53 protein-coding genes and 1 tRNA gene (1 of these 54 only partly in view) are annotated in these 56,019 nt (G+C 72.7%); 17 read left to right on the top strand and 37 right to left on the bottom strand.

Annotation, left to right across the window (positions count from 1 at the left end):
* The 5 genes from ACFY61_RS26380 to ACFY61_RS26360 form a co-directional block, all read right to left on the bottom strand.
* Positions 1-250, bottom strand: the beginning of a protein-coding gene (locus tag ACFY61_RS26380; protein ID WP_389475764.1) for a polyketide synthase. 1,646 nt of this gene lie to the left of the window's left edge; only the first 250 of its 1,896 coding nucleotides appear in the window; its start codon is at positions 248-250; its stop codon lies off the left edge, out of view.
* Positions 251-337: 87 nt separating this feature from the next.
* The gene (locus ACFY61_RS26375; protein WP_389475762.1) at positions 338-1,087 is read right to left on the bottom strand and encodes a phosphopantetheine-binding protein; all 750 of its coding nucleotides are present in this window, start codon (positions 1,085-1,087) and stop codon (positions 338-340) included.
* A gap of 31 nt (positions 1,088-1,118) precedes the next feature.
* Complete coding sequence (locus ACFY61_RS26370; RefSeq protein WP_389475760.1) at positions 1,119-1,760, bottom strand: ScbR family autoregulator-binding transcription factor; 642 nt, start codon at positions 1,758-1,760, stop codon at positions 1,119-1,121.
* Positions 1,761-1,848: 88 nt separating this feature from the next.
* Positions 1,849-2,685, bottom strand: coding sequence for a BTAD domain-containing putative transcriptional regulator (locus ACFY61_RS26365; RefSeq protein ID WP_389475758.1), 837 nt, complete (start codon positions 2,683-2,685; stop codon positions 1,849-1,851).
* Positions 2,686-3,034: 349 nt separating this feature from the next.
* A complete protein-coding gene (locus ACFY61_RS26360; RefSeq protein ID WP_389475756.1) occupies positions 3,035-3,655 on the bottom strand; it encodes a ScbR family autoregulator-binding transcription factor in 621 nt (206 codons plus the stop codon).
* Positions 3,656-4,023: 368 nt separating this feature from the next.
* Between ACFY61_RS26360 and ACFY61_RS26355 the strand changes: the two genes are divergently transcribed.
* Complete coding sequence (locus ACFY61_RS26355) at positions 4,024-5,049, top strand: ScbA/BarX family gamma-butyrolactone biosynthesis protein (protein ID WP_389475754.1); 1,026 nt, start codon at positions 4,024-4,026, stop codon at positions 5,047-5,049.
* Between the two features lie 18 nt (positions 5,050-5,067).
* Here the strand turns inward: ACFY61_RS26355 and ACFY61_RS26350 are convergent, their stop codons facing one another.
* Positions 5,068-5,931: an NAD(P)H-binding protein gene (locus ACFY61_RS26350; protein ID WP_389475752.1), complete on the bottom strand. Its 864-nt coding sequence runs from the start codon at positions 5,929-5,931 to the stop codon at positions 5,068-5,070.
* 108 nt (positions 5,932-6,039) lie between these two features.
* Between ACFY61_RS26350 and ACFY61_RS26345 the strand changes: the two genes are divergently transcribed.
* Entirely contained in the window at positions 6,040-6,711 is a 672-nt protein-coding gene (locus tag ACFY61_RS26345) for a ScbR family autoregulator-binding transcription factor (RefSeq protein WP_389475750.1), read from the top strand.
* A 43-nt stretch (positions 6,712-6,754) separates the two neighbouring features.
* On the opposite strand, the gene ACFY61_RS26340 is transcribed toward ACFY61_RS26345, so the two are convergent.
* The 6 genes from ACFY61_RS26340 to gdhA form a co-directional block, all read right to left on the bottom strand.
* Entirely contained in the window at positions 6,755-8,278 is a 1,524-nt protein-coding gene (locus ACFY61_RS26340) for an FAD-dependent monooxygenase (RefSeq protein ID WP_389475748.1), read from the bottom strand.
* Positions 8,279-8,447: 169 nt separating this feature from the next.
* Positions 8,448-8,837, bottom strand: a complete 390-nt coding sequence (locus ACFY61_RS26335; RefSeq protein ID WP_389475746.1) for a DUF6009 family protein — start codon at positions 8,835-8,837, stop codon at positions 8,448-8,450.
* Positions 8,834-10,426: a phage/plasmid primase, P4 family gene (locus ACFY61_RS26330; RefSeq protein ID WP_389475744.1), complete on the bottom strand. Its 1,593-nt coding sequence runs from the start codon at positions 10,424-10,426 to the stop codon at positions 8,834-8,836. The genes ACFY61_RS26335 and ACFY61_RS26330 overlap by 4 nt, the downstream gene beginning before the upstream one ends.
* Positions 10,423-11,511 (bottom strand): bifunctional DNA primase/polymerase, encoded by a 1,089-nt coding sequence (locus ACFY61_RS26325; RefSeq protein WP_389475742.1) that lies wholly within the window; start codon positions 11,509-11,511, stop codon positions 10,423-10,425. Before ACFY61_RS26325 ends, ACFY61_RS26330 begins: the two co-directional genes overlap by 4 nt.
* 435 nt (positions 11,512-11,946) lie before the next feature.
* Positions 11,947-13,239: an MFS transporter gene (locus ACFY61_RS26320; RefSeq protein WP_389475740.1), complete on the bottom strand. Its 1,293-nt coding sequence runs from the start codon at positions 13,237-13,239 to the stop codon at positions 11,947-11,949.
* A 243-nt stretch (positions 13,240-13,482) separates the two neighbouring features.
* Positions 13,483-14,832: an NADP-specific glutamate dehydrogenase gene (gene gdhA / locus ACFY61_RS26315; RefSeq protein WP_389475964.1), complete on the bottom strand. Its 1,350-nt coding sequence runs from the start codon at positions 14,830-14,832 to the stop codon at positions 13,483-13,485.
* Positions 14,833-14,994: 162 nt separating this feature from the next.
* Here gdhA and ACFY61_RS26310 point away from each other — a divergent pair, with 162 nt between their 5' ends.
* Complete coding sequence (locus ACFY61_RS26310; protein ID WP_389475738.1) at positions 14,995-15,489, top strand: DUF1772 domain-containing protein; 495 nt, start codon at positions 14,995-14,997, stop codon at positions 15,487-15,489.
* Between the two features lie 434 nt (positions 15,490-15,923).
* On the opposite strand, the gene ACFY61_RS26305 is transcribed toward ACFY61_RS26310, so the two are convergent.
* The 4 genes from ACFY61_RS26305 to metF all read right to left on the bottom strand — a co-directional run bounded on the left by ACFY61_RS26305 (position 15,924) and on the right by metF (position 19,436).
* Positions 15,924-16,340 (bottom strand): PIN domain nuclease, encoded by a 417-nt coding sequence (locus tag ACFY61_RS26305; protein WP_389475736.1) that lies wholly within the window; start codon positions 16,338-16,340, stop codon positions 15,924-15,926.
* Complete coding sequence (locus tag ACFY61_RS26300; protein WP_389475734.1) at positions 16,337-16,573, bottom strand: type II toxin-antitoxin system VapB family antitoxin; 237 nt, start codon at positions 16,571-16,573, stop codon at positions 16,337-16,339. Before ACFY61_RS26300 ends, ACFY61_RS26305 begins: the two co-directional genes overlap by 4 nt.
* A 153-nt stretch (positions 16,574-16,726) precedes the next feature.
* Complete coding sequence (locus ACFY61_RS26295; protein ID WP_389475732.1) at positions 16,727-18,250, bottom strand: FAD-dependent monooxygenase; 1,524 nt, start codon at positions 18,248-18,250, stop codon at positions 16,727-16,729.
* Positions 18,251-18,527: 277 nt separating this feature from the next.
* Positions 18,528-19,436 (bottom strand): methylenetetrahydrofolate reductase [NAD(P)H], encoded by a 909-nt coding sequence (gene metF / locus ACFY61_RS26290; RefSeq protein WP_389475730.1) that lies wholly within the window; start codon positions 19,434-19,436, stop codon positions 18,528-18,530.
* Positions 19,437-19,573: 137 nt separating this feature from the next.
* Here metF and ACFY61_RS26285 point away from each other — a divergent pair, with 137 nt between their 5' ends.
* Positions 19,574-20,041, top strand: a complete 468-nt coding sequence (locus tag ACFY61_RS26285; protein ID WP_389475728.1) for a hypothetical protein — start codon at positions 19,574-19,576, stop codon at positions 20,039-20,041.
* A 49-nt stretch (positions 20,042-20,090) separates the two neighbouring features.
* Here ACFY61_RS26285 and ACFY61_RS26280 read toward each other — a convergent pair whose 3' ends face one another.
* On the bottom strand, positions 20,091-20,771 hold the full coding sequence (locus ACFY61_RS26280) for a lipoprotein (protein WP_389475726.1): 681 nt from the start codon (positions 20,769-20,771) through the stop codon (positions 20,091-20,093).
* A gap of 68 nt (positions 20,772-20,839) precedes the next feature.
* Here ACFY61_RS26280 and ACFY61_RS26275 point away from each other — a divergent pair, with 68 nt between their 5' ends.
* Positions 20,840-21,256, top strand: coding sequence for a hypothetical protein (locus ACFY61_RS26275; RefSeq protein ID WP_389475724.1), 417 nt, complete (start codon positions 20,840-20,842; stop codon positions 21,254-21,256).
* 4 nt (positions 21,257-21,260) lie between these two features.
* On the opposite strand, the gene ACFY61_RS26270 is transcribed toward ACFY61_RS26275, so the two are convergent.
* Positions 21,261-21,674, bottom strand: coding sequence for an organic hydroperoxide resistance protein (locus ACFY61_RS26270; protein ID WP_389475722.1), 414 nt, complete (start codon positions 21,672-21,674; stop codon positions 21,261-21,263).
* A 128-nt stretch (positions 21,675-21,802) separates the two neighbouring features.
* Here ACFY61_RS26270 and ACFY61_RS26265 point away from each other — a divergent pair, with 128 nt between their 5' ends.
* Positions 21,803-22,276 carry a MarR family winged helix-turn-helix transcriptional regulator gene (locus ACFY61_RS26265; RefSeq protein ID WP_389475721.1) on the top strand — a complete coding sequence of 158 codons (474 nt, stop codon included), beginning with the start codon at positions 21,803-21,805 and terminating at the stop codon, positions 22,274-22,276.
* Positions 22,277-22,322: 46 nt separating this feature from the next.
* Here ACFY61_RS26265 and ACFY61_RS26260 read toward each other — a convergent pair whose 3' ends face one another.
* Positions 22,323-22,766: a DUF4240 domain-containing protein gene (locus ACFY61_RS26260; protein ID WP_389475720.1), complete on the bottom strand. Its 444-nt coding sequence runs from the start codon at positions 22,764-22,766 to the stop codon at positions 22,323-22,325.
* A gap of 192 nt (positions 22,767-22,958) precedes the next feature.
* A complete protein-coding gene (locus tag ACFY61_RS26255) occupies positions 22,959-23,393 on the bottom strand; it encodes an SgcJ/EcaC family oxidoreductase (RefSeq protein WP_389475718.1) in 435 nt (144 codons plus the stop codon).
* A gap of 59 nt (positions 23,394-23,452) precedes the next feature.
* Here ACFY61_RS26255 and ACFY61_RS26250 point away from each other — a divergent pair, with 59 nt between their 5' ends.
* On the top strand, positions 23,453-24,004 hold the full coding sequence (locus ACFY61_RS26250) for a flavoprotein (RefSeq protein WP_389475716.1): 552 nt from the start codon (positions 23,453-23,455) through the stop codon (positions 24,002-24,004).
* A 38-nt stretch (positions 24,005-24,042) separates the two neighbouring features.
* Here ACFY61_RS26250 and ACFY61_RS26245 read toward each other — a convergent pair whose 3' ends face one another.
* The gene (locus ACFY61_RS26245; protein WP_389475714.1) at positions 24,043-25,158 is read right to left on the bottom strand and encodes an alkene reductase; all 1,116 of its coding nucleotides are present in this window, start codon (positions 25,156-25,158) and stop codon (positions 24,043-24,045) included.
* 64 nt (positions 25,159-25,222) lie between these two features.
* Between ACFY61_RS26245 and ACFY61_RS26240 the strand changes: the two genes are divergently transcribed.
* The 6 genes from ACFY61_RS26240 (at position 25,223) to tpg (ending at position 32,017) form a co-directional block, all read left to right on the top strand.
* On the top strand, positions 25,223-25,582 hold the full coding sequence (locus tag ACFY61_RS26240) for a MerR family transcriptional regulator (RefSeq protein ID WP_389475712.1): 360 nt from the start codon (positions 25,223-25,225) through the stop codon (positions 25,580-25,582).
* Positions 25,583-25,881: 299 nt separating this feature from the next.
* Entirely contained in the window at positions 25,882-26,565 is a 684-nt protein-coding gene (locus ACFY61_RS26235; RefSeq protein ID WP_389475710.1) for a ScbR family autoregulator-binding transcription factor, read from the top strand.
* Between the two features lie 250 nt (positions 26,566-26,815).
* Positions 26,816-28,093 carry a ParA family protein gene (locus ACFY61_RS26230; protein WP_389475708.1) on the top strand — a complete coding sequence of 426 codons (1,278 nt, stop codon included), beginning with the start codon at positions 26,816-26,818 and terminating at the stop codon, positions 28,091-28,093.
* Complete coding sequence (locus tag ACFY61_RS26225) at positions 28,090-29,028, top strand: ParB/RepB/Spo0J family partition protein (RefSeq protein WP_389475706.1); 939 nt, start codon at positions 28,090-28,092, stop codon at positions 29,026-29,028. Before ACFY61_RS26230 ends, ACFY61_RS26225 begins: the two co-directional genes overlap by 4 nt.
* Before the next feature lie 113 nt (positions 29,029-29,141).
* Positions 29,142-31,451: a telomere-associated protein Tap gene (gene tap, locus ACFY61_RS26220; protein WP_389475704.1), complete on the top strand. Its 2,310-nt coding sequence runs from the start codon at positions 29,142-29,144 to the stop codon at positions 31,449-31,451.
* An 11-nt stretch (positions 31,452-31,462) separates the two neighbouring features.
* The gene (gene tpg, locus ACFY61_RS26215) at positions 31,463-32,017 is read left to right on the top strand and encodes a telomere-protecting terminal protein Tpg (RefSeq protein WP_389475702.1); all 555 of its coding nucleotides are present in this window, start codon (positions 31,463-31,465) and stop codon (positions 32,015-32,017) included.
* A 272-nt stretch (positions 32,018-32,289) separates the two neighbouring features.
* Here tpg and ACFY61_RS26210 read toward each other — a convergent pair whose 3' ends face one another.
* From ACFY61_RS26210 to ACFY61_RS26195, 4 genes are all read right to left on the bottom strand, one after another.
* A complete protein-coding gene (locus tag ACFY61_RS26210; RefSeq protein ID WP_389475700.1) occupies positions 32,290-32,667 on the bottom strand; it encodes a DUF6009 family protein in 378 nt (125 codons plus the stop codon).
* 180 nt (positions 32,668-32,847) lie between these two features.
* Positions 32,848-34,425, bottom strand: a complete 1,578-nt coding sequence (locus tag ACFY61_RS26205; RefSeq protein WP_389475698.1) for a phage/plasmid primase, P4 family — start codon at positions 34,423-34,425, stop codon at positions 32,848-32,850.
* Entirely contained in the window at positions 34,418-35,515 is a 1,098-nt protein-coding gene (locus ACFY61_RS26200) for a bifunctional DNA primase/polymerase (RefSeq protein ID WP_389475696.1), read from the bottom strand. Before ACFY61_RS26200 ends, ACFY61_RS26205 begins: the two co-directional genes overlap by 8 nt.
* Before the next feature lie 906 nt (positions 35,516-36,421).
* Complete coding sequence (locus tag ACFY61_RS26195) at positions 36,422-38,917, bottom strand: Helicase associated domain protein (protein WP_389475694.1); 2,496 nt, start codon at positions 38,915-38,917, stop codon at positions 36,422-36,424.
* 144 nt (positions 38,918-39,061) lie between these two features.
* Here ACFY61_RS26195 and ACFY61_RS26190 point away from each other — a divergent pair, with 144 nt between their 5' ends.
* The gene (locus ACFY61_RS26190; protein ID WP_389475692.1) at positions 39,062-39,700 is read left to right on the top strand and encodes a glyoxalase; all 639 of its coding nucleotides are present in this window, start codon (positions 39,062-39,064) and stop codon (positions 39,698-39,700) included.
* A gap of 38 nt (positions 39,701-39,738) precedes the next feature.
* Here ACFY61_RS26190 and ACFY61_RS26185 read toward each other — a convergent pair whose 3' ends face one another.
* Positions 39,739-41,247 carry a hypothetical protein gene (locus ACFY61_RS26185; RefSeq protein ID WP_389475690.1) on the bottom strand — a complete coding sequence of 503 codons (1,509 nt, stop codon included), beginning with the start codon at positions 41,245-41,247 and terminating at the stop codon, positions 39,739-39,741.
* 130 nt (positions 41,248-41,377) lie between these two features.
* Here ACFY61_RS26185 and ACFY61_RS26180 point away from each other — a divergent pair, with 130 nt between their 5' ends.
* A complete protein-coding gene (locus tag ACFY61_RS26180) occupies positions 41,378-41,578 on the top strand; it encodes a CsbD family protein (protein WP_389475688.1) in 201 nt (66 codons plus the stop codon).
* A 171-nt stretch (positions 41,579-41,749) separates the two neighbouring features.
* Here the strand turns inward: ACFY61_RS26180 and ACFY61_RS26175 are convergent.
* From ACFY61_RS26175 to ACFY61_RS26155, 5 genes are all read right to left on the bottom strand, one after another.
* Positions 41,750-41,822 (bottom strand) — tRNA-Ser (locus ACFY61_RS26175).
* A gap of 172 nt (positions 41,823-41,994) precedes the next feature.
* Positions 41,995-42,963, bottom strand: a complete 969-nt coding sequence (locus tag ACFY61_RS26170; protein ID WP_389475686.1) for an ankyrin repeat domain-containing protein — start codon at positions 42,961-42,963, stop codon at positions 41,995-41,997.
* A 157-nt stretch (positions 42,964-43,120) separates the two neighbouring features.
* On the bottom strand, positions 43,121-44,854 hold the full coding sequence (locus ACFY61_RS26165) for an FG-GAP repeat domain-containing protein (RefSeq protein ID WP_389475684.1): 1,734 nt from the start codon (positions 44,852-44,854) through the stop codon (positions 43,121-43,123).
* 350 nt (positions 44,855-45,204) lie between these two features.
* Positions 45,205-46,653: an FG-GAP-like repeat-containing protein gene (locus ACFY61_RS26160; protein ID WP_389475682.1), complete on the bottom strand. Its 1,449-nt coding sequence runs from the start codon at positions 46,651-46,653 to the stop codon at positions 45,205-45,207.
* 261 nt (positions 46,654-46,914) lie between these two features.
* Entirely contained in the window at positions 46,915-47,652 is a 738-nt protein-coding gene (locus tag ACFY61_RS26155) for an NADPH-dependent F420 reductase (RefSeq protein ID WP_389475680.1), read from the bottom strand.
* Positions 47,653-47,682: 30 nt separating this feature from the next.
* On the opposite strand from ACFY61_RS26155, the gene ACFY61_RS26150 reads away from it, so the two are divergent.
* The gene (locus ACFY61_RS26150) at positions 47,683-48,108 is read left to right on the top strand and encodes a winged helix-turn-helix transcriptional regulator (protein ID WP_389475678.1); all 426 of its coding nucleotides are present in this window, start codon (positions 47,683-47,685) and stop codon (positions 48,106-48,108) included.
* A 125-nt stretch (positions 48,109-48,233) separates the two neighbouring features.
* Here ACFY61_RS26150 and ACFY61_RS26145 read toward each other — a convergent pair whose 3' ends face one another.
* The 6 genes from ACFY61_RS26145 to ACFY61_RS26120 all read right to left on the bottom strand — a co-directional run bounded on the left by ACFY61_RS26145 (position 48,234) and on the right by ACFY61_RS26120 (position 52,535).
* Positions 48,234-48,380 carry a hypothetical protein gene (locus ACFY61_RS26145; RefSeq protein WP_389475676.1) on the bottom strand — a complete coding sequence of 49 codons (147 nt, stop codon included), beginning with the start codon at positions 48,378-48,380 and terminating at the stop codon, positions 48,234-48,236.
* Between the two features lie 269 nt (positions 48,381-48,649).
* Positions 48,650-49,369, bottom strand: coding sequence for an SGNH/GDSL hydrolase family protein (locus ACFY61_RS26140; protein ID WP_389475674.1), 720 nt, complete (start codon positions 49,367-49,369; stop codon positions 48,650-48,652).
* The gene (locus ACFY61_RS26135) at positions 49,366-49,836 is read right to left on the bottom strand and encodes a cupin domain-containing protein (protein ID WP_389475673.1); all 471 of its coding nucleotides are present in this window, start codon (positions 49,834-49,836) and stop codon (positions 49,366-49,368) included. The genes ACFY61_RS26140 and ACFY61_RS26135 overlap by 4 nt, the downstream gene beginning before the upstream one ends.
* Positions 49,837-49,918: 82 nt before the next feature.
* Positions 49,919-50,755: a helix-turn-helix domain-containing protein gene (locus ACFY61_RS26130; RefSeq protein ID WP_389475671.1), complete on the bottom strand. Its 837-nt coding sequence runs from the start codon at positions 50,753-50,755 to the stop codon at positions 49,919-49,921.
* 522 nt (positions 50,756-51,277) lie between these two features.
* Positions 51,278-51,661 carry a hypothetical protein gene (locus tag ACFY61_RS26125; protein WP_389475669.1) on the bottom strand — a complete coding sequence of 128 codons (384 nt, stop codon included), beginning with the start codon at positions 51,659-51,661 and terminating at the stop codon, positions 51,278-51,280.
* 52 nt (positions 51,662-51,713) lie between these two features.
* Positions 51,714-52,535 carry a GAF domain-containing protein gene (locus ACFY61_RS26120; RefSeq protein ID WP_389475668.1) on the bottom strand — a complete coding sequence of 274 codons (822 nt, stop codon included), beginning with the start codon at positions 52,533-52,535 and terminating at the stop codon, positions 51,714-51,716.
* Positions 52,536-54,906: 2,371 nt separating this feature from the next.
* Here ACFY61_RS26120 and ACFY61_RS26115 point away from each other — a divergent pair.
* The gene (locus ACFY61_RS26115; RefSeq protein ID WP_389475667.1) at positions 54,907-55,746 is read left to right on the top strand and encodes a DUF1206 domain-containing protein; all 840 of its coding nucleotides are present in this window, start codon (positions 54,907-54,909) and stop codon (positions 55,744-55,746) included.
* The last annotated feature ends 273 nt before the right edge of the window (positions 55,747-56,019 follow it).

Below are 56,019 nucleotides of genomic sequence, written 5' to 3'. Positions count from 1 at the left end.
CGGCGAGGCCGGCGGCCCCCGGGTAGCGCCCGGCCATCCCGACGACGGCGACCGGCTCGGCCGTACGGTCCGGGGCCGCGGCGGGCGCCGCCCCGGCCGGGAGCGCCCGGGGCGCCCCGGGCGGGCCGGGGGCCGGGAGCGGCGCCGGCGCCGGCGCCGGGCCGGGGGCCGTGCCGGTGAGCAGTGCTGCCACCTGCCCCCGGTCCAGCCGACCGTTCTTGAACCGGGTCAGCACTTCCTTCTGGTCCATCTGGGGAGGGCTCCTAGGGGGTGGAACGAGGACGGCACGGGTGTCCGCGGAGCGGGCCCGGCCGGCGCCGCTCGGCGGACACCTTCCTCAGCCGAGCCGGCCGAGGAGTACGAGGGCCTCGTCCACGGTGAGCCGGTCGTCGCGGACCGCGTCCAGCAGGACGTCGAGTCCGCCGGACGGGAGCGTCGTCCCGCCGGCCGGCCGCGGCTGCGGCTGCGGGTCCGCGGCTCCGGTGCGGGCGGCGACGTAGGCCGCCATCGCGGCGAGGCTGGGGTGCTCGTACAGCAGGACGGAGCGTTCCTGGAGGCCGAACACGCGGTTGACGACGGCGATGAACTCGGCGCCCACGATGGAGTCCACCCCGAGCACGTTGAAGGCGGCGGTGGTGTCGATCTCCCACGGGTCGCAGCACAGGATCGCCGCGAGCTGCTCGCGCAGCACCTCGGCGATCCCGGTGGCCCCGCCCGGCCCGGCCGGTGCCGGTGCCGGTGCCGGAACGGTGGTGGGGACCGGGACGGGAGCGGTGGCCCGGGCGGGGGCCGGCGCGGCTCCCTGGGCCGCCCGCCGGACCTCCCGGGCGAAGGACGCCGGCGTCGGGTGGTCGTACAGGTCGGTGGCGCGCACCTGCAGTCCGTAGCGGGTGTTGACGACGGCGACGAACTCCACCATCAGCAGGGAGTCCAGTCCCAGTGACTGGAAGCTCTGCTCGGGGTCGATCTTCTCCGGCTTCACCCGCAGGATGTCGCCGAGCACCCCGATGAGGTCCGTCAGCACATCTGCCGGGGCCCCGGCGGGCGCCGCCCGCCGTGCGGACGGGGCGGGACGGTCGTACGTCATCGGTGGCTCCTCCAAGCGGTCGGTGGCTCGGTCACACGGGGCTGCGCGGGAGCTCGGCCTCGGGCGTGCCGACGCGGAAGTTCTGCCGTTCGCCGTCCGGGACGAGGCTGGGCAGCAGCAGCGACCACAGTCCGCAGACCCGCCGCTGGAGTTCGGCGTAGGGCATGCCGGTGCCGGCCATGGCCTCGATGCCGCAGGCGGCCGCGGAGACCAGGGATTCGGTCTCCTCCCACCGGCCGCCGGAGCGGAGTTCGCCGGCGGCGGCGGACTGGCGCAGCAGCCCGCGGACCGCGTCGAGCCAGACGGCCTGGAAGTCGGCGGCGAAGTCCTGCAGCCCCGTGCACTCCTTGGTGATGCGGAAGCTCGCCGGGACGGCCGGCTCCTCATGGAGGCTGCGGACCAGCCAGTGGGTGGTGTCGATCAGGGTCTGCAGCGGGGACAGCCCGGCGTCCTGGAGTTCGCGCACCGAGTCGTGCAGCAGTGCGCAGCCGCGCAGCTGCACCGCCTCCGCCAGTTCGTCCTTGGAGCCGAAGTGGAAGTACAGGGCGCCTTTGGTGACGCCCGCGAACGCCGCGATCTGGCCGAGCGTCGCGTTCGCGTAGCCGTTGCGGCGGAACATCTCGGCACCCGCGTGCACCAGCTTCCTGCGGGTACGCTCCGACCTCTCCTGCACCGCGCTGCCTCCTCGGCCGGGGCTCCGGTCACGCGCCCGGCCCGCCGGCCCGGGCCGGGCCGCGTACCTGGTGTCGGTCGCGGCCATCTCAGCCGACGCGGGCGAGCCGCTCGCCCTGGGGCTCCGCCGTCACGGGGGTCTCGGGGCCGGCCATGAGGATGGAGCGCTGGAGCCGGCGCAGTACGGCCGAGGGCTCCAGGCCGAGTTCGCGCACCAGGGTCTGGCGCAGCCGCTGGTAGACGTCGAGGGCCTCGCCGCGCCGTCCGGACCGGTGCAGGGCCAGCATGAACTGGCCGTGCAGGTTCTCGTGGGTGCGGTAGCGGCTGGCGAGCACGGTGAGTTCGGCGAGCAGCTCGCGGTGGCGCCCGATCCGCAGGTCGGCCTCGATGCGCTGGTCGAGCGCGCACAGCCGGGTCTCCTCCAGGCGGCGGGCCTCCATGTCCAGCTGGATGCCGCCCTGCACGTCGGCGAAGGCGGGGCCGGACCACAGCGCCAGGGCCTCGCGCAGCAGCCGGGCCGCGCCGGGGAAGTCGCCCGCGTCCATGGCGCGGTAGCCCATGCCGGCGAGCCGGTCGAACTCGCGCACGTCGCTGGTACCGCCGCCGCTGTCGAGCATGTAGCCGCCGGGCAGCGTGACCAGCACGTCCTTGGCGGTGCGCCGCCCGGTGCCGCCCTCGCCGTCCACGCCCTGTTCCAGCGCGTTGGCGATGAGCGCCCGAAGCTGGAGCACGTACGTCTGGAGGGTGGTCCGCGCGCTGCGCGGCGGGGCGCCCGCCCACAGCTCCTCGATGAGTGCCGAGACCGGGACCACCTGGTCGGCATGGAGCGCCAGCAGTGCCAGCACCTGTCGCGGCTTGGGGGCGGTGGGGGTGACGGAGACTCCCTGTTCCCGCACCGCCAGTGTGCCCAGTACTTCGATGTCCACGCCCTACTCCCCTGTCCGTGGATGAGCCATCGTCAGTAAAAAACAGGACCGGCGGTTTGTCAATACCAAACCGACCGTGCTGTTTTTTACCTGCACAGGCCACCCAACTTCTGACAAAGCTGCTCCGACCTGCGGATATACCGCCAGAGACCGAGCCGCACCCGGCTCGTCATCTCCTCATCCCCTCATCCAGAACAACTTCAGAGGCCACGAAACAAACCGTTTGCGCGGTTCGCTTCGAGGTCAGAGCTCCCCCTCAACAACGAAAGACGCCCGCCCCGCGCGGGCAGCACGGGAACGGGCGGGAGCGGACGGGCGGACGGACGGGACGGGCGGACCGGCCGGGCGGCTAGGACGCCGCCGCACCGCCCTCCGGCGCGAGCTCCGCCAACAGGGCCGAGGACACCAGGGAGGGCAGCAACAGCCGCCAGAACCGGGTGAGCGTGGCCGCGGACAGCCATTCCACGTCCCGGGTCCCGAGCACCTCGAAGCCGACGGTCGCGGCCACCACCGCGGAGACCACGTCCCGGGCCGCCGCCCCGGGGTGCAGTTCACCGGCCGCCTCGGCCTCCTTCAGCGTTCCCTCGACCCACCCCTGCCACCAGCCGCGCAGGTCGGCCGCCGGCATCCGGGACGCCTCCCCGCAGAGCCCGAAGCCGGCCCGCAGCACGACGTCCCCGCGCAGCGCGGCGGCCAGGCCGTGGGTGACGTCGATCAGCGACTGCACCCGGCCGGCGGACGGTACGGGCACTTCGGCGACCTCGGTCAGCCGGCGCAGCGCCGCGCGTTCGACCGCGTCGGTCAGGGCCGCCTTGCTGGCGAAGTGGAAGTGCAGGGCCCCGTTGCTCACTCCGGCCAGCGAACTGATCCCGGTGAGCGAAGCCGCCGCGTACCCCTCCCGGTCGAACACCTCGGCCGCGGACCTGATGAGGGTCTCCCTTGTGCGCGCGGCGCGCTCTTGCTTCACCATGAGTGGATGTTAACAAACCGTCTGTGCGGTTTCTATCGACGGTTTCCGTCGTTCCGCCGAGCCCGCCTCCGGGGCGAAGACCGGCCACTCCGCCGCCATCCGGCCACGATGTCGTCCACTACTTGAGAAACGCTCGGGCCGACCTCAACCGGCCGCACCGCGGCAATTGGGACAAAAACTGGGGCAGGAGTGGACGCCGAGCCGCGACACCCGTCCTGAACTGGGCAAACAAAAGAAGCGAAATCCCCCATTCCGGCAGGCGGAAAGAGCGGAGGATCCGATACCCCTAGAAATTAAACCGGTTGGTATGTATCTTCCCCGGCCAGAGGCACACGAAGCCTTCTCAGCGGCCAAGCCCAGGGGGAGCGATGACTGCGAGCACGTTCCGGATGGAACCCATAGCGATGGACGACCGTCCGGAGGTGGACGAGACCCCGTCCGCCTACAAGGCGAACGGATTCCGGTTCCCTTCACTGACCGCCACCGTTCCACGGGAACTGGTGCACCGCGCCTCGGTCGCCGAGGTGGTACTGACCGACTGGCGCCGGGTGGACGACACCCGGTTCGTCGTCACCTCACAGTGGCCGCGCTGCCACACGTTCTTCAGCCCGGTCGCCGGCGGCTACCACGACCCGCTCATCGGGTGCGAGACCATCCGTCAGATCGGGATCCTGCTGGGCCACGCGGAGTTCGGCGTGCCCCTCGGCCACCAGTTCATCGTCTGGGACCTGGACATCACGGTCCGCCCGGAGCACATGGCGGTGGGCGACACCCCCGCCGCCCTGGAGATCGACGTCACCTGCAGCGAGATCCGGTGGCGGGGCGGAAGCCTCGCGGGACTGCGCCTGCACACCGTGTTCCGCCGCGACGGCGAGGTCGTCGCCACCGGCGGCGGCTCCCTGTCGTGCCTGGCCCCGGAGGTCTACCGGCGGATCCGCGGCGAACACACCCTGGACGGCGACTGGCAGCACCTGCCCCTCACCAGTCCGGAGGCCCCCCAGCTGGTCGGACGCATGTCCCCGATGGACGTGGTGCTCTCGCCCACCCCGGAACCCCACCGCTGGCAGCTGCGGGCGGACAGGCGCCACCCGGTGCTCTTCGAACACGCCGTGGACCACGTTCCGGGGATGGTGCTGATCGAGGCCGCCCGGCAGGCCACGGCCGCCGTGCTGAAGCGGTCCTCCTACCTCCCCCTGAGCATCGCCAACGAGTTCAAGCGGTACGTGGAACTCGACGCGCCCTGCCTGGTGGAGGCGCGGCTGCTCCCCGCCCCGCAGGCGGGCACGGACCCGGCCGCCGCCGCGGCCGGCCTGCGGAGCGTCCTGGTGACGGCGGTCCAGGACGGCGTCACGGTCTTCAGTGCGGTGGTCACCGCCGGAACCCACGGCCTGTGAGCCGCCGCGCCTGCCCTTTCAGCACCCGACCCGCTCCACCGGCGCGGCGAACGCCGCCCGGTGGGCCGCCGCCCAGCCGCGGAACGAACCCGGAGGACGCCCGAGCAGGCGCTCCACCGTCCCCTCCACCCCCGCCTTCGCGCCCTGGCGCATCCGCTCCGCACTGTCCAGCAGCGCCTCCGCGACGTCCGCCGGATAGCGCTCCAGCAGTGCGCCGCGCGCCTGCTGCCGGCTCAGCCCCTCGAAGCGCAGCCGGCGGCCCAGCACCTCGCCGAGCTGTGCGGTCTGCTCGATCGTGGTGAGCGCCTCCGGCCCGGTCAGCGTGTGGACCCGTCCGGCGTGCCCGTCCTCGGTGAGGGCGCGCGCGGCGACCTCCGCGACGTCACGGGGATCCACGCAGGCGTTGGCCGCGCCCCCGTAAAGGGCCCGCACCACACGCTCCCCCCGGACCGACGACGCCCACGAGAGGGCGTTGGACATGAAGGACCGCGGCCTGAGCAGGGTCCACTCCATCCCCGAGGTCCGCAGCAGGCCCTCGCTGGTCCGCTGCCACCGGGTGATCAGGTCGTCCGCCTGCCGGTCCGCCACCGCGGCGGCCGAGAGCTTCACCACCCGCCGCACACCCGCCCGGCGGGCGGCCCGCAGGAAGCTCCGGTCGTCGTCGCCGATGCGGTTGGTGACCAGGAACGCGGTGCGCACCCCGTCCAGGGCGACCGCCAGGGACCGCCGGTCCCCGTAGTCCCCCCGCACGACCCGCGCGGCCCGCGGAACGCCCTCCACGCGTTCCGGTTCCCTCGCCAGCACACGGAAGGGCTGGTCGGTCGGCATGTACCCGAGCAGGTGACGTCCGACGGTTCCGGTCGTTCCGGTCAAAAGGATCACGAAGCACCCCTCGACTTGACGTCTTCAGGCTCGACACTGCGGCGAAGACGGTCACGAACTGTAAGATACGAACTGGACGGTTTTTTCCTGTGACAGATGGGAGGCGACGTGGCAGAGCAGCTGAGAGCACTCCGCACCCGCCGTGCGATCCTCGAAGCGGCGGCACGGATCTTCGAGGAGCACGGCTACCAGGCCGCCACGATCTCCCAGATCCTGAACGCCGCCGGAGTGACCAAGGGCGCGCTGTACTTCCACTTCCAGTCGAAGGAAGACCTGGCCCAGGGAGTTCTCGCCGAGCAGGACCACCAGATCTCCGTGCCCGACCGCGCCTCCAAGGTGCAGGAGGTCGTGGACGAGGTGATGCTGCACGCCCACCGCCTCCAGACCGATCCCATGGTCCGGGCCGGCGTGCGGCTGACCATGGACCAGCTGGCCGACGGCCTCGACCGCAGCGGCCCGTTCCGGCGGTGGGCCGAGGTCGGGACCGAACTCCTCCGGCAGGCGCAGGCGCAGGGCGAACTGCTGCCCCACGTGACGCCGGCGGAGACGGCCGAGGTCATCGTGGCCGCGTTCGCCGGCGTCCAGTCCATGTCGCAGGCGGTCTGCGACTACGGCGACCTGACATACCGGGTGTCCTCCCTGATGCGCCACCTGCTGCCCAGCGTGGCCGTGCCCTCCGTCCTCACGACGCTCGACCTCTCCCAGAGCCGGGGAGCCACCGTGTACGCCGAGGCCGTCGCCGCCGGCGGGGACAAGGAACTCGCGGGATCCGCCGCCTGACCGGGGCCGCCCGCCCGGGCGCCACCCCCCTCCCCCGCGGGGCTCACGCGCGTCCCGCCCGCGCGCCCGCGGCGAAGTAGGCCGACAGCACCCCGGCCGGCCCCCCGGCCGGGGGCTCCGGGTCCCCCGGTCCGGCCGCCCAGGCGATGTAGCCGTCGGGCCGCACCAGCAGCCCGTCGTACGGCAGTTCAGGGGCGGGCCGGAACTCCACCACCCGCAGGAGGTCCTCCCGGCCGCGCACCGCCTCGCGGTGCGCGCTGCCGCGCGGGCCGCCGACGAGCAGCAGCGGCCGGCCGTCGCGGAGCAGCTCGATGACATCGGTCCCGCCCTCGTCCGTATCGAGCGCCGTGTTGCGCAGGAACCGTCCGGCGGCGCCGGACGCCCCGCCCGGGCCCGGCGGCAGGACCGTGTCCTGGCCGCTGACCATGTCGCCGAGCCGGCCGTCCTCCCGGTCCGCCGCCATCAGGGTGGCGAACACCCCGCGCAGCGCGTCCAGGTCGGGCCCCGGCCGCATCAGGGCCAGCTGGGCCCGGGTGTTCTCGACGACCCGCCGGGCGGCCGGCCGCCGTTCCGCGTCGTAGGTGTCCAGCAGGTCCGGGCCGGCGGTCCCGCGGACCGCCGCGGCCAGCTTCCATCCGAGGTTGAGGGCGTCCAGGACCCCGGTGCTCAGGCCCTGCCCGCCGATCGGGAAGTGCACGTGCGCCGCGTCGCCGGCGAGGAGGACCCGTCCGGACCGGAAGGTGCGGGCCAGCCGGGTGAAGTCGCTGAACCGGCTGAGCCAGCGCGGCTCCTCCATGGCGACCTCGCGGCCGGCGATCCGGGACACCTCCCGGCGCAGCTCCTCCAGGGTGGGGTCGCTGTGCCGGTCCGTGTGCGGGCCGCTGCAGTCGAGCGTGCGGAGGTGGACGCGGCCGCGTGGGTCGCGCTTGGCCACGATCCAGCCGCGGGGCGTGTGGTGCCAACCGTCGGCCAGGGCCTGCGGGTCGGGCAGGGTGACGGTGCCCGCGAGGGCGGCCACGGTGGCGGCCCGGACCTCGGAGCGGATGCCGGCCAGCTCGCGGACGCTGCCGCGCGCCCCGTCCGCGCCGACCAGGTAACGGGCTTCGCACACGAGCGGGCCGTCCGGCCCCTGGGCCGTCACCCGCACTCCGTCGGCGTCCTGGGTCAGCCCGTCCGCCCGGTGTCCGCGCAGGACGCGCGCACCGGCGGCGACGGCCCGTTCCTCGAAGAGCCGCTCCAGCCTGGCCTGGGGCCACTTGAGGAGGGGTCCGGGCTCGGTGTCGGGCACGTTGATCAGCAGGCCGGGCAGACCGGCGAAGTGGAAGGGCGCCCGTGACCCGCCCCCCTCGGGGGACGCCGCGGACCGGGGCAGGTATCCGCGCCGCACCAGGCTCTGCACGGCCCTGGCGTGCAGGGTGCCCGCCCGGGGACGCTCGGAGACGGCGTGCCCCGCTTCCAGTACGACGGTGTCGACCCCGTAGCCGGCCAGCTCCGCAGCCAGCAGCAGGCCCACCGGGCCCCCGCCGGCCACGACGGCCTCGGCTCGTACGTGACGTAACGCCTGCATCACCCCGTACCTCCCGACGGCTGCTTGCCTGCGGGCAAAAATATACCGGCCGTGCTGTTTTTTTTCCAGGGAAAACGGGGACGTCTGCGGCGGCCGTACCCCCGTCGGCAGCCGTCAGGTTCCGGAAGCCTGGGATCCGCAGGCCCCGTGCTCGTCGGGCCGGTCGTCGCTACGGGCCGAGCCGCCGCTGGGCCGGCGAGGTCGGCCCGCCTTCCGACCGTTCGGTCTTGCGTCCCTTGAGTCCCGGCGCCAGGGTCCGCGCGTCCACCGCCTCCGCCGGCGCCCCACGCGCGTACAGACCGTCCGGTTCGGTATCCCGGTCGTGCGGCAGCAGCCAGAACACCCGCCTGCGGAAGGTCCCCGAGGAACGGGAGGGCTTGGCCGCGGGGCCCAGCAGGGCGTACCCGACCATGCGGCCGTCGCGGTGGTAGGCGGGCCGGCCCCGGCGCGTCGGGAGCCGGTCCAGGCTCTGCCGGACGTAGTCGAGCCGGGAGATGTCCTCCAGCCACACGAGGTCGACCTCGTGGACGATCTCGTTCTCGGCGATGAGGGCGCTCATGCTGTCTCCTCGTCCGTCTCCTCGTCCGCGAGCAGGCCGATGCCCGGGTAGTACTTCCGCTGGTTCGACAGGATCATGTCCTTCGGCGAGGCCAGTCCCACCACCTCGCGCACCCGCGCCGCGAAGGCCCGGGAGGAGATCGCCGGGGCCCCCTCATTCTGGCACCAGCCCCTGTAGGCCCCGTAGAGCTGGGCCTGTTCGGCCCTGAGGTCCGGTTCGATCCGGCAGCTCTCGCCGAGGAACCGGCCGGTGTGGTCCTCGGTCTCGGCGTACGCCGTGGTCGCGATCCGCACCCGCTCCGGCCCGGTCAGGTCCTTGTCGCCGCCCAGGTAGCGGCGGGCGCCGTCGATCAGCCAGTTGAGGATGCCCGGCCCCTCGTGGGTGACCAGCAGGTCCGCCAGGTTGTCGATCTTGCGGTCGTCGGAGACCACCCGCTCGAAGGGGATCAGCCTCATCCGCCGCCAGAACGCGAACCCCCCGGTCCCCACCTCCGGCCGGTGGTTGCCCAGCAGCCACAGCTTGTGCGTCGGCGCGAAGCTGAAGAAGTCCTGGCGCATCCGGCGGGCCTTGATGCGGTCGCCCCCGGTGAGGAGCTTGACCCGCGCCTCGTCGAACCGGTCCCCCGGCTTGACCTCGCTGCACACGATCACCCGCCGGCCGTGCAGTTCGGCGAGGTCCGTCGGGTGGCCCTCGTACGGACGGGCCATCAGGAAGCCGGGCGGGGCGGCGTCCGCGTAGTCGCCCAGCAGCTTGATGAGCACGTCCAGCAGCACCGACTTGCCGTTCTTGCCGGACCCGAACAGGAACGGCATCACCTGCGCGCCGACGTCCCCGGTGACCGAGTAGCCCAGCAGCAGCTGCAGGAAGCCGGTCATCTGCTCGCCCTCGGGACCCTCCCCGAAGGTGTCGGCGAGGAACCGGTTCCAGCACGGGACGGGCATGGGCCGCGGCGCGGCGGAGGTCGACCGCGAGTGGAAGTCCTTCTTCGGGTCGGCCGGGCGGACGTGCCCGGTGCGCAGGTCGACGATCCCCGCCGGGGTGCACAGCACGTACGGATCCGCGTCCAGCCGGGCCGCGTTGAGCACCATGCCCGGAGCCGACCTGGCCTGGGTGAGCATGGCGTTCATCCCGCTGGTGCTGAGGGCGCGACGGCGGTGCCGCTGGAGCGCGGCCGGGGTGGCCGTGCCGCCCGGGTCGGTGGCGGCCAGGCTCTCCGCCAGGTCGCCGGCGGCCCAGAGCACGGTGTCGTCCTCGTCGATCTGCCAACGGGTGCCGTCCCAGCGGTACCAGCCGATGCCGGGTACGTGCCGGTAGTCGTCCGCGTAGAGCCTGACGAACAGTTTGGCGTTGCCGCGGTCGGTGAGGGTGTCGGGCAGCAGCCCGGCCGCCGTGGCGTGCCCGGAGCCGTCCCGGTCGCCGGGACCGCCGGTTGCGCCGGAACCGCCGCTTGCGCCGGGACCGCCCGCGGCCGCGGTCCGGCCCGTCCTGGGGGCGGGTACGGCGGCCGGGCCCGGCTGGGCGAGGATCTGCGCGGCCACGGCCCGTACGTCGAAGGCGTCCGGTGCCGCGCCGTCGCCGGACGCGCTCATGTCCGGTGTCCCGGGGACAGCGGGCGCGCCATGCCCGCGGTCAGGCCGCCCCGGATGATGGCCCGGCAGCGGCGCTGCTGCCCGGGCCGGGCCCGTTCGGCCGTCTCCCGCAGCACGCGGGCGGCCTCCGCCTCGGTGATCCGGCCTCCGGCGACCAGCCCGCCCGCCGTGTACGCGGCCCGGTTGAGCTTCTCGGAGAACGCCGCCCCCTCGGGCACCGCGGCGCAGGCGGCCACCTCGGCGAGGACGCCGGCCAGCACCCGCTCCGCCGTCCGGTCCTCCGCCCGGTCCGCTCCCCGGCGCGCGGCGAGGACGGCCTGCCGGGCGCGCGGGGGCACCGGCCGGGGCCCGGAGCCCGGCCCGGCGCCGGGCCCTGCGGCGGGCGCGAGGTGCCCCGTACGCTCCAGCTCCGCGGCGAGCCAGGCCGGCAGCGGCGCGGGCTCCCGTACGGCCCCCACGGGCGTGTACGCGCCCCGCGCCGTCACGGTGCCCGGGGCCACGATGTAGCCCCCGTGCGCCCGTACGTCGACCTGCCAGGCCAGGGCGCGGGCCGTGCCCGATCCGGCGGAGCACCGCCAGCGCCGTCCGGCGAGGCCGTCGCGGTACCAGACGTGGAGCCCGCCGGAGGGGGTGCGCACGCGGAGCGTCGAGGTGTCCTCGGCGGGGCTGACGGCCCCGCGCAGGGCGGCGAGCACGCCCAGGGTGTGGAAGCCGTTCGCCAGGCCCGTCAGATCGATCCCGGAGGAGATGGCGATCCCAGGTAACAGCCGGTCCCTGGAAGGCAGTTCGCCGGGGTGCGCGTCCACGTCCACCACGACCAGGCCGGCCGGCCCGCAGGCGACGCCGACCCCCAGGTCGGGGCGGGGGCCCCAGCACCCCTCGATCCGGGCGGGGTCGAGGGTGGCCGCGTGGAAGCCGTGGCACCAGCGCCCGGCCCGCAGGCACGCGCAGGCGGCCCGGTCGTGCCCGGGACGGCGGCAGGTGGCGCAGTTGCCCACGGGCGTCTTGCGGCCCGGGGCGAGGGGGTGGACCGGCCATCCTCGCCGCGCGCACCACCTGGCAGTCGTCAGCGGCTCAGGTGCCATCCACTTCCCCCATCAGCGACTGAAGCGACTCGACGCCCGGATCAGCGTAGCGAAACCCCTGTGGTTCCAGAGCCTCCTGCGCCTGCTCACCTGTACGAATCCGGTACGGGTTCCAGCGACCGAAGCGACTGGACCCACAGCGACCGAAGCCCTTTCGGTCGCTCGTCGGTCGCTTCACAGAACACCAGGTCACAGCCTTGCGCAAGGCAAAACAGCGACTGAAGCGACTCAAGGCCCCTATATATGACGCGCACACGCGCACACGCGCAGGCGCGGGAATGTCTTCATATACCCCGACCTTGAGTCGCTTCAGTCGCTGTTCGCCCCCAAAGCACCCTCTGACCTGCGATTTCGTAAACCGCGGCGGAGCGACCGAAGAACCCTTCAGTCGCTTTCCCCCAGTCGCTGCTCCGCCCGCCGCCCCATTTGGGCGCCTCAAGGCTCCGTGGACCCGCGCTGTACCGCGGGGCGAGCCGCCGCCGGTACACCGGGCACGCCCCCGGGCGGGGCCGGCGGGATCCGGCCGGCCGCCGACAGGACCAGCAGGCCCGCCGCCAGGGCGACCAGGCCGCCCGCCCACAGGCCGGAACGCGCCCCGAAGTGGGCCGTGAGCCAGCCCGTGAGCAGCGCCCCCACCGGCGTGGACCCCTGCAGGATCAGCGTGTACAGGGCCAGGACGCGGCCACGGTAGTGCGGGTCCGCCCCCAGCTGGATGTGGTGGTTGGCGGCCTGGGCGAAGTACAGGGTGGTGAAGCCGGTGACGCACAGCAGGGCCATGGCCACCAGCGGGGTGGGCGCCCACCCGGCGGCCACCTCCACCGCGCCCAGGCCCACCGCGGCAGCGGCCACCAGCCGGGCCGTCGGACGGGTCCGGCGGCCCGCGGTGACCATGGCGGCGGCCAGCGACCCGGCCGCCATCGCGGTGGTGAACAGCCCGAAGGCCGCGGCCTCCGTATGGAAGACGGTCTTGGCCAGCAGCGGGAGGGTCAGCTGGAAGTTGAGCCCGAACAGGCTGACGACGGCGACGAGCCCGAACACCGGCAGCAGGTCGCGCCGCCCCGTCGTGTACCGCAGGCCGTCACGCACCCCGGCCCGCCCGGGCCGGGCCCCCGGCCCCGCGGGGGCGACGAGCTCGTCCGGACGCATCATCCGCAGGGCGACGACGGTCCCGAGAAAGGTGGCGGCGTTCAGCAGCATCACCGGCCCCGTACCCAGCCAGGCGATCAGCAGGCCGGCCACGGCGGGCCCGGCGATCCGCGCCAGGTTGAAGTACGCACCGCTGAGCGCGGAGGCGTTGGGCAGCAACTCCGGGCCGACCATCTCGGCGACGAAGGACATCCGCGCCGGGATCTCCACCGCGTTGACGCAGCCCAGCGCGAGGGCGAGCACGTCGACGTGCCAGAGCCGGACCTGCCCCGACAGCACCAGTACGGCGAGCAGCAGGGCCAGCGCACCGCCGGCGAGGTTGGCGGCCACCAGCAGGCGCCGCTTGTCGTACCGGTCGGCGAGCAGCCCGCCGTGCAGGGTGAACAGCAGCAGCGGCGCGAACTGCAGGGCGGTGACGGTACCCAGTGCGGTCGCCGAGTCCCCCGTCAGGGACAGCACCAGCCAGTCCTGGGCGACGACCATCATCCAGGTGCCGGTGGCGGACACGATCTGCCCCAGCGTGAACAACCGGAAGTTGCGCACGGACAGCGAGGCGAACCGCGACTGGTGTGTGTCCTTCATGCCGCCGTTTCCGAGCGTGTGCCGACCGGTCGGGGCGATCCTCCCCGCCCGGCCTGGCGGAACGCCGGATTGCGACTGGACCCGCGCGCCGCGGACACGCCCGGACCGGCCGCGCACGCACGTACGACCGGACCGGCCGGGCCCGCGGGCACGCACGCACAACCGGACCGGCCGGACCCGCAGGGCACGCACACGCGCACGCACGACAGGCCGGCCGGACCCGCGGGACACCCACGCCTACGGTCAGATCAGGCCCTGGGCCAGCATCGCGTCCGCGACCCGCTCGAAGCCGGCGATGTTGGCCCCGGTCACGTAGTCGCCGGGAGCCCCGTACCGCTCTGCGGTCTCGTACGCCGTGTCGTGGATGGACCGCATGATGCCCGCCAGCTCCTCCTCGACCCGCTCCGCGTTCCAGGCCGCCCGTCCGGCGTTCTGGGCCATCTCCAGGGCGCTGACGGCAACTCCGCCCGCGTTGGCGGCCTTGCCGGGCCCGAAGGCCACCCCGGCCTCCTGCAGCACGCGCACCGCAGCGGGCGTGGTGGGCATGTTGGCCCCCTCGCTGACCGCCCGCACGCCGTTGGCCACGAGAGCCCGGGCGTCCTCCTCCCCGAGCTCGTTCTGGGTGGCGGAGGGGAAGGCGACGTCGGCGGGCACCTCCCACACCCGCCCGCCGGGCACGAACCGGGCCGAGGGTCCCCGCCGTTCGGCGTACTCGCGGACCCGCCCCCGCTCGACCTCCTTGATCTGGTGCAGCAGCTCCACGTCGACCCCCTTCTCGTCGACGACGTACCCGTCGGAGTCCGAACAGGTCAGCGGGTTCGCGCCGAGCTGCCGCAGCTTCTCGATCGTGTACCGGGCGACGTTGCCGGAGCCGGACACCACGGCGGTCAGCCCGTCCAGCCCCGCGCCGCGCCGCTCCAGCATCCGGGCGGCGAACAGCACGCTGCCGTACCCGGTGGCCTGCGGCCGGACGGCGGAGCCGCCCCAGCCCTGCCCCTTGCCGGTGAGCACCCCGGCCTCCCAGCGGTTGGTGATGCGCCGGTACTGCCCGAACAGGAAGCCGATCTCGCGGCCGCCGACGCCGATGTCACCGGCCGGCACGTCGGTGTGCTCGCCGATGTGCCGGTACAGCTCGGTCATGAAGGACTGGCAGAACCGCATCACCTCGGCGTCGGACCGCCCGCGCGGATCGAAGTCGGAACCGCCCTTCCCCCCTCCGATCCCCAGCCCCGTCAGCGCGTTCTTGAAGATCTGCTCGAACCCGAGGAACTTCACCACGCCGATGTCCACCGACGGGTGGAACCGCAGACCCCCCTTGTACGGGCCGAGCGCGCTGTTGAACTCCACCCGGAAGCCCCGGTTCACGTGCACCCGGCCGCGGTCGTCCTGCCACGGCACCCGGAACACGATCTGCCGCTCCGGCTCCACGATCCGCTCCAGCAGGCCGGGCTCGGCGAGCTCGGGGCGGGCGGCGAACACGGGCGCCAGACTGTCGAGGACCTCCCGCACCGCCTGGTGGAACTCCGGCTGCCCCGGATCCCGGCGCTCCACCTCGGCCCACACCGCGTCGAGCCTGCTCTGCCCACTCTGCACGTCCTGCACGTCTGCTCCTTCGTGACGAAAAGGCCCACGGCGGTACCCGCGCGGAGGCTACCGCGCCCCGCGTACCCTCCCCACCCACGTCCATGCCGCACGTCAGGTCCGCGCGGCGCCTATGATGCGACGATCTCGGCGAACCACGGTCAGGGGGCACACGTGGACACGGCAAGAACCGCGGCGATGCTGGCGGCGACGATCACCACGGGCTGGATGGCCGGCCTCTTCTACGCCTTCTCCATCGCGGTCATGCCGGCCCTGCGCCGCAGCGACGACCGCACCCTCATCGAGACGATGCAGCAGGTCAACAGGGCCATCCTCAACGGCTGGTTCCTCCTGGGCTACCTCGGCGCCCTCGTCTCCACCGGCACCGCCCTGGCCCTCTCGATCCCCTCCGGCCCGGCGGTACTCCCCCTCACGGGCGCCTTCGTCACGTACGCAGCCGCCATGGCCCTCACCGCCGCGGTCCACATCCCCCTGAACAAGGCCCTCGACGCAGCCGCCCCCGCCCACACCATGGACGCCCCCACGGCCGCCACCGTCGCCCAGGCCTTCACCCCCCGCTGGACCCGAGCCAACCACGCCCGCACGGCCCTCTGCACAGCCTCCCTGACCTTCCTGGCCTGGTCCCTCCTGTCCCACGCGACGTCCTGACCAGCACCGCGACCGCGTAACGGCCCACGCCGCAGGAAGGCTCGTCAGTCGCGAGTCGCGCCTCGGCTGGTGTCCGAGCTCTGCCGGCCAGGACCAATCCCTCGAGGAGGGAATCACGCAGCCAGGCTGGCTGCATTTGACAGATTCGTTCGACCACCGGGCGAGAGACCGGTGCGCCGCGCTCGAGTATCAGGAACGCGACGTCCTCACGCCGTGCCGCAACATCGACAACCTGATCGACGATCTATTGCGCGGGCTTCACCCAACGACGACGCCATCAGCCGCAGTCTGATTTCCGGTTTGCCGGCAATTCGAATGAATCCGACACACTCGCGCTTCGACTCTCCGGACTCGACATTCACCATGGCTCCGACTCTGCTGATGGTCCAGCCCCGAAAGCACGGGGTCTTCCGCCTGGACGGCTCAGGGGCCCGTCAGCGTTCCGGCCGTCGTACGTCCTGTTGCTGCACGTCCTTCAACACCCGGGCCACGGTGGCGAAGTCGTTGTCCCGGTGGAGGATGGTCAGGCCGTGGTGCACGGCGGTGGCGCAGAGGAGCAGGTCCACGACCGCCGCCGCGCGGTGTTGCCCCTTCTCGGTCAGCCGGTACTGAGCGGCGTCCACCCAGCGCCAGGCGTCCTTGGGGACGCGCACGAGTCCGAACAGCTCGGCAAGGTCCGCGTTGAGATCGTCCCGATGGTCCGGGCCGGTGGCCGAGTGGAGGATCTCGGCCCGGGTGGCCTCGCACATGCCGACGGCGCCGGTCTCGATCTCCGGCTCCCAGCGGCGATGCGCCTCGGGATCGCTACCCAGGTGCACGTAGGCGCTCGTGTCGATCAAGTACGTGATCACTTGGAGCCCGTCCCCCGCTGGGCGGCCTTACGGGCCTCCCACTCCCGGCGCGTTCCCTCCAGCTCGCCGCGCTCCCCGCGCTCGGCGAGCCGCTTGTAGGCCGCCCGGCGGCGATGGCGCTTGATGACCTCTTCCAAGGCCTTATTGATCGTGTCCTTCTTCGTGGTCGTCCCGAGCAGGCGCGCCGCCTCGGCGAGCACTTCATCGTCCAGGTCGACATTGGTCACGCCCATGGCAGGACCTCCATGTGTGCCATGTGGGAGCCCTTCCCACATGGCACACATTCCCTGCGCGTGGCCGCCCGGTGCACCGGATCACGCGCCCAATGCGGCGGCCGCCCCCCGCACAGTGGGGCGGCCGCCGCGGTCCGCCGACCGGGCCGGCGCTCAGGGTGCGGTCGCGGACGGGGCGCCGAACCAGCGTTCCAGGGACTCCGCCAGCCCCCGGGCCTCGTCCGGGGCCGGGCCCTGCGTGCTCCACGCCGCGTACCCGTCCGGCCGCAGCAGCAGCGCCTCCGCGTCCACCGCGTCGCCCTCCGGCACCGCCGCGACCACGTGCACGCGGCCGCGCCACGGCCGGACCACCTCGTGCAGGTCGGTCCGCCCGGCCAGGTCCAGCAGCACCGGCCGGCCCGCGTGCAGGAGTTCCGCGAGCGCCACCGGCCCGTGCGCCGTCTTCAGCGGCATGTCGTGCACGAACCGTCCCGCCAGGGGGTCCTCGGGCCGGCCCGCGTCGTACACGATGGACTCGCCACTGACCATGCCGGCCAGGTGGTCGTTGACCGGCTCCATCCGCATCAGCTCGCCGAACAGCTCGCGCAGCGCGTCAGCCGCCGGGTCCGGGTTCATCAGCGCCACCTGGGCCTTGACGTTGTAGATGACCCGCGCGGCCACCGGGTGCCGCTCCTCGTGGTAGCTGTCCAGCAGGTCCGGGGAGGCGTGGCCGGCGACCACCGCCGCCAGCTTCCAGCCCAGGTTGACGGCGTCCTGCAGCCCCGTGTTGAGGCCCTGCCCGCCCGCCGGGAAGTGCACGTGCGCGGCGTCCCCGGCCAGCAGGACCCGCCCCTTGCGGTACTGCTCCGCCTGCAGTGCGACGTCACTGAACCGGGCGAGCCACCGCGGCGAGCTCATCTCGACCCGCCGCCCCGAGATCCGCTCCGCCTCGCCGCGCAGCTCCTCCAGGGTCACCGGCGAGTGCCGGTCCGGGTGCGGGCCGCGGAAGTCGTACGTGCCGACGCGGCTGTAGCCGTACGGGTTCACCCAGAAGATCGTCCAGCCGCGCTCGGTGCGGTGCCAGCCCGCCGGCACCGCCCGCGGGTCCTTCAGCAGGACCTCGCCCATCAGGCAGGAGGTGGTGGGCAGGGTGCCCGAGAACGGGATGTCCGCCTGCTTGCGGACGGTGCTGCGCGACCCGTCGCAGCCGACCACCCAGCCGGCCCGCAGGACCGACTCGGTGCCCTGCGCGTTGCGGACCCGCAACTCCACCGCGTCGCCGCGGTCGTTGAGGGTCACGACCTCGGCGCCCCGCCGCACCTCCGCGCCGAGCTGCCCGGCCCGCCACGCGAAGACCTCCTCCAGGTAGGTCGCCGGGACGCCCAGCAGCGCCGGGAACTCGCCGACCACCGGCGCGAGGTCGAAGTCGAAGATCCCGCCGAAGTGGAACGGGACGTGCCGCTGCGGCCGGTTGCCCGCCGCGTAGGGACCGGGCTGTACGGCGTCCAGCAGTCCGCGCCGGTTCAGCGTCTGCGCGGTACGGGCGTGCAGGTTGCCCGCCTTGGAGATCCCGGACGGCTCGGACAGCTTCTCCAGCACCACGGTCCGCACGCCGTGCAGCGCCAGCTCCCCGGCGAGCAGCGTGCCCACCGGGCCACCGCCCACGATCGCGACTTCGGTGTCCCAGGCCTTGGCCATGCCCGCGTCCTTCCTTCGGAATTACCGACGGTGACGATGCAGGTCCGCGAGGTGCGGCGGCAAGCGCCGGCCCGGCTCTGTGTCAGCTGTGGGCGGCGGGCGCCGACCCGGCGGCGGCGACGCCCGCCCGGTACTCCTGCGGGCTCACGCCCCGTACCCGTTTGTCGCCGTGGACAGGGCGAAGGCGCTGCCGTAGCCGACCCGGCGGGCCACGCCGGCCGCGAGCGCCGGCCGCCGGCCGCCGGCCGGTACGGCCCACACGGCGGCCGCGGCGCGGTCAGTCGTGCAGCCCGAGGTTCTGGTGGATCTCGGTGGTGGCCGTGGACTGGTTGAGGGTGATGTAGTGCAGGCCGGGCGCCCCCTCGGCGAGCAGCCGTTCGGCCATGGCGGTCGCGTACTCGACGCCGATCCGGTGCCCCTCGGCCTGGTCGTCACCGGCCGCCTCCAGGCGCGCGGCCAGCCGCTCGGGGAACGCCGCGTCGCTGAGCTCGGCGAACCGGCGGATCTGCCGGTGGTTCGTCGCGGGCATGATCGCGGGGATGACCGGGGTCAGGCAGCCGACGGCGGCGAGCCGGTCGCGCAGCCGCAGGTAGTGCTCGACGTGGAAGAACATCTGGGTGAGGGCGTAGTCGGCGCCGGCCCGGCACTTGGCCGCGAAGTGCCGCACGTCCTCCGTCCAGGACGCGGACCGGGGGTGCCGCTCGGGGAACGCCGCCACACCCACCGTGAAGCCGCCGAGCCCGCGGACGAGGGAGACCAGCTCGTGGGCGTGCGTGAAGCCGCCGGGGTGGGCGACCCACTCGCCCTTGGGGTCGCCGGGCGGGTCGCCGCGCAGCGCCAGCACGTCGCGGATGCCCGCGTCGGCGTACTGCCCGATGATCTGGCGGAGTTCGGCGACCGAGTGGCCGACGGCCGTGAGGTGGGCGACCGGCCGGAGGGTGGTGTCGGTGGCGATCCGCTTGGTCAGTTCGACGGTGCGGTCCCGCGAGGAGCCGCCGGCGCCGTAGGTGACGGAGACGAAGGAGGGCCGGTGGGCCTCGATCCGGCGGATCGCGTCCCACAGCGTCCGCTCGCCGGCCTCGGTCCTGGGCGGGAAGAACTCGAACGAGAAGCTGCGGCGGCCCTGCGCCAGCAGCTCACGGACGCTCGGCGTGGTTGACGTTCCGACAGCCAGTGCTGTGGCCATGCGCTGACTCCTCTCCGGTCGGGAACTGCGGTCGGGAACTGCGGTCCGGACCGAAGTATTGGCCCACCCGGGCGGAACGGCGATGACCTTTCCCCACTCTTCCTGAACTGGAAGGACCGCTACCGACGGGGGATCGAGTGGAACCGCGTGGACGACTGCGGGCGCGCCTGCGCGGCACACCCGCCAGACGGGCGCTGACCTGGGCGGGAGCAGCCCTCGCGGTGCTCCTGGGCCTCGCCGTGTACGTACTGGTCGGCTCGAGGCTTTCGGAGCCGGAGCTCAAGGGCCGCTGGACCAGTTCTGCGGGCGGCGAACTCGTCTTCGGGCGGGACGGCGACTTCACCGCCCTGAACATCGGACTGGCCCCGGCCTGCGACGCGGCGGCCGCCGTCCTCAGCCCGGAGCGCCGGATCTCCGGCACCGGACGCTGGGCCCTGCACGGGCGGAACCTGGAGATCACGTTCCGCCCGGCCGGCGAGGGGGTCCGGCCCTGCACGCTGCACGCCGTGCGCGGGCGCACCGGGGCGCTCGCCCTCGCCCACGACACGGACGCCGGCACCCCCGAGCCGTACCTCCGCGAGTCCCGCCGCGACCGGCGGGAGTGACGGCGGGGGCCACCGCACGGACCGTCGGGCGACCTTGAGCCCTCAGCCCTCAGCCCACGGCCTTGAGGGACTTCTGCGCGAGCCGGTACGCGGGCAGCATCTCCTCGTGCTCCTTGGTGTCCAGGCCGCCGAGCTGCACCAGGACCGCCTTCCCGGAGGGCGTGACCACCGCGAAGGCCCGCTCCTGCTTCTTCTCGTCCAGCGGGGCGGTCTCGTACGCGACCTCGACGGCGGGCAGCGAGCCGGCCTTCAGCTCGGTGTAAGTGGGCGCACCGGTGGTCTGCTCCTCGGCGACGAACGCCTCCAGCACGGCGCGGGCGCCACCGGCTCCGGCTCCGGCTCCGGCTCCGGCTCCGGCTCCGGCGGGCTTGTCGGCGGTCCAGACCCTCATGAAGCCGATGCTCCCGGCGGGCTTGGCGTCGATCTCGCACCGCAAGGTGGCGCCGCCCTGCTCGAAGAGGGAGGCGAACTCCTCGCCCTCCTGGGCTTTGACGGTCTCCGGCTTCCAGTCGGCGGCCAGGTCGAACGAGACGGGCAGCGCACAGGCGCTCCCGGCCGCCCCCACGGAACCGCCCGCCTTCACGGCACCCGCCGAGGGCCCGGCGGAGGCACTGCCCGAAGCGGCGGGAGCGGCCCGCTCGCCCTCTCCCCCTCCGGAGCCACCGCACCCGGCCAGCCCCCCGGCCACGAGCACGGCCCCCACGGTCACCCGCACCGCAGCTGTCCGCATTCCCCCACCTCACACACACGATCGAGTCGAAAAGAAGCGCCAACCTAGCAGCCTGTTTGAATGGCCGCGTGATCGAGCTCGCCTTCCTGTCGCTCCTCGCGGTCGCCGCGGCCTTCGTCTTCCGGCTGTTCCGCCGCGAGCACCGCCGCCGGGCGGCCGCGGGCCCCGTTCCCGGCATCCCCTGCATGCTGCGCCGGCCCGCCGGCGAAGGACGCTGGCGGGCCGGGCGGATCACTGCGGGCGCCGAGGGGGAGCCGCCCGGCACGGTCCGGTGGACCCCCTCCCGCGGGACCCCCGTCCCGCTCCCCGGCCTCGTACACACCCAGATCCGGGTGCCGACCGTACGGGAGGGCATGGCCATCAACCCCGGCTCGCGCATCGTGCGCTGCGAGGACCCCACCGGACCGGAGACGGCGGCCCTGGAGATCGCCGTGATGCCCCTGGACCTGGCCGAACTGCTCCGCCTGGTCCCCCCGGCGGGCTGAGGTCCTACTCGACGACGATCTCGACGGGGATGTTGCCCCGGGTCGCCTTGGAGTACGGGCACACCTCGTGCGCCTTCTTGACCAGCAGCTCACCGGTCTCGCCGGCCAGCTCCTCCGGGAGCTCGACCCGCAGGGTGACGGCGAGACCGAAGCCGCCGTCGGTGTCCTTGCCGATGGAGGCCTCGGCGGTCACGGAGACGTCGCCGGTGTCGACGCGGGCCTGCCGGCCGACCAGCCCGAGGGCGCTGGCGAAGCAGGCGGCGTAACCGGCCGCGAACAGCTGCTCGGGGTTGGTCCCCTGGCCGCTGCCGCCGAGGGCCGGGGGCATGGCCAGCGCCAGGTCGATCTGGCCGTCGGAGCTGACGGCACGGCCCTCACGGCCGTTGGCGGTGGCGACAGCGGTGTACAGCGCGTCCATCGGATGTTCCCTCCGGGTTCCGGTTCGGCGTCCCCAGACGGGGCCGCCCTCTGCCCAACAAGATGCCACACAATTAAATTGTGCACAACTAAATCGCTCACACCGCTCCCCGGGCTAGACTGTCCCGTATGACCCAGCAGCCGCCCGCAGACGTCGCCGACCAGGACTTCCTCCGCCTCGACGGACAGATCTGCTTCTCCCTGAACGCGGCCACCCGCGCCTTCGGCGGCCTCTACCGCGTCGTCCTGAAGGACCTCGGGCTCACCTACCCCCAGTACCTGGTGATGCTGGTGCTCTGGGAACACGGCGAGATGCCGGTCAAGGACCTCGGCCGGCACCTGCGCCTGGACTCCGGCACCCTCTCCCCGCTGCTCAAGCGCCTGGAGGCCACCGGCCTCATCCGCCGCGAACGCAGCACCGAGGACGAGCGCTCGGTCCACGCCCACCTCACCGAGGCCGGCACCGCCCTGCGCACCCGCGCCGCCGAGATCCCCCGCCGCATCGCCACGGCCACCGGCTTCGACCTCGCCGAGATCCGCGACCTCCAGTCCCGCCTCGACCGCCTGACCACGGCCCTGGACACGGCGACCGAGCAGATCTGACGCGGAACCTCCGCGCCCCTGTGGGTGCAGATCCGGTACCCGCAGGTCACCCGCCGAGCCAGGCCCCCGCCCAGCCCTCTCGGTTGGAAAACGACTCGTAGGAGTAGCGCGTGGCCCGCGGCCACTGCTCGCCGGTCAGGTGCTCGTACGCCTGGTCCGGTACGTAGAGCAGGCCCTCCGCCCACACCAGGCCTTCCGCGTACGGGACGAACTCGGCCGGATCCGCCAGCACCGCCTGGTATGCGGACCGGCCCGCGGCCACCACCGCGCAACGCGTGTACAGGAACCGGTCCCCCGCCAGCCCCCGCCCGTACTCCCGCCGGTCCAGCCGGTAGAGCAGCCAGGACAGCCGCTCGGCGAAGCCCACCACCCGGTGCAGGGGTCCGGCCGACAGGCTCACGGACAGCGCCTCCGCCAGGAGATCGGATTCCGGGTCGGGCCCGGCGGGGCGACAGTCCTCCAGCAGTTCCCAGAAGGCGTTCTCGTCCATGCCCGCAGCATGACGGACGGCGCCGACAGGGCGATCCGGCTCGCTGGAGGTCCGTCGCCGTCGCCGACCGTTTCAGGCCACGTCCCACACTCCGCTCGCCGCGGCCGCCCGCGCGTGGTCGGCGAAGTCCAGCGGCTCGCGACCCGCACGATGCTCCAGTCCCACATGCACCGCGTCCGGCACGTCCGGCACTCAGCCCTTGCGCACCTGGGTGTTCTGGCAGGCGGTCAGCAGCCAGCGCCCGTCGTCCTGCTTGGTCATCACGTACAGCGGGACCCCCTCGTCACCGTCCCCACCGTCACCGCCGGCCGCTGTGTACACCTGGCTGACCTTGACCGCCGCCACGTCCGGCCGCAGGAACTGCACGTGGGTCACCCGGTAACTGACCTCGCCGTCCCAGTCGGCGGCGGGCAGCACCGCGCGGGTGAACTCCGAGATGGCGTCCAGCCCGATCAGCACCTTGCCGTGCGCGGTGGTCCACAGCGCCTCCGGGTGGAACAGCGCGAGGAAGGCGTCCGGGTCCTTGGCCCGCTGGGACGCCTCCACCTCGGCCACCACCAGCTTGACCGCCTCAATGTCCGCGAGCCGTTCCACGTTCTCCGTCTGCTCAGTCTCCTCAGTCGTCATGCGGACGATGCTGCGCCCTCAACCCGCCTTGAGGTCAACCCCTAAGATCACATGCTGATATGACGCAAACGAGAACGCTTTATCTCATCTGCTCCGCCGCGCCGCCCGTCTTCGACGTGGCCCGGGTGATCGAGGACGCCCAGGCGCGCGGCTGGGACGTCTGCCTCGGCCTCACCCCGACCGCGGCCCACTGGCTGGCCGGCAGCCTCGACGGACTCGCGGCGCTCACCGGGCACCCGGTCCGCTGGCAGTACAAGCTCCCCGGCGACCCCGACGTGTGGCCGCCGGCCGACGCCCTCCTCTTCGCCCCCGCCACCTTCAACTCCGTGAACGCCTGGGCGCTCGGCCTCACCGACCGCTTCGTCGTCGGCGTGGCCGCCGAGGCCCTCGGCAAGGGCACTCCGGCGGTCGCCATGCCCTGCGCCAACGCGGCCCTCGCCCGGCACCCCCAGTTCGAGCAGAGCCTGGCGACCCTCCGCACGGCCGGAGTCGAAGTCCTGTACGGCGACACCGGCTACGTACCGGGCGCCCCGGGCACCGACGACCCCGGCCCCTTCCCCTGGCCGCTCGCCCTGGACGCCGTCACCACCCTCGGCATCCGCACGCCGTAGCCGCCGCCCGGCAGGGCCCGCCCCCTGCCGGCCGGCAGTCACCCCTCCCCCAGCGCCGGGTAGTCCGTGTAACCCTCCGCCCCCTGCACGTACATCAGGAACTCCGGCCGCAGCTCGTTCAGCGGCGCCCCGGTACGCAGCCGCTCCACGAGGTCCGGGTTGGCGAGGAACCCCCGCCCCAGCGCCACCAGGTCGGCCCCCTCCGCCAGCAGCCGTTCGGCCTGCCCGAGGCCCGCGTCGGCCGCGACCTCCTCCCGCGACAGCTTCGGATTGGCGATCAGGGTGCCGGGCCACGCCTTGCGGATCTCCTGGAACAGCGGCTGCGCGGGGTCGGCGTACAACAGGTGCAGGTAGGCCGGGCCGATCGGCGCCAACTCCGCGACCAGCGCCCGGTAGATCTCCTCGGTCTCGTCGCCCTCCTCCACACCGTTCACCGAGACCCCGGGCGAGATCCGCACGCCCACCCGCTCCGGCCCGATCGCCTCGGCGACGGCCCGCACCACCGCCACGGTGAACCGGACCCGGTGCTCCACCGGCCCGCCCCACTCGTCCGTCCGCCGGTTGGTGTTCGGCGCCAGGAACTGGTGCAGCAGGTGGCCGTTGGCCGAGTGGACCTCCACCCCCTCGAACCCCGCCTCCACCGCGTTCCGCGCGGCCGCCGCGAAGTCCGCGACGGTCGCCCGTACGTCATGCGCCGTCATCTCCCGCGGGTCCACCGCCTCCTGGAGCCCACGCGGCGTCTGCAGCCGCTCGGGGAACCGCACCACGGACGGCGCCAGCGGTACGTGCCCACTGGTGTCGGGGTGCCCGACCCGGCCCCCGTGCTGCAACTGCAGGAACATCCGGCCACCGGCTTCCCGCACCGCGTCGTTCACCCGCCGCCACCCGGCGACGTGCTCGGGCCGGTGGATGGCGGGGATGTGCGGGTACGTCTGTCCGACCGCGTTCGGCGTGGTGCCCTCGGCGATGATCAGCCCGGCCGAGGCGCGCTGCGCGTAGTAGGTGGCCATCAGCTCGCCCGGTACACCGTCCGCGCCGGCCCTGTTCCGGGTCAGCGGAGCCATCACCAGCCGGTTCGGGAGCTCCAGCGCCCCGACCCGGCCGGCCTCGAACACCCGCGCCGCGCCGCCGTTCTCGCTCTTCGTCTGCGTCATGCCGGTACCGTAGAACCTGACACCAATGTCAAGTTCAAGCCCGCCCCCTCCCCCAGGGACCCCCATGCGCATCGGCGAACTCTCCACCCGCACCGGCGTCAGCGAACGCTCCCTGCGGTACTACGAAGCCCAGGGCCTGCTCGTGTCCGACCGGACGCCCGGCGGCCACCGCGAGTACCCGGAACGCGCGATCGACCGCGTCATCCGCATCCAGGAGCTCTACGCGGCGGGGCTGAACAGCCGGAAGATCCAGCGGATCCTGCCCTGCATGCGCGACACCGACGGCGGCCCCTCGGCCCGGGCCACCCCGGCCCTGATCGCCGAACTCACCGCCGAACGCGCCCGTATCGACCGCCTCATCACGGACCTCCTCCGCTCCCGCGACACCCTCGACGAAGTCATCGCCACCGCCTCCACCCCCTGACGGTCAGCCACCCCCTCGACCGTTAACGGCGTTAACGCCGTTAACGCCGGCCGCTGCTCCCACCCACCCCCCACGCCCGACCGTTAACGCCGTTAACGCCGCCCACCCCAGCCCGCCGGGCCAAAAAATACAAGTCGACTGGTATTTTTTGGCCCGCCCCGGCTAGATTGACCGCACCACCCGCGGCCCCGGCGCCCGCCCCCGGAGCGCGGCACGCCGCCACCCACAGCACCACCACACGACACGACACCACCCGCACGCGCACGCCCCACACGTACGCACGCGCAGAGAGGACGCACGTGGCGAGGGCCAGACAGGAACGCGCCGAGATCACCCGCCAAGCCATCCTGGACGGCGCGGCACTCGCCTTCGACGCCAACGGGTTCGGCGGCACCAGCCTCAGCGACGTCGTCCGCCACGCCGGCGTCACCAAGGGCGCCCTCTACTTCCACTTCCAGTCCAAAGAGGCCCTCGCCCGAACCCTCATGGACGAGCAGTTCCAGGTGGCCGAGGGCCTCGACGCCCTCCCCTCCCCCGGCCTGCAGACCGTCATCGACCTGACCCACCACATGGCCCACGGCCTCCGTACGCACGCCCGGATCCGCGCCGGCATCCGGCTCGTCATCGAGTTCGGCTCCTTCACCGACCCCGACCCGGCCCCGTACAACGCCTGGATCGACACGTGCCGCAGCTGTCTCGCCCCGGCCCAGGCGCGCGGTGACCTCCGGCCGGAACTCGACGTGGACGACCTCTCCACCTTCCTCGTCGGCTCGTTCACCGGAATCCAGGTCACCTCCCACGTCCGCACCGGCCGCGACGACCTGCACTCGCGCATCGTGGACCTCTGGAACTTCCTCCTCCCCACCCTGGTCCCGGCCGACCGGCTCCCCCACTTCCTCCCGGCCGGCTCCCCGGCATGCCGCGCAGCAATCGCCCTCTCCGCGGCGGCCGAGCCGAACGGCACCGAACCCGGCACCACCTGACCCAGTACCACCTGACCCACCACCACCCAGCCCCACACCCCAGAGGCAGGGCGGCCCCGCATACGCCGTGGTGAACCACGGGGGTGCTCACTACGGCGTATGCGAGACCGCCCTGCCTCCCCGTTTCCTCCCCTTTCGCACCTCCCGACCCCACCGGACCGGCGCCCCACCACCCCACGCGACCCAATTCGTTAGCAAAACCCAAGCGCGGCGCCCACGCTTACGTCCAGACGTTAGTAAAGTCCCCCTCATGACTTCGCCCTCCTCTCCGAGCGACCGCGAGAAGGTCGTCTCCAAACTCCCCCCGTGGCTCCGCCAGGAGTTGAAGGTCCGGACCGCCCAACTCCGCGTGGACATCCAGGACGCCGTCCACCAGGGCGTCGCCCAGTGGAGCGCCCTCGCCTCCGCCCCCAGCCCCGTCGACACGTCCGGCGCGGAATCGTTCTCGACCTGGCTGCCCGCCGGCCAGTGGGACTCCTTCCGCGCCCACTCCAAGGACCGTGGCGTCTCCCTCATCCAGGGCCTCGCCCAGGCCGTCCGCCTCTGGCTGGACGCCAACCCGGCCCCCGCACCCCGCCGCCCCTCGGTCGTCCGGCGCATCGTCGTCTGCAACCAGAAGGGCGGAGTCGGCAAGACGGCCATCACCGCCGGCACCGCCGAGGCCCTCGCGGAGGACCCCGACACCCTGCACCCGGTCCGTGTCGCCCGTCAGCTCGCCCGAGTCACCGACACCTCCGACGCCCCCGACGCCCCCGCGAGCACCGCGTCCACCTCCACGGCCACGGGTCTCGACCTCGAAGACCTCCCCGGCCTCGGCATGCGCGTCCTGCTCGTCGACTTCGACCCCCAGGGCCACCTCACCAAGCAGCTCGGCCAGCAGCCCCTCCCCATCGGCGGCGACAGCCTCACCCGCCACATGGCCGGCGAGGCCCAGGGCGCACTCGCCGACCTGATCGTCCCCATCGAGGACGACCGCTTCGGCGACCGCCTCCACCTCCTCCCCGCCTGCACCGACGCCTTCCTCCTCGACGTCAGGCTCTCCACCGTCCGCGCCCGCGAGGCCGCCCTAGAGCGCGCCCTCTCCCCGGTGGAGTCCGCCTACGACGTCATCCTCATCGACTGCCCGCCCAGCCTCGGCCTCAGCATGGACGCGGCCATCTACTACGGCCGCCGCCGGGACACCGAACAGCCCGGCGCCTCCGGCGCCCTGATCGTCGTACAGGCCGAGGACTCCAGCGCCGACGCGTACGACCTGCTCACCTCCCAGATCAACGACCTCCGTGACGACCTCAGCCTGGACATCGACTACCTCGGCCTGGTCGTGAACCTCTACGACGGACGCCGCGGGTTCATCGCCACCTCCTCGCTCCAGGCCTGGCTGGACATAAAGGATCCGCGCGTCGTGGCCGTCGTCCCCGACCTCAAGGAACAGCGCGAGGCCGTCCGCCTCAAGCAGCCGCTGTTCGTCTACGCGCCGAAGGGCGAGCAGGCCGTGGCCCTGCGTGCGCTCGCAAGGGAGATCTCATGAGCAAGGCAGACAAGCTCGGCGTGTCGGCGTCCTTCGCCCGCGCCCAGCCCGTGAGCGTCAGCTCCCGCCGCGCCGCCATCGCGGAGGCGACGGGCGCACCCACCTCCGGCGTGCTCCCGCCCTCCGAAGTTCCCATCGAGGCCCTCGCCCCCAACCCCTTCAACCTCCGCGAGGAACTCACCGACCTGGACGAGATGGCCCAGTCGCTGCTCTCCCGCGGCCAGCTCCAGCCGCTCGCGGTCGCCACCCGCATGGCCTTCATGGAGGCCCACCCCGGCAGGACCGAAGGCCTGGCCCGGGCCCCGTACGTCGTCATCGACGGCAACCGCCGCCTCGCCGCCGCACAGCTCGCCGGCCTGAAGACGATGCACATCCACGTCAACGACTCCCTGGCCACCAGCGCCGCCGACATCCTCGAATCGGCGCTCATCGCCAACATCCACCGCGTCGACGTGGCACCCATGGACCAGGCCCGCGCCCTCCAGGAGCTCGTCGAGGTCCACGGTTCGCAGGCCCAGGTGGCCAAGCGGCTCGGCAAGACCCCCGCCTGGGTCTCCCAGCGGCTCGCACTGCTCAACCTGACCCCTCCCCTCCAGGAGAAGGTGGAATCGGGCGAGCTCAAGGTGGAACCGGCCCGCCGCATCGGACGCCTCCCCCAGGAACAGCAGGCGGCCGCGGCCGACGAAACCCTCAACGGCGTTAACGCCGTTAACGCCTCCGCGCCGCCCCGCCAGCGCACCCGCCAGGCACCCCCGACCGTTAACGCCGTTAACGCCGTCAACGCCCCGGCCCCCGCCGCGGCCCCCCGCACGGGCACCGCCCCGCGCATCACCATCCCCACGGACTCCGCCGAAATGATCGCGGACGCCCTGACCGCCCACCTCACCCCGGACGACCTCAAGGCCGTCACGGAACTCCTCATGAACCGCATCTGACCCACGCACCACCACGCCGGGGGCGCTGACGGCATTAACGCCGTTAACGCCCCCACGTGCGTTCCATGTGCGTTCCAGCGTGCGTTTCACATAGGCTCGGCTCGGAGGTACCCATGCCCAACGAACAAGAGACCCTCTTCGCCGCGGTCGACGCGCTGCTCGAAGCGGCCGCCGCCAAGGACGCGCTCCCGCACCCGGACGAGCGCCGACGCCTGCGTGAGGCCGCCGGCCTGAGCCAGGAGCAGATCGCCAAGGCCCTGTCCGTCCGCCGCGAGACGATCACCTCCTGGGAGTCCGGCCGCACCGACCCCCGCCCCCCGAAGCGCGCCGCCTACCTCCGCCTCCTCGACGGCCTCGCCGCCCTGCACCCCGCCCCGGGCACGGAAGCCACGCCCGGCGTTAACGCCGTTAACGCCGCCGACGCACCCGCACCCCCCGCCCCCGCCCCCGCCCCCGCCCCAACCGTTAACGCCGTTAACGCCGGCCCTCTCCCCACCCCCGCCGAGCCCGCCGACTCAAGCACCATTAACGGCGTTAACGCGGCCGCCCCCGGCACCCCCACCCTCCCCACCACCGCAAGCGCCGTTAACGCCGTTAACGCCGTTAACGCCGGAACCCACCCCGGCCCCCAGACCGTCAACGGCATTAACGCCGTTAACGCCCCCCGGCCCACCCCCACGCCCGCCCGCCCCCACCAAGCCCCCAACCGCAACGCCACCCGCAGCCCGAACCGGAACCGCACCCCCCACTCCCCCACCCAGGGCCACGGCCCCCTGGCCGTCCTCGACGGCACCGGCCACGCCCACGCCGCCGGCGGCCTGATCCTCGACCACCCCACCAAGGACCTCCCCGCCCTGCTCACCTGGGCGCTCACCGACGCCGACCTCCGCTCGCCGCGCCTGCACCGCAACGGCCGCGACGGCGACCCCCTCCTGGTCCTCACGCCCGCCGCGACGGAAGCCCTCGGACTCCCCCTGGTCCTCGAAGACCGCCGCGGACTCCGCCTCCCCGACGACCACCCGGTGGTCAAGCAGCTGGCCCGCGCCAAGTGGCAGCTCACCCGCCGCGGCTTCGGGCCCTGGGCCCGCATCTACCGCCCGGCCACCGCCGCCGGCGGCCGCCAGTGCGTCCAGCTCGCCGTCCTCCCCTGGGGCGCCCTCGACCCCCGTGCCTGGGGCGAGGACACCGGCGACCTCCCCGCGCCCGAGCTCGCCGAACTCCTCACCTCCTTCGCCACCCGCGTCCTCACCCCCCGCGGCTCGACCGCCGTCACCGGCCTGGAGCTGATGACGGCCCTGCGGCCCCCCACCCGAGCCGCCCGTGACGAGGCCACCGGCACCTGGGTCCCCACCCCGGTCGCCGGCAGCCTCACCCGCCCCGTCGACCCCGCACCTCCGGAGGCTCCCGACGAACACCCGGTCGTCGCCGCCCTCTACCCCCGGACCCACCAGCGCACCCCCGCCGAGGTCCTGGACGAGGAGGCGTACGACTGGATCCGTGACCCGGAACTCCTCACCGACGCCGAGTGCACCCGCACCCACGCCGTCGGCATCGACGTGAACATGGCCTTCGCCGCCGCCGCCAACCGCCTCACCGTCGGCCTCGGTCCCGCCGTCCACGCCACCCGCCCCGCCTTCGACCCCAAGCTCCCCGGCAGCTGGCTCGCCGACCTCAGCCACATCGAGCTCGACCCGCGCCTGCCCAGCCCCTTCACCCCGCACGGCCGGCCCCCCACCGGCCCCGCCTGGTACGCGACCCCGACCCTCGCCTACGCCGTTGAGCTCGGTCACGAGGTCCGCCCCGCCGAGGCCTGGCTCCGCCCCGACAACGGCCCCTACCTCGACGCCTGGTACACGCGCCTGCGCGACGCCTACCTCGCCACCATGGCCGACCTCGGGGTCACCCCGGCCCTCACCGAGTCCGAGTTCCTCGCCGCCATGGAGACCCACAAGCAGCGCGACCCGCTCCAGGCCGCCGTCCTCTCCGCCATCAAGGCGACCGTCAAGGGCGGCATCGGCAAGCTGCGCGAACGCCCGCAGGGCGCCTCGTACCGGCCGGGCGAACCCTGGCCGGCCCTCGAACGCCCCACCTGGCGCCCCGACATCCGCGCCGCCGTCATCTCCACCGCCCGCGTCAACATGCACCGCAAGATGCTCAAGCTGGCGAACGCCGCCGACCTCCACCCCATCGCGGTGCTCTCCGACTGCGCGGTCTACCTTTCGGACGGACCCAGCCCGCTGGACTTCCTCCCCCGCACCCCCGACGGCAAGCCCCTGCCCGGCGGCTTCCGCCTCGGCGTCAGCCCCGGCATGGTCAAGCACGAGGGCACCCAGTCCCTCCTGTGGGCCGTCGGCCTGCTCGACGAACACCACAACCCCGCCCGCCACATCAAGGGCCACGACGCCGCAGCCGACGGAGAGTAAGAGCACCCCCCATGCCCGAGATCAGCGACGGCCTCTCCCGCGCCGACGAACAGAACTTCACCCGCCCGATCCCCAAGTCCGCGGGCGCCCGCATGCGCTTCCTGGTCAAGCAGCTGAAGTCCACCAAGGCCGTGGCGCGGCTCCTCGGCATCTCCCAGCGCACCGTCGAGCGCTACGTCAAGGACCAGATCAGGCAGCCCAAGCCCGCCCTCGCCGAACGCATGGCCGCCGAGGTCCGCAAGCGCTGGCAGCCGCTCGTCCGCAAGCGCGCCCGCGACCAGGCCGCCACGGCCACCGGCCTGGTCATCGAGACCCGCGCCCGGTTCGGCTTCACCGCCGCCCCCGGCACCACCGACGACGGCCGGATGCGCCGCATCACCCAGCACCTCCCCCCGGAGTACGCCTCCCGGCTCTTCGCCGCCCAGGAGGCCGGCGCGACCGAGGCACAGCTCCGCCACATCGCCGCGGAAGGCCTCCAGGAGATCTACTTCAAGGACAACGGCGCCCGCGCGCAGGGCCTGCTCGTGGAGTTCACCGACATCGACTACGTCGACTTCGACTTCTGACCCGCGCGGGGAGTCCCTCCGGCCTCGAAGGACCGGAGGGGAGAAGGGACCGGAGGGACTGAAGGGACTGAAATCCGCCATTACCCTCGCGCGCTTTTCGGCCACAGGCAGACGGGTCAAAGCAGCCTCAATCCCGGCGAAACGCCTGCGTCCGCCCCCGAAACGCACGCCATCGGCCAACAACCGACAGGGACCGAAGACGACCGACGTGGGGACGGACAAGGTCTCAACAGGGACTGAACAGGGTCTGAACAGGGATCGGCCGAAACCGCTCAGGCGACCGTGGGCGTGGACAGCCCCCGCTGCGACCGGGGCGTCTTCCTGCCGACCTGCCTGGGTTCGATCGTCCGCGGGTCGACCGCCTCGCCCGGCGCGCCTTCCCGGTACAGGCCGTCGGGCTCCGCGTCACGGTCGTGCGGCAGCAGGTAGAAGACGCGCCGCTTCTGCAGCCCGCTGTCCGGGTCGGCCTCGGCCGTGTCGCCGAGTTCGGTGAAACCGATCATGCGCCCGTCACGGTGGTAACGCGGCTTCCCCCGGCGGCGGGGGGTCTTGTCCAGGGCCTGGCGCACGTAATCGAGTGCCTCGGGGTCCTCCAGCCACACCACTTTGTCCTCGTGGGCGAGATCGCTGGAAGTCAGTAGCGAGCTCATGGCCTGGGTCCTTCCTCAGTCACGTCGGCCCTTCCGGGCCCCTGCTTCCGCCACGCCGCGAGCGGCGCCGATGCCGGTATGCGGCAGGACGCTGCGGGCCGCCGTCGGCCGGTGGGTCTGTTCATCTTCCTTGTCCATCGTAGGCGTGCCCGCCCCGGGTCGGCGGCACACGTTGACCATTCACCTCGTGCTTGCCCTGTTCGCCTCGCGCGGGGACTGCGCTTCGTCGGCCAGGAGGGCCAAGCCGGGATAGAACTTCTGCCCGTTCGAGCGGAGCATCTCGTTGGGTGAGGCGACACCGACCTCGGCACGGATCCGCGTGGCGAACGCGCGCGTCGTGGCCGGGCGCAGCCCCTCACCGTCGAGACACCAAGCACTGTACGCGCGGTAAAGGGCTCCCTGCTCCACCTTCAGATCCCGCGGATCGGGCAGGTCGGCCCCGGTGGTGCAGCATTCCGCAAGGAACCGCCCGATGTGGTCCTCGGTGGTGGCGTAGGCCTGCGTGGCCGTACGGACCACGCTGGGCCCGGTCAGGGCGGGCTTGGTGGCGAGGTACGCCCTGGCGCCCTGGATCATCCAGTGGAGGATGCCCGGGCCCTCCTCCTGGACCAGCGCCTCCGCCAGGTTGTCGATCTTGCGATGGTCGGGCACCACCCGTTCGAACGGGATCAGCCGGATCCGCCGCCAGAAGGCGTGCCCGCCGGTACCGACTTCGGGACGGTGGTTGCCCAGCAGCCACAGCTTGTGCGTGGGTTCGAAGCTGAAGAAGTCCTGCCGCATGCGGCGCGCCTTGAGCCGGTCACCACCCGTCAGGAGCTTGACGCGGGCCTCGTCGAACTTGTCGTGCGGCTTGAGCTCGCTGCAGACGAACAGGCGGCGCCCGTGCAGCTCGGTCAGCTCCGTGGAGTGCTCGTTGAACTTGCCCCGCTCCATGAGGAATCCCGGCGGGGCGACGTCCGCGTAGTCCCCGAGGATCTTGATCACCACGTCCAGCAGGGCCGACTTGCCGTTGGCCCCGACCCCGTAGAGGAACGGCAGGACCTGACCGCCCACGTCACCGGTGATGGAGTAGCCGAGCAGGAGGTGCAAGAAGTTGATCATCTCCTTGCCCTTGTCGTCGTCACCGAAGGTCTGGTGCAGGAAGGAGTCGAACCTCGGCGTCGGCATGGCCTCGGGGGCCAGGTGGGTGGCACGGGAGTGCAGGTCCCGCGTCGGGTCGGGCTTGTGCAGGTCGCCGGTGCGCAGGTCCACCACCCCGGCCGGCGTGCACAGCGCGTACTTGTCCCCGTCCAGGGTGTCCGGGTCGAGGGCCAGTTCGGGCGCGGCCTTGGCCTGCGTGAGCATGGCCTTCACGCCCGAGGTGGACATGGCCCGCTTGCGGTGCTGGGACAGCTCCCGGTCGGTGAAGACGCCCCGCGGGTCGTGCGTCGGGAGTTCCTCCGCCATGTCGCCGGCGGCCCAGATCGCGGCCTTCTCCCCGCCGGTCCGCTTCCACCTGTACTCGTCCCAGACGTACCAGCCCAGCCCCTCGACGTGCCGGAACCGGTCGTGGTGGAGGTGCGCGAACAGCTTCGCGTTGCCCCGGTCGGTGAGGTTCTGCAGCAGTCCGGTCGACACGAAGTCGGCGGCGGCGGCCGCCGGGCCCCCGCCCTGCTGGGCCGGCAGCCGCTTCCCCGGGGCCACCGTGTCGGTCGTGAACGCGGCGAGCTGTTCCGCCGCCGCCTGGGCGTCGAACCCCGTGCTTCCGGCGCTACTCATGGGCGTTCCTCGGATGGATCGGTCGGTCGCTTCCGGCGCGCAGCCCTGCTTCCACGATGAGGGCGTTCCGGCGCGGCTGGTGTGGTCGTGCGTGGTGCGCGGCTTCGATGAGCAGCCGGCGGCACTCCCCGGCACCGATACGGCCCGCCGCGGCCAGCCCCCCGGCGGTGAAGGCGGCCCGGTTGAGCTTGGCGCTGAATCCCGTCCCGGCCGGGCTGGCCCCGCAAGCCCGTACCTCGTCCAGCAGCGAGCCGAGCACCCGCTGCCCGTCCGACACCCTCCCGGAGCTCCCGGGCGCCGCCACGGCCCCCACGGCCCCCGCAGAGGGCCCCGAGGGCGCGGGCGACTCCATCCCGTGCCCGGTCCGCACGAGTTCGGCGGTCAGCCACAGCGGCAGGGCGGCCGGCGTGCGCGCCCCGGGCAGCGCCTCGTAGACGCCGGCGGCGGTGCGCGTCGAAGGCGCGACGATGTACCCGCCGACGGCCCGTACGTCGACCTGCCAGGCGAGCGCCACCCTGGTGCCCGACCCGCTGGAGCACCGGAAGCGCGGACCGCTGCCCCTGGGCACGCGGTACCAGACGTGCATGCCTCCCGAAGGCGTCCGCACGCGCAGGGTGGACCGGTCCTCGCACGGGTTGGGCCGTGACCGGTACGCCGCCAGCAGTGCCAGGGTGTCGAACCCGCTCCGCAGCCCGGTCAGGTCGACCCGCTCGTCCACGGGGATGCCGGGCAGCAGCCGCTGCCGGTCCGGCGGGGGAGCGGCGTGCGCGTCGACGTCGATGACGACGAGACCCGCGGGCCCGCAGGACACCCCGATCCCGAACTCCGGCTCGGCACGCCACCACTCCCGCAGGGTCGGCAGGTCGGTCGTGGCCGCGTGGAACCCGTGACACCAGCCTCCCCGGGCCCTGCAGGGGCACTCCTGGGGCCGGTGCCGGGCCCCCCGGCAGTCCGCGCAGTTCGGGGCCGGCGTCTTGGTCCCTGGGGCGAGCGGGTGCACGGGGTAGCCGCGCAGGGCCAGCCAGGTGGCCACGTCCAATGCCGTCCCGTCGCGCACCTCTCGCGCCGGGTTCTGGGAATCGACGGGCACTGGCTCTTCCTTGACGGACCGTTAGGGCAATCTTCCGCCTGGTCCGGACTGCTCTCCGAGGGACCAGAGGGACTGAAGATTCACTATCTCGGAGACTACCCCAGAGATCGCTCAGGCTCCGCCCCGAAGAACCGCTGTATCGAGAATTCAGTCCCTTCAGTCCCTCGGTCCCTGAAGTTCTACCCCAGTTCGTCCGGAAAAGTTACGCGAACCAACCAGCCGTCCACCCGGGCGTGTCGCACCCCCACCCGACCACCGCACCACCCCCGCTCGACCCCGGCTCCACGCCTCCCCAACCCTCACTCCACCGTCACCCCACGCCCGGCCGGCAGCCACACCCACGACCAACCGTCCCACCCTCCCCCTCCCCACCCAGGTACTGAACCCCCTTCGGTCCCTTTCAGTCCCTACTGCTTCAGTCCCTCCACAAACCCGCAGGTCAAAGCCCTGCCCTCGCCGACCCAGGGACTGAAGGGACTCAGAATCCCCTCTTCCACTCTTTACGTGCGTGCGCGTATGCGCGGGCGTATGTAACCAGGCCCATGTACATAGTTGGCTCATAACTAGAGATTTGAGTCCCTTCAGTCCCTTCGCCTGCGGGCAGACGCCCCTGACCTGCAGGTTTATGCAGTGACTGAAGGGACAGGGACCGAAGGGTCCAAACGGCGCTCCAGCCCCTGGCGGGGAGGGAGTACCGAGGGAGGGGTGCCCTCCGAGCATGACCACCCACCCCCACCCCGCCCCCCGACCAAGCCGCCACCCGCCCCCGATTCCCCCCTCCCGGCCCACAGAGCGAGCCATGCGGGCCGAAGTCCGCGCTCGGGGACCGGCCGTTGCTCCCGGCCCGGATCCACGGGCTCACCGCCCCACCAACTCCCCGGGCGACGGCCGAACCGCGCAGAAGCCCTACCGCGCCCAGAGGACGCCCAGCTCGGCTAGGGCTTCGAGCTGGCCGGCGTCGAGTCGGTCGCGGCGCTGCTTCTGGTTGGCGATCCACACCCCCGTGCGATGCGCGGTCCCGTCGGGGAGCCGCTCGACATGGGCGCGGGACGGCATGCCGCCCTCCCGGCCCACGTACTGTGCCAGGGCCCTCAGGCCCCTCTGGAAGGCCTCCGAAGCCCTCCCGGCCGCGCTACCGGCCGCACCCGCCCCCACGGCCGCCCTGCGCGGCCGTACGGCCTTCCTCACGCCCAGCTCCCCGAGCCGCCTCCGCTGCTCCTCGCTCAGCAGCTCCCAGTCCCGCCGCTGCGTCGCGAGCCAACGCCCCACGTCCTCACCGTGCCGCGTCACTCCCGGCACGACGGCCCCCGGGCGCGCCCCTTCGGCGAGCAGCTGGACCAGGTACGCGTACTGGCGCTGCCAGTCGACCGTCCACCCCAGCGCACCCGGGTTCCAGTCGGGGTCGATCGCCGCCAGCTCCTCCGCCCGCCGCCCGGCCCGGACGGGGTCCTTGCCCAGCCCGCCGGGCCGGCGGACGTTGGTCAGCCACTGCCCGACCGGCTTGTCCAGCGCCGTGGCGTGCCGGGGAGCCGCGAGGGTGCCGTGCTCGGCGAAGTACGCCCGCGCCGCCGCGAGGTTCTCCGCGAACCCGGCATCGGCGGTGTCCCACACGATCCCCAGCTCCTCCAACCGGGCCGCCCGCGCTCCGGTCATCACCCCGGCCCGGAAGGCCCGCCGCTGGTCCGACAGCCACCGCCCCAGCGGATAGGCGCCCTCGGTGTGGTCGTAGGGCACGTCCAGATCCCGCTCCCGCTCCCGGTACCGCCGGGCGGCTTCGACACCGCGGCGCCAGTCGGCCCGTTCGGTGTCGAGGACCTGGTAGCTGATCCACTTCGCGATCAGGGCCGGATCGCGCGGCACGGCGAACCGGAGCAGCAACCGGTTCTCCTCGCCCCCCTCGCCAGGCGCCTCGCCGACCATCGGCGACGGCTGGACGACCCGCTTCTGGGCCTCCTGCGGAACCGCGAGCATCTCCACGGCGCGCTCGTCATGCGCCCGCAGCCCGTTCAGAACCCGGATCAGGGGCCCGTAGGACGTCGAGGACAGGATGTCCTCCGGCCTTTCGTCCTCCCTCAGGAACACCGGCACGATCAGGGTGGCCGTCTTCCCCTCACCGGGCTTCTGCCGCAACGCGCGGCCGATGGCCTGGACGATGTCGACGGCCGACCCCTTGGGGTCGATCAGCGCCACGGAATCCACGGCGCGGATGTCGACGCCTTCCCCGAGCACCCGGCAGTTCGACAGCACCGCCCGCCCCGCCCGGCGCCCGAACTCGGCCAGCACCGCCGCCCGGTGCTCGCCTTCGTGCTCGCCGCACAACCACCCCGACCACACCCGCTCCGCCGCCGGGTGCCGGGCGGGATCGACGGCGTGGAGCCGGGCCGCCACCCGCGGCAGGCCCGCGGCGAAGGCCTCCGCCTCCACGGTCCGGTGGTGGAACGTGATGGTCGTCTTCAGATCGTGCGCGGCCATGGTCTCCAGCAGCGTGGTCTGCATCGCCGCCAGCCGCTCTCCGCGCAACCGCTCCTCCCACCGCTCGGCGCCGAAGAGACGGTCCGGGGTGACGACCGGGTCGGTGAGCTCGGCGACCACGATCTGGTACTTGGCCAGCAACCCCCGCGAAACGGCCGACGCCAGCGACAGCTCGTAGACCACCGGCCCGAACACGCTCTCGTCGTCCATCGAACACGCCAGCTCCCTGGGCAGCGGATCCCGCACCCGCCTGGTCCGTCCCGCCGTCTGCTCGTCGACCGCCTCGACCTGCGCCCGGTACAGCTCCTCCTCCCGCCGGCTGCGCGCGGGCCGCTCCTGCCAGATCCTCGGCGTGGCCGTCATGTAGAGCCGGCGCATCGACGGGATGACCTCCTGGTGGTGCACATCGGCCCACGCCTTCCCCACCGCCCCCGACGTCCGGTGCGCCTCGTCGACGACGACCAGGTCGAAGACGTCCATCGGCAACCCGTACTCCCCGCGATGCGCCTCGGCGACCACCGGCAGCGAGGCGTAGGTGGCGTACACCGTCACCGGCCCCCGACCGTGCCACAGCCCCAGTTGCGGCGCCGACGTCGTGGAGCGCACGCCGAGCCCGTACGGCTGCGGGCCGTCCTGCAGCGAGCACACGGCCACCGCGGGCCCGGTGTGCCCGGCCACGCGCCATTCCCGGACGGTCTGGACGAGCAGGTCCAGGGTCGGCACCAGCACCAGCACTCGCCCGCCCCGCGCCAGCCGCAACGCGGCCGCAGCCGCCATGAACGTCTTCCCGGTCCCGCACGCCGCCACCACCGTCGCCCGCAGCCCGCCCTCGGGAATCCTCCGCCCCGGCGGAATGTCCAGCCCTCGGACGATGGCCTCCACAGCCTCTTCCTGATGCGGCCGAAGCACGGCCCTGCCGGTCTTCTGCATTCGTCACTCCGCTCCGGAAACAGCCGTTGAGCTGCACACTCACCAGGATGCTACGCAGCCGGCTCGCGGCACAGCGGCAGCCGTGGAGCAGCCGGTCAGGAACGGAGAAGCCCCCGCCGCCACCCAGCCCCTAGCGTGTCGGCCATGGCAACCACCACCTCCACCGCAGCCGTCACCTCCCTCGCGTCCGTCACCCTCGAGGTGGCCGACCCCGAGGCCGCCCGCCGCTTCTACACCGCCTTCGGCGTGGAGGCGTACCTGCACCTGCGGGCCTCCGACACGCACTCCACCGGCTTCCGCGGCTTCACCCTGGGCCTCACGGTCTCCGGCCCGGCCACCGTCGACGGCTTCCTCGGCGCCGCCGTCGACGCCGGCGCCACCGTCCTTAAGCCCGCCACGAAGTCGCTGTGGGGCTACGGCGCCGTCGTCCAGGCCCCCGACGGGACGATCTGGAAGATCGCGACCTCGGCGAAGAAGGACACCGGCCCCGATACCCGCGAGATCGACGAGGTCGTCCTGCTGCTCGGCGTCGAGTCCGTGAAGGCCACCAAGCAGTTCTACGTCGCCCGCGGCCTGACCGTCGCCAAGAGCTTCGGTAGCAAGTACGTCGAGTTCGCCCCCGGCCGGTCCTGCCCCGTCAAGCTGGCGCTGTACAAGCGCCGCGCCCTGGCCAAGGACCTCGGCGTCCCCACCGACGGCACCGGCTCCCACCGCATCGTCCTGGGCACCACCACCGACGCCTTCACCGACCCGGACGGCTTCACCTGGCAGCCCGCCGTCTAGCGGCGCGCGGCGGGGTGGGCCGGACCGGAACGACGACGTCAGGTCTTGGTGCTGCCGTTCAGGCAGTGGTCGAGGAGCGCGTGCATGCGCGGAACGGGCAGGGCCGGATTGGCCGCAGCGCCCTCCGCGGTACGGGGGTCGGCGAGGAGCACCTCCAGGGCTTCCCCCGACAGCCTCGGGTTGGCGGCCGCCGCCCGGCGCACCGAGACGTCGGGGTCCTCCACCGGAGGATCGGACACGGCGGGATCCGCCGCGGCCAGGGCCCGCACCTGCGGATCCGGGTGGCCGATGAGGTGGGCCCAGCCGGTACGGGGAAACACGGGCAGAGCCGACAGGTGCGGACGATGCACCGGGCGGGTGACGAACACGTCGACGAGGAGCCCTGCCGGAGCCAGTGGGTGGTGGCAGGCCAGCCGGATCCTCACCTCCTCGTCGTCGTCCCGCGCGAGCGCCTCGACGAGTTCCGCCGGCAGCCCCGGCCAACTCGCCGCCACCCGGCGGAGCACCGGCTCCCCGGACACCGCACAGGCGGCGAACCAGTCGGCCGAAGGCCCGACGCCCGGACCGGCGTCCACCTCCGCGAACGGCTCGACGAACGGACAGGTGCAGTCGGCACCGTGCCCCATGACCCAGCTGATCGCCCAGTACTCCGCCCACGTCCGGGGAAAGGGATGCAGCCGCACCCGCATCCGCACGCTCCCGTCCGGATCCCCCATCAACTCCGCGACCAGCTCCGGTCCCAGGTCGGGCCGGGCTGCGACCAAAGCACGCACCTCCGCCTCGGGGTGGCGGGCGAGCCGGGCCACGGCGTGGGCCGGGGCGTGCGGGTTCCGGGCCAGGAGGCGCACCGGGCCGTCCGCGAAGCACCGCTCGACCAGCGCGGGGGACAGCGCACACGACCCGAACACGGACCCGTTCCCGCGCGACCCGGAGGCCGCCAGCCGGGCCTCCACCCGCTCGGGGTCCGCCTCCCAGTTCCTTTCCCGCGCCGCCTCACGGACCGCGGGGTCCGGGTCGCCGAGCAGCCCCGCCCGCTGCGCCGCAGTGAGCGAGCCCCACCTCCAGGTGGCCACCGTCCGCAGTCCCGGGTCTTCATGGCCGGCCATGCGGCGGAAGAAGGACAGCGGCATCTGCCGCGACGATTCGAGCTCCCCGACGATCTCCTGCGCGGTGACCCTGCCGTCCTCGCCCCCGTCCCGGGCGGTCAGGAGGGTCACCAGTACCTCGTCCGGCAGCGGTCGGACCCGTCGGGGGAAGCCACGGGGGCCGTCGGCGAGCTGCCCACGGACGATCCCCGACGGGTCCGTGGCCAAAGGGGCGAGCCGCGCGGGGTCGACGTACTGGTTGCGGGCGAGCGCACAGCGGATACCCCGGTCCGGATGGCGCAGGGCAGCATCGACGACGGCGCCGGGCAGGTCACGCCCCGCGCACATCACCAGCCCGGCCTCACCGGCCCCACCACCCAACAGCCGCACCAGCACGTCGGCGGGCGCCGCCGGATTGAAGGCGATGCCACGCAGCCACGATTCCCCCGAAGAGCCGACCACCGCGCCATCCTGCCACCCCCGGCGACCCAGCCGCTCGACCCGGAGGTCACGCCCCCGGCGCGCGCAACCCTCCGATCTGACCTAACTTGTCCATTGATCGTCCGTCCTTTCGGAAAAGGAAGTGTTGGTCATGGCTGAAAAGGCCAAGGGCAAGATTGAGCAGGTCAAGGGCAAGGCGAAGGAGGTCGCGGGGAAGGCGACCGGAAATGAGCGGATGAAGGCCGAGGGCAGGGCCGACCAGGTCAAGGGCAAGGCGCGGGAAGTAGCGGGCAAGGCCGAGGAGCAGGCCCGCGGGGTCAAGGACTCCCTGCGCGACCGCCGCCAGCCCTGACCCCCGTTGGCTGCGCCTGCGGCAGGCCGCGGAGCTTCTCGCTCCGCGGCCTGCCGCACGCACAGCCGTCGGGGGCGGCGTCGCCGCCCGGCCAGGCCGGCCCGTCAAGCCGGCCTTGTACAAGCACCGGCCAGGCCGGACCCGGCAAACCACCGCGCAGCGGCGCGCGGTGGGGGTGGGCCGGATTCGAACCGGCGTCATCCCTCTGAGCAAGAGGGTGCGACGACCTCTGCGCTACCTCCCCACCGCGGCGCGGCCAGATTACGCGAGGCCTGCCGGGCAGCGGTCGAGGAGCGCGTGCACGCACGGAACGGGCGGAGCCGACCACCGCGCCGCCAGCCTGCCACCGACCACGACCTCGGGTTCAGGCTCGAGCCGGCCCGAGCAGCGGCCCTGCCCGGTCCAGGCACGCGGCTTCAGCGTTGCCAGTAGCGGTGGCTCCAGTAATCGCGGTCCGGCAGTTCGACCCACATGTCGGGAGGTCCGACGACTGCACGCGCGTCAGTCAGCCGCAGTCCCGTGAAGGCGCAACAGTAGGCCACCGGGTTGTAGTAGAGGTAGGAACGCAGCACCTCCTCCGAGGTGTCGTTCTCGTCAGGCGCGCCGCCCGGATGAAGATCCCAGCCCTCGATACGGCCGTTGCGGGCGAAGCCGCCCTGATTGCCGCTCTTGGCATTGGCGTAGAGGCCGTAACAGACGGTCTCCACGGACAGCCGGGTCAGTACACCAGGCATCTTCGGCGCGTACCCCCACGGCTGGGTCACCACGCACCCGCCTGGAACGGAGGTCACACCGAGCATCCGCAAGGAGTCGTCACCGTCGTACGCGTACCAATCCTCGAGAAGCTCATCAATGACCTCAGTGGGCGCGGGCGTCGCCTCCAGGCGTCGTACCGCTTCGTCCGCGTCGATCCCGGCCACGCAGGCCATCCCCATGCCTTCGTAGTGGAACTCGCCCAGAGCCGCGAGCAGCCGCACAGCCTCCTGTGCCGCCGCGCGCTCCCTGTCGGTCAGCCCTACCCCGGCCGGCACCGTGAAGAGGTCCGGCGTCGGCCCGGCCAGACTCAGCCGCCCCGGCGACCAGCCGCCGATCGATGGCAGCCACGGATCGGCCCCTGCCGCGACGAGCGCCCGGGCGTTGTCCGGCTTCCGGGAGACGACAGCCTCCCACAGCGCCGTCACCCCGTTCTCCAACGCGTCCACGTCCGTAACCCGCCGTGCCAGTTCCGCGACGACCTCAGGAGAACCGAACACCGCCGCGCGGTGCAGCGGCCGACCACCGCTCCACTTCTCCGGATCGGCTCCTTCGTCGAGGCGCCGGCGGATGTCGCGGTAGTCCTTCCAGTCCCAGCCCACGCCGGCCCAGTGGTCACCCTCTGCCGTCACTGTTCCCCCTCCGATACCGATGCGGACGACTTCGTCCCCTGCCACGCTCGCACGCGGATACGACAACGCCGACCGGCACCGCCGGGCGAGGCTGGACACGCGACGGCGCCCGTCGCCGGGGGGTCCGGTGACGGGCGCCGCGAGCGGGGGATGGGCGTCAGTTGATCTGGGTGTAGACGTTCCAGCCGGTGGCCAGCCACTGGCGGGCCGCGAAGGTCTTGGCGCCGGTGTAGCCCTGGGAGGGGTAGAGCCACATCGTGCCGGCGGAGTCGCGGGCGGCGAGGTCGGCGCGGCCGTCACCGGTGAGGTCACCGGCCACCGCCAGGGCGGTGTAGATGTTCCACCCGGATCCGACGAGCTGGCGCGCGCCGAACGGCGCCGCCGCGTTGCCGGTGCCGTGGTAGGCGTACAGCTTGCCGTCGTGGGCCGCGGCCACGATGTCGGCGTGGCCGTCACCGGAGATGTCACCGCCGCCGGCGATGGTCTTGTACGCGTTCCAGCCGGGGCCCACCTTCACCGGGGCGCCGAAGGTCGTCTCGGTGCCGTTGCCGGCGCGCAGCCAGAGGTTGCCCCACGTGTCGCGGGTCAGCAGGTCGCCCTTGCCGTCCCCGGTGAGGTCACCGGGGCCGACCAGCAGTTTCGTCTGGGTGAAGTCGCCGTCGACCTGCACGTCCGTCCCGAAGCGGGTCAGCTTGGTGCCGTCGAAGGCGAAGCGTGTGACCCAGCTGGCGTTCGTGAGGCCGGCCACGGTGACCTGCTGGGTGCCGGCGGGCCACGGCTTCTCGATGTAGTAGGGGTCGTCCGTGAAGCGGCCGTTGGTCTGGTTGACGTACTGGAAGACCGTGCCGGCCTTGTTGACGCCGCTGAGGCCGTGCTTGCCGTAGACCGGGGTGACGCCCGAGCCCACGATCAGCTCGGTGTTGGTCCAGCCCTCGCCGGTCTGCTGGCGGGCGGCGAACTTGCCGTTGCCCTGCGAGGCGTAGAAGTACAGCTTGCCCCACGGGGTGACGGCGTACAGGTCGGCCTTGCCGTCGCCGGTGCGGTCGTCCGCCGCGAACACCTTGTTGTAGGCGTTCCAGCCGCCGCCGACCCAGGTGCGGGCCTTGAACGGGGCGGAGGCCTGGCCGGTGCCCTTGTAGTAGTACAGGTTGCCGTCGGGGGTCCTGGTGAGCAGGTCACCGAAGCCGTCGGCGTCGACGTCGTTGGCGCCCACGATCTGGTCGAAGGCCTGCCAGCCGGGACCGATCTTCACGCGGGTCGCGAAGGGCTCGCCGGAGGCGGAACCGGTCGCCCGGTACAGGTACAGGTCGCCGGCCGGGGTGCGGGCCAGGAGGTCACCGCGCCCGTCGCCGGTCAGATCGCCGGCGGCGACGATCCTGTTGTAGATGGACCAGCCACGGCCGGTCCAGGTGGCGGGCCGGGTGCCGTCCGTGTACGCCTCGTGCATCGACAGGCGGCCGTCGTAGGACCACTTGAGGACCTCGGCGCCCCAGCCGCCCCGGATGTTGCCCACGGCGACGATGTCGCGGACCGTCTCCGTCTGGTCTCCGAGCACCGCGTAGCCGGTGCTCGTGCCGTCGCCGGTGGTCAGGTTCGCCGAGGAGTTGCCGTAGTGGCTGCGCGACAGGATGTCGGTCCAGCCGTCGCCGTCCAGGTCCAGGCGCGGCTTGGCCGCCTTGAAGGCGAACGTGGAACGGGCCGCGCCGGAGCCGGTGCCGGCAGCCGGGACCGGGTCGTGCGACGTGGCCGTGGACACGACCGGCTCCGGCTTGCCGACCGGACCGGGCACGGGCGCGGCGGCGGCAGGAGCGGAGAGCAGGGTGCCCGCCGCGAGGGCGAGCGCGGTGCAGGCCGCGACACGGCCCGGGCGCCGGTAACGCGAAGAAGACAAAGGGGTTCCCCTGATAGAGCCGATGAACCGGGGCGGGAAACGCACGGCCAGGGCGCACGCGGGCACAGCGGCCGGCGGCGCGGGCGAAGCGGTCATCCTCCCGGAAAGTGATCGAAGGGTATCCACACCCCACGCGAAGTCCTAGCCGTTCCCCGTACAACCTTTCGAGGCCCGGTGCGTCCGGCCCCGGGCACTACACGCACACGAGTTGCGGGAGGCCGTTCTCAGCCACGAACCTGGCGAAGGTCGTCCGGGCGCACACGCCCCGCTGACCCCCGACCTGGGAACGACGGTGGCCCGCCGGAGCGCCTCGACGCTCCGGCGGGCCACTGCCTCGCTTCCTGGTGCTGCTACCGGGTGACCGCCCAGCCGAAGGGGCTTCCGCCGGGGTTGGTGCCGAACGTCCCCGCACTGAGCGACAGCCCGCCGGTCGTGCCGATTCCGGTGGCCGTGCCGCGCAGCACGTTGACGACGCCGTCGCCGTAGTAGGGCCACTCGACAGCGCTGTTGTTCTCGCCGTACGAGGACACCGTCAGCTCGGCCTTGCCGTCCTTGGTGAAGTCCACCAGCGACACGGCCGAACCGAACTGGTCCCGCGCCTCGGTGGCGCCGGGGACGCCCGTGGAGTTCTGGGTCAGCACCACACCTCCGGTCGCGGTGACGATCCCGGTCGCGCTGCCGCGCAGCACCGTGACCGAACCGCCGTCCACCACCGTGCCGTTGTCCTCGCGTCCGGCCCCGACGGCCAGGTCGAGGTGGCCGTCCCCGTTGAGGTCGCCCAGCGCGACGGAGGTACCGAACCCGTCGCCGTCCTCCGCCGCCCCGGGCACACCGGCGGTGGTCTGCGTGATGATCCGGTCGGGCTCGTCGGCGATGCCGCCGGTACGGCCCTTCCAGATCGTGACGTCACCGCCGGGCGCGTACCAGCTGGCATTCGGGCGACCGATGACGATCTCGGCCTTGCCGTCCTTGTCGAGGTCCCCCACGGCGGCGTTCGAGCCGCCCATACCCGAGGACGCGGGCCACCACGCCGAGCTGTCGGACAGCTTCCCGCCGTGGAAGACGCCCAGCATCGGCATGTTGCCCAGGCTGCCGAACTGAGCCACCACCTCGTCCCGTCCGTCGCCGTCCACGTCTCCGGCCGCCAGCCCGTACGCGCCGAAGGTCGTGTAGTCGGCGGTCCGCGTCAGCGTGGTTCCGCCCTTGGGGACGATGAAGCGCCGCAGACCGCCGTCCGGGTAGAGCCGGTACTCGCTGGCCACCACCTCCGGGCGGCCGTCGCCGTCCATGTCGGCCGCGACGACGTCAAGCCCCAGCTGCTTCGCCGCACCCATGACCCGTGCCGCCTTCACCAAGCCGGCGGGGCTGCCGAAGAGCACGGTCACCGAACCGGGGGCCTGGTTCACGGCCACCGTGGCCGTCCGGTCGTACGGCGTGCCCACGGCCAGGTCGGAGAACCCGTCGGCGTTGAAGTCGCCGGTCGCCAGCGAGTAGCCGAACCACTCCTCGGTCTCCGGATCGCCCGGTACGCCGACCGTCGCCTGGCTGAACACCTTGCGCTGGGCCGTGACCAGCCCGTTCGCGCCGCCCGGCACCACGGCCACGTACCCGGCCCCCGACTTGCCGCCGATCGTCGCCGCAGGCGCGCTCGTGACGAGGTCGTTGTAGCCGTCCCCGTTGAAATCGGCCTGGTGAACCCCCGACGCGCTGGCCGCCGCGGCGGGCCCCGCCACCACCACCGAACCGGCCACCGCCACCACCGTGACCGCCAGTGCCGCCCATTTACGGCGCATCCGCATGAACCCTCCCCTGAGCTGTACCCCCGCCCTCCATGGAGCGGGCCCAGGGACTTTAAGCCACTCCCGCCCCACCGGAACCACCGGGTCCGCTGAGCACCCAGGAGTCCGCACTCCCGAACACGGACATGTCCGGTACGGGCCACCCACCCGCCCACCGGTGCCGACTCGGGCACCGGCGCATGCGACTCGCCCCATCGGGAACCCGATGTCACGCGCAACGCAATGGGGCTGGACGAATCCCACTCACTCCCCAGGTGCCGGCTACTCGTCAACAGCCCCCGGGGCCAGGGCCGGCGCCGGGAACGCGAAGCGGGCCTCGGCGCCCGACCACCACACACCGATGGCGAAGACGGCAGTGGCCTCCAGCAGGGCAGCGCGGTCGAGCCCGCCGCAGGGCAGAGGCGTGCAGTGCATGGAGGTGATGATCTCCGCCACCCGCGTGGCGGCGTCCGGCTGGTCGGTGCAGAACGGGACCGCCAGCGGGGCCCCTTCGAAGGCCGGCCGGTGAAGGGTCCAGATGCTCTGGTGGCACACCCCGAACGCCTTCACCACATGGGCGCGGGGGGCGGCGTCCGCGATGAGCCGGGCGACGGAGATGGCGCCGCCCGTGGTCAGGGCCGGGCCGTCCTCGCCCGGCGCCATCGGGACGGTGCAGTCGATCACCGTCCGCCCGGCGAACAGGGGGGCCAGTTCCCGGGCCAGCTGTGGCGCGGCGCCCGCCGGCACGGCGAGGAGGACCACGTCCCCGTGGGCCGCGGCCTCGGCGAGGCTGCCGTGCCCGGAGGCGCCGGTGAGCAGGGCGGTGCGGGAGGCCGCTTGGGTGTCCCGACCGCCCACCCGAACGTCATGGCCGGCGCGTACCCAGGCCGCGCCGAGGGCCGTGGCCATCGCCCCTGTACCGAGAATGCCGATGCGCATGTGCTTGCTCCTGTCGTCCGGTGTCGCGAGACGTGCGAGGTGTGACGGACAGGACGCTAGGCGCGCCGATGCACACCACACGGTGTGCGTCGGGCCAGGCAGGATGATCGCGTGAGCGAAACGGGGGCACAGACAGACGGACAAGGCCCGGGCGAGGACCTGGGCGGCGGCGAGTACGCCGCGGACTGCCAGGCGCGGGTGGCCTTCGAAGTCCTGTCGAACCGCTGGGACAGCGTGATCGTGTACATCCTCGGCGAGAGCGGGCCCATGAGGCCGCGCGCGCTGATCACCCGCATCGGCGGCATCAGCCCCAAGGTCCTCAACGAAGCCCTGCGCCGCCTCGAGTACAACGGCCTGGTCGCACGCCAGGCATACGCCGAAGCCCCACCACGCGTCGACTACTCACTCACCGAGGCGGGCCACGCACTGCTGGACCCGATCCGCGCGATGGGCGCGTGGGCAGGACGCTACACCGAAGCCGTCCTGGCGGCCCAGGCCCGCTTCACACCCCGAGAAGACCGCCCCGACAGAAGCTAGCCACGCCCCGTGGCCGACGGACCGCCGCCCCACGACGGCCTTCAGCAGGCGGCCGGCACGACACAGGGCCGTCGGCCGGCTGGAAGCCCCATGCCCAGTGGCAACCGCTCTGTTTCGGCGGCTGACTAGTGGAAGCCGAGCATGCCGGGGGTGTCGATGCTGATGGCCAGGACGCCGGGCGGGTACCTGTGTTCGTCGTCTGTCAGGAGGATCGGCATGCCGCCGGTGCCAGTGCGGCGCAGGGTGGTGTAGAGGGCGTGGCAGTGGCCCACCGCGCTGAGTCGCCGATACCCGCCTGGTGGCCCTCTCCGGCGCCGAGAAGGGGCGGGGCCACCGCCTCGACCGTGATCGTCACTGCGTTTCCTCCTCCGCCTCTTCGAGGACGTCGCGGCCGGCGTGCTGGTGCGCCGTGGCGCAGAGCCGTCACCGAACAGGTACGGGCCGGTCCCGGTGAAGCGGGCGAGTTGCCAGGTCCGCTGCCCGAAGCCCTGCCACCTTCGCTCGGCAGAATGGCATCCGACCGGCCGGGCGCCGGAACCAGCTACGCGCTCGGGGTCAGCAGACCGGCGTCGATGACCTCAGCGATAAGGGAGGCGCCGCGGCTGTTCTGGTGGATGTGGTCGGTCGTGAGCACGAGGCCTCGCCGCCGCGAGATCGTGTCGAGGCTGCGGCGCAGCACGGCGTGCTGGACGAGGACGCCGACGGCCGCTGCGGGCGTCACCTCCCGGTATGCGATCGGCGGCGCGTCCGCCTGGCGCAGTTCCTCGATCTGGCGTTCGTGGAGCGGAAGGTAGGCCACCTCGTTGGTGGCGGCGACCTCGGCGATCATCCGGCTGTACGCCTGCGACGCCTGTGCCGCCGCTCCGTCGAGTTGTTGGCCGAGTACCGGCAGCGACAGCAGACCGATCGTCGCGTCGGTTTCCGCTCGCAGCCGTGCGACGACGGCTCCCAGGCACTGTTGGAACCAGCCGGCCGACGGGCGACCGGGAAGCCGTTTGCGCTTCATGACCTGCTCGACGGGGTAGCCGGCAAGGCTCGCTCTGGCGTCGTTGGTCCCGATCAACACGGTGATCGCATCGGGTGGGTTCGTGACGACGGCGTCGAGGCGCTGCAAGAGGTTGTAGGCGAAGTCGCCGTTGGCGCCGAAACGGGCGAGCTGCACGTCACCGGGAGGGTGGCGTCGTCCGAGGAGATCCAGGTAGTCGACGCTGAACTGCGCGCGGGTGAGGCTGTCGCCGAGGCACGCGACGCGTGTCGTCACGGCGCTTCCTCCGGGCTGGGCGTGCCGACCCGTTCGGCCGTGCGGGTGTCGGTCCGAAGACGGTGGTCGGTGCCGAGGGCCGCGGTGATGGACAGGATGGACGCCGGCCCCTCCATGTCGACCGCATGCCATACCCCGGCCGGGTTGATGGTGGCCTCGCCCGGTGCGAGGAGAACGCGGTCGAGCACCCCGTCCACGTCGCGGGTGACCGTCACGGACCCGCTGAGGCAAACGACCAGTTCGTCACCTGCGGGGTGGCTCTCCCAATGGTCCCCGGGCCCGTCGCCATCGAAGATCATCACCATCCGGCCCTCGGCTCCGTCTGCCGCGACCGCGGCGCTGTAGGCCTGGAGCACCTCCGGGTCCCAGGCGAAACCCCCGACGGGTTTCGCTCTCGATCCCAGTCCGAGGTGCACGGGGGTGGTCCGCAGGTCCACGGCATTGCGTTCGTCGTTGACGAGTCTCATGCCGACGATCGTCCACGACAGCGATCGGGCGGTCTTGAAGAAAAGGGAAGAGAAGCCGACGCGAAGGGCAGACGGTTGGCGACTACCCGGCTCCGAGGAGGACTTCGCCGCGACGCCAGGCCGTCGGCGATCGGCCCGTGAACTCGCGCCAGTCCCGTACGAGATGGGCCTGGTCGGCGTAGCCGGAGACGGTCGCCACATCGCCCCACGGGAGAGGGTCCCGCGCCGCCGCCAGCTCGTGCGCGTGCTCGAAGCGCAGGACTCGGGCGAAGGTCTTCGGCGACAGGCCCACCTCACCGCGAAACCGCTCGGTGAGGTACCGACGGCTCCAGCCGAGCTCCGCGGCGACCGCACCGACCTGGACGCAACCCCGCGCGGCGACGAGGCGGCGCCACGCCTCGGCCACCTCGGGGCGCACCCCGCGCACGTGGTCGCCGCAGGCACCACGGCCGACAGCTCGGAGGAGCAACGCGTCCAGCGCGGTGAACCGCGCCGCCCATGTTGTCGCCGACCGGAGCCGGTCGACCAGCTCGACGGCAAGCGCTCCGAGAAGCTCGTCAAGTGGGACCAGTCGGTGGGCGAGCTCGGCGGACGGCATGCCGTAGATGGCCCGGGCCCCGAGCGGTGTCAGCGATACCTGAACACCTTGCTGGCGTCCGTCGTGGTGGATCGCGACGGACCGGCACATCAGACCGCCGGCCACGCTGCCGAACCGGGTGACCGGTGACCCGTCGTCAACGCCCGCCGCCACCTCCAAAGGATCTGACAGGCTGATCACCGCAGTGAGCGCGCGGCTCGGCGGGCCACAGTGCACCCCCGTCGGGAGCCCGCGGAGGTCGAAGCCGACATACGAGTCGACGTACTCCCGCAAGGCGGGCGCCGGACGTGCACCGATCCCGGTGGCTGGGTGGTCCTCCATTTTCGTCAGTGTACGAGCCACATGGCCCAGGAAGATCACAGTCCAAGGACTGATCACCACCCTTTGCGGCTGGTGGCGCGGTTATCGACACGTTACGCAGCGTCACACGGCATCGGCCGCAGCCGTACGAGAACAGGGCCGAGCCGACAGCCCCGGCTGACTCGCCCCATCCGGCGTGTGGCTCCAATTGGAGCCACTTCGTTCGATCCGCCCGAACGGATCCAGAGGCGGCCGAGACCGCCCTCAAACGGTCTCGGCCGCCCCTCACTTACAACTGAGCAGTTGGATCAGTCAGGGCTCCAGGTCCCGTCCGGCTCGGGATACCCCTCGCCCTCAGGCCCACCCCTTCGCCGGGAGCCCGGTGGATGTCGGCATGCACGGTGCCCCGGGCGCCTTCCGCATGGACGGCACGCAGCCCGAAGGTGCTGGACAGCCACAGTTCCGAAATGCGCTCGGCAACGGCGTGGGGGAAACCGCTCCGTAGGGGTGGCTGGCGGGTGCACTCCGACGCCGCCCCCGCCCTCAGCGCTCCGCGCGGTCGCCGCCCCGGCCCCACCGGCCCGGGACGCGGCCGAACGGAGGCCGGCCCGACGCGGTGCGGGCGTACCCCACGGCGGCGACCGCCGACACACCTGCCGCGACGAGGGGAGCCGTCCACCACAGACCTGGCGCGACCGGCCGCAGCGCTAGGCCGACGAGGGCGAACGCGCAGGTGGCCAGGACGGTGACGAGCAAGTGCGGCCGGGCCTCGTCCTGCGCGCGGCCGAGGTCGGCGTCCACGCGGCGGGTGGCCCGGTACCGGGCACGGTCGCGCCGGGCCTGGAGGGCGAGGAGCTCCTCGGGCACCTGTGTTCGCCCCTCCCGCTCGGGGCGCTCTTCGTCCTCACCGCTGGTCGTGAAGGCCATCCGCCGTCACCTCCTCGTAGTCCCCTTGCCCTTCCCGCTGCGTCATGCCTGGTCACGGTTCCACGGATACGCGACAGGCGGCCAGGAAGTCCGCCAGGGCCGCGATCAGCCGCTGGTGTTCGGGAACGAACTGGCCCGCTTCCGGGGCATCCACCGCCAGCATGCCGAAGTGCCGGGAACCGTCGGTGACGGGGGCGGCGATCACCGCGGCGTAGGTGTTGGCCGAGGTCGGCCGGAGGTGGCTGACCCGGCTGGGGTCGCCGCCGTCCACCGCCCAGACCCGCCCAACGTCCAGGATCTCCGTCTTGATGTGCGCTCCGCCCGTGCTGTTGCCGGCGATCAGCGGGCGGGGCCGGTTGGCGGCGGAGGCCGGGAAGAACCCGCGGAGCAGGAAGTCCCCGCCGGGCGTGAGCTCGTAGTACGCGCTCCTGGCTTGCGGTGCCGTCAGTGGTTTGGCGGTCAGGTTCACGGCGGCCTCAAGTACCGTCCGAACGGTACCGTCGAACCTGGAGACGAGGTCGGCGTCCGGGGCCGAGGCCGACGCGGGCGGGTTGAGCCGCCGGTACCGGGAGGCCTGTGCCTTGACCGCGCTCCCGATGACGGGCAGGACGTCCGTGTAGAGGGTGTTCAGCTCGGTCTCGGCCTTGATGGCCCGCTCCCGGGCTTTGACGGTGGCGCGCTCGACCAGATGGTTCTCGATGAACGTCCCCAGCACCGCGACCACGGCCAGCGACACCCCGATCTGGTAGATCAGGCTCTTGTCGTCGTCCCGCTGGAACCCCTCACCGTAGGTGCCGACTGCGACGAGGCCTGCGGCGGAGGCCGCAGCCAGCGAGAAGAAGAAGACCACCTTGCGCCAGTAGCCCCACCCCACGCGCTGCTCCTCCCCCCGGTGGGCCGTGCCGGACGATCGTGTCACAGACCGTCCCCGCGCGTGGAGGGAACCGAGGACCGGCCGCGGCGGCACCCCGTTCCTGCCGCCTGACGAGCGTGCGCAGGGAGAGCGTCGACCGCATGTGCGCCGGTCAGGCGCACGGCTGGCCGCGGCGGCACCGACGTCCAGTTCACGCCCGCCCCGCTACCTGCTCGGCTGGCAACCGAGCAGAGACGGTTCCCCGGCTCCGCCTGGGCCTGGAAGCCGAGGTCCTGGTCGCGGGCAAGGATGCGGCCGCAGAGCGCGGCCTGGACTTCAACCAGCACGTGCAGCGCCTAAACACCGAAGACACCACCGGCGCCCGCGCGGCCGGCATGGCCGCCGCCCAGCGCCTCCTCGATGCCCACGGCACCTTCCTGCACGACCTCGAAGAGCAACTCGATGCCCAGCACACCCCCACCCCCGCACCGGCCGGGGCTACGCGAGCATGTCCCTGCACGTCCACCTGACCTGGATCGCCGAAGTCGCCGAACGCGCCGGCCACCGCGACCCAGCACCCGAAGACCTCGGCGTCCCTCTTACCGCGGTCGCCCGCCACCGCGTCGAACTCCTCGAGCACCCGTCTACGACGACCCCCACCCCCGCGCCGCCGCGCTGGTCCACACCCTCGGCCGGCTGCGGGCGGTCGGCCGCACGGTACCCCTGCGCCCGGACGTCGCCCGGAAGGTCGCCGAGCACCTGGCCGCGGCCCGTCCTGGGCACCCGTGGACGGGGTCACGTTCGCGTCGGCATGGGGGAGCCGGGAGGTCCTGGACGTCACGCTGGTCCGCCCGGAGCTGGTGGCGGAGGTGGGCGCGGACAGGGCGATTGACCAGGGTGTTTTCCGGCACCCGCTCCGGTTTCAGCGGATCCGTCTTGACGTGACGGCGGACGACGTCCCGCCCTTCGGCCAGGGGTTGGCCGCGGCGGCCGGCTGACCGCCCCGCCGCGCCCTGACCGACCGGCCCGGCCCCTCGGGGGCCGGCACCGATGGGTGGCGTCCCCCGCTTCGTGTCCTCCGCAGGGGTGAATCCGGGCCTCGCGTACGCGTAGGCGGCTTGTACGGTGTGCCGCCAACTCGCCCCGGAATCAGGGCTATGACAGCAAACGGGACCTTTCGGCATCTTTCCGGCGCGGCCGGTGGTCGGGTCCGTCGATGTGCGATCGGAGTGCGATTCATGGCGCGTTCGGTACGTGAGAACTACGACGAGAACCAGGCCGCCGGCCGGCTGGGCGGCCGTTGGCGGCGTGGCGGTGGGCGGTCGGCTCGGGCCTGGTCCCGCTGGCGGACGCCGGCCCGGGGGTGTGGTCGCGGGCGGTGGTGGAGGCCGCCAACCCGGAGCAGTGCGCGCGGCGCTGCGGGGGCCGATCGGTGCCGGGGTGGCGGTGGACCGGCTGACGCAGGCCCTGCGGATGCCGTTGCGGTGCCGGCCGCGGGTGACCGCGGCGGCGGTCGGCCACCTGGCCCGAGCCGGTCTGCTGGTCCGCCTTGGCGGGGACGCGGAGCTCCTCGACGTCCCCCCGGACCAGGTGGCCGTCCTGGCGTGCCGCCGGGACGTGCCGGTGCTGCTCGACCGGCACGTCCCTCTCGTCCCGGACCAGGCCGCCCGTCGGCTCGGCGTCCGCAGGACGGATTGGGATCAGGTGGTCAGGCTCGGTTGGGTCTCCCCGGTCGGCTCGGTGGAGATCGACTACAAGCGGCAGGGCGGCGTCACAAGCGGGCTCAAGGCCGGGGAGCGAAGCGGACCGGAGCAACCGGCCGCAGAGCGGCCTGGGTTGAGATGCGAAGCGGCTCAACCCCTGGGGCCGGAGCGAAGCGGAGGCCCCCGAGGCCAAGCCCGCGAAGCGGGCGCCGGCCTCGCCTCGCGCAACGCGCGAGGCTCACGCTTCGTCACCCCGGCCGCGAAGGCGCCGGCCTCTCTTCCCAGCGCGCAGCGCTGGGGGTCCCGTTTTCCCGGCGCGCCAGGGCCCTGTGAACTCGCCGCGCACCCGGACGAGACCCTCCGGCTCCTCAAGTGCGCAGCGTCGAACAGCACCGCGGCCGGTCCGCCAGAGTCGGCCGAGCAGCACTCGACACCGAGAGGGGCACCATCGTGGCCACCGCAACCATCGAGCTGCGCCGGTTCCTGACCATCACCGGCCAGCGTTTGAACAACGGCCAGCCCATGCCTGAGATTTTCTCCCCGGCCGTGGACGCTGCCTGGCGGGGTCGAACACCTCACGGCCCCGCATGCCGAGTGTGACATGTCCGACCTGGGCGGTGCCTGTGGGCGTGCGGGGCCACCACGGTTTCCGTGAGGTGGTGAGGGGCAAGCGGACGGGGGAGGTGGGCATGAACACTCGTACGCTTTCGTTCCCCTGGCGCGCCAGGGCGCGTGGTGCGGTGAACAGTTCGGCGGTCGGCATCGCGGCACGGTGGGGCTTCGCCGCCAGGGGCGTCCTGTATGTGCTCGTCGGGCTGATCGCCCTGCGGATCGCCTTCGGTGACTCGGGCGGGCAGGCCGACCGGGGCGGTGCGCTGGCCGTGCTGTCGGCTCAGCCGCTGGGGTCGGTTCTGCTTTGGGCCCTGGGGGTGGGGCTTGTCGGGATGGCCGTCTGGCGCCTGTCGGAGGCCCTGTTCGGTGCCGCCGGCGAGGGCGGGCACAAGGCGCGCAAGCGCCTGGCGTCGGCGGCGCGCTGCGTCTTCTACGCGTTCGTCGTGTACTCGGTGCTGATGTTCGCCGCCGGCGAGAGCGGCAGTGGCAGCGGCTCCGGCGATCAGCAGTCCAAGGACGTCACCGCACGGGCACTGGACCTGCCGGGCGGCCGGTGGCTAGTGGGCCTCGCCGGAGCCGGCATCGTCGTCGCCGGCGTGTGGATCGCCGGCCGGGCCGTGCTGCGCAAGTACCACAAGCACCTGAAGCTCGGCGCGATGTCCCGGAAGGAACGGCGGTTCACGGACGTCACGGGTGTCGTCGGGGGAGCGGCGCGCGGCGCCGTCTTCGCGGTCGTCGGCGTCTTCATCACGCGCGCCGCCCTGACCTACGAGCCGAACGAGGCCAAGGGCCTCGATGACGCCCTGCGCTCCTTCGCCGAGACGCCAACGGGCCCCTGGCTGCTGGCTCTCGTCGCCGCGGGCCTGGCGTGCTTCGGGCTCTTCTCCTTCGCGATGGCACGGTGGCGCCGGGTATGACCGGCTGCCGCCGTGGTGGGAAATCAGACAGAACCACAGGACCTCGGGCGGCCGCAGGATGTCAGGCGGTTGGACAGGGGCTCGGCGTAGGCGGTGAAGAACCGGTCGACGGTGAGCTTGTGGTGCGCGAGCCGTTCACGCACCGCGTGTTCGTCCGACCACCGGTCCGGCGCGGTGATGTGAGTGGGTGGGGTGGTGGTAGTTGTTGGGTGTGAGCGGGTGTGCGGGGGTTCGTCGTGTTGAGGACCTTGTGTGGCTCGGGGTTTCGTGGCA

This window comes from Streptomyces sp. NPDC012888, assembly GCF_042900645.1.
Lineage (GTDB): Bacteria > Actinomycetota > Actinomycetes > Streptomycetales > Streptomycetaceae > Streptomyces.
Note: the sequence above shows the minus strand (reverse complement) of the source record. Positions and strands in the feature narration are given on the sequence as shown.

What these genes read in the sequence shown, in the direction of transcription:
- ACFY61_RS26375 (WP_389475762.1), bottom strand. Translation starts at nt 1,087, where the DNA reads ATGACGTACGACCGTCCCGCCCCGTCCGCACGGCGGGCGGCGCCCGCC.
- ACFY61_RS26360 (WP_389475756.1), bottom strand. Translation starts at nt 3,655, where the DNA reads ATGGTGAAGCAAGAGCGCGCCGCGCGCACAAGGGAGACCCTCATCAGG.
- ACFY61_RS26355 (WP_389475754.1), top strand. Translation starts at nt 4,024, where the DNA reads ATGACTGCGAGCACGTTCCGGATGGAACCCATAGCGATGGACGACCGT.
- ACFY61_RS26340 (WP_389475748.1), bottom strand. Translation starts at nt 8,278, where the DNA reads ATGCAGGCGTTACGTCACGTACGAGCCGAGGCCGTCGTGGCCGGCGGG.
- ACFY61_RS26335 (WP_389475746.1), bottom strand. Translation starts at nt 8,837, where the DNA reads ATGAGCGCCCTCATCGCCGAGAACGAGATCGTCCACGAGGTCGACCTC.
- ACFY61_RS26330 (WP_389475744.1), bottom strand. Translation starts at nt 10,426, where the DNA reads ATGAGCGCGTCCGGCGACGGCGCGGCACCGGACGCCTTCGACGTACGG.
- ACFY61_RS26325 (WP_389475742.1), bottom strand. Translation starts at nt 11,511, where the DNA reads ATGGCACCTGAGCCGCTGACGACTGCCAGGTGGTGCGCGCGGCGAGGA.
- ACFY61_RS26320 (WP_389475740.1), bottom strand. Translation starts at nt 13,239, where the DNA reads ATGAAGGACACACACCAGTCGCGGTTCGCCTCGCTGTCCGTGCGCAAC.
- ACFY61_RS26300 (WP_389475734.1), bottom strand. Translation starts at nt 16,573, where the DNA reads ATGGGCGTGACCAATGTCGACCTGGACGATGAAGTGCTCGCCGAGGCG.
- ACFY61_RS26295 (WP_389475732.1), bottom strand. Translation starts at nt 18,250, where the DNA reads ATGGCCAAGGCCTGGGACACCGAAGTCGCGATCGTGGGCGGTGGCCCG.
- metF (WP_389475730.1), bottom strand. Translation starts at nt 19,436, where the DNA reads ATGGCCACAGCACTGGCTGTCGGAACGTCAACCACGCCGAGCGTCCGT.
- ACFY61_RS26280 (WP_389475726.1), bottom strand. Translation starts at nt 20,771, where the DNA reads ATGCGGACAGCTGCGGTGCGGGTGACCGTGGGGGCCGTGCTCGTGGCC.
- ACFY61_RS26270 (WP_389475722.1), bottom strand. Translation starts at nt 21,674, where the DNA reads ATGGACGCGCTGTACACCGCTGTCGCCACCGCCAACGGCCGTGAGGGC.
- ACFY61_RS26265 (WP_389475721.1), top strand. Translation starts at nt 21,803, where the DNA reads ATGACCCAGCAGCCGCCCGCAGACGTCGCCGACCAGGACTTCCTCCGC.
- ACFY61_RS26260 (WP_389475720.1), bottom strand. Translation starts at nt 22,766, where the DNA reads ATGGACGAGAACGCCTTCTGGGAACTGCTGGAGGACTGTCGCCCCGCC.
- ACFY61_RS26255 (WP_389475718.1), bottom strand. Translation starts at nt 23,393, where the DNA reads ATGACGACTGAGGAGACTGAGCAGACGGAGAACGTGGAACGGCTCGCG.
- ACFY61_RS26250 (WP_389475716.1), top strand. Translation starts at nt 23,453, where the DNA reads ATGACGCAAACGAGAACGCTTTATCTCATCTGCTCCGCCGCGCCGCCC.
- ACFY61_RS26245 (WP_389475714.1), bottom strand. Translation starts at nt 25,158, where the DNA reads ATGACGCAGACGAAGAGCGAGAACGGCGGCGCGGCGCGGGTGTTCGAG.
- ACFY61_RS26240 (WP_389475712.1), top strand. Translation starts at nt 25,223, where the DNA reads ATGCGCATCGGCGAACTCTCCACCCGCACCGGCGTCAGCGAACGCTCC.
- ACFY61_RS26230 (WP_389475708.1), top strand. Translation starts at nt 26,816, where the DNA reads ATGACTTCGCCCTCCTCTCCGAGCGACCGCGAGAAGGTCGTCTCCAAA.
- ACFY61_RS26225 (WP_389475706.1), top strand. Translation starts at nt 28,090, where the DNA reads ATGAGCAAGGCAGACAAGCTCGGCGTGTCGGCGTCCTTCGCCCGCGCC.
- tap (WP_389475704.1), top strand. Translation starts at nt 29,142, where the DNA reads ATGCCCAACGAACAAGAGACCCTCTTCGCCGCGGTCGACGCGCTGCTC.
- tpg (WP_389475702.1), top strand. Translation starts at nt 31,463, where the DNA reads ATGCCCGAGATCAGCGACGGCCTCTCCCGCGCCGACGAACAGAACTTC.
- ACFY61_RS26210 (WP_389475700.1), bottom strand. Translation starts at nt 32,667, where the DNA reads ATGAGCTCGCTACTGACTTCCAGCGATCTCGCCCACGAGGACAAAGTG.
- ACFY61_RS26205 (WP_389475698.1), bottom strand. Translation starts at nt 34,425, where the DNA reads ATGAGTAGCGCCGGAAGCACGGGGTTCGACGCCCAGGCGGCGGCGGAA.
- ACFY61_RS26195 (WP_389475694.1), bottom strand. Translation starts at nt 38,917, where the DNA reads ATGCAGAAGACCGGCAGGGCCGTGCTTCGGCCGCATCAGGAAGAGGCT.
- ACFY61_RS26190 (WP_389475692.1), top strand. Translation starts at nt 39,062, where the DNA reads ATGGCAACCACCACCTCCACCGCAGCCGTCACCTCCCTCGCGTCCGTC.
- ACFY61_RS26180 (WP_389475688.1), top strand. Translation starts at nt 41,378, where the DNA reads ATGGCTGAAAAGGCCAAGGGCAAGATTGAGCAGGTCAAGGGCAAGGCG.
- ACFY61_RS26160 (WP_389475682.1), bottom strand. Translation starts at nt 46,653, where the DNA reads ATGCGGATGCGCCGTAAATGGGCGGCACTGGCGGTCACGGTGGTGGCG.
- ACFY61_RS26135 (WP_389475673.1), bottom strand. Translation starts at nt 49,836, where the DNA reads ATGAGACTCGTCAACGACGAACGCAATGCCGTGGACCTGCGGACCACC.
- ACFY61_RS26130 (WP_389475671.1), bottom strand. Translation starts at nt 50,755, where the DNA reads ATGGAGGACCACCCAGCCACCGGGATCGGTGCACGTCCGGCGCCCGCC.
- ACFY61_RS26125 (WP_389475669.1), bottom strand. Translation starts at nt 51,661, where the DNA reads ATGGCCTTCACGACCAGCGGTGAGGACGAAGAGCGCCCCGAGCGGGAG.
- ACFY61_RS26115 (WP_389475667.1), top strand. Translation starts at nt 54,907, where the DNA reads ATGAACACTCGTACGCTTTCGTTCCCCTGGCGCGCCAGGGCGCGTGGT.